The sequence below is a fragment of the Phenylobacterium sp. genome (genome assembly GCF_036495085.1).
Classification (GTDB): domain Bacteria; phylum Pseudomonadota; class Alphaproteobacteria; order Caulobacterales; family Caulobacteraceae; genus Phenylobacterium.
In genome coordinates this window covers 1-41,150 of record NZ_DASXNL010000068.1, presented here as the reverse complement: position 1 = coordinate 41,150, position 41,150 = coordinate 1, and the positions used below count along the sequence as shown (strand labels likewise).

General features: G+C 66.2%; 38 protein-coding genes and 1 pseudogene. 17 read left to right on the top strand and 22 right to left on the bottom strand.

Annotated features, from left to right (window positions below; all coding sequences use genetic code 11):
• On the top strand, positions 1 to 214 hold a 214-nt coding region (locus VGI62_RS08250; RefSeq protein WP_331503935.1), incomplete at its 5' end, for a hypothetical protein.
• Positions 215 to 268: 54 nt separating this feature from the next.
• On the opposite strand, the gene VGI62_RS08245 is transcribed toward VGI62_RS08250, so the two are convergent.
• The 5 genes and pseudogenes from VGI62_RS08245 to VGI62_RS08225 all read right to left on the bottom strand — a co-directional run bounded on the left by VGI62_RS08245 (position 269) and on the right by VGI62_RS08225 (position 4,408).
• Entirely contained in the window at positions 269 to 646 is a 378-nt protein-coding gene (locus tag VGI62_RS08245; protein ID WP_331503937.1) for a type II toxin-antitoxin system HicB family antitoxin, read from the bottom strand.
• Positions 646 to 771: pseudogene (locus VGI62_RS08240) on the bottom strand (hypothetical protein); the annotation flags it as partial. The gene VGI62_RS08245 and the pseudogene VGI62_RS08240, both read right to left, overlap by 1 nt.
• 244 nt (positions 772 to 1,015) lie before the next feature.
• Entirely contained in the window at positions 1,016 to 2,002 is a 987-nt protein-coding gene (locus tag VGI62_RS08235) for a transglutaminase family protein (RefSeq protein WP_331503934.1), read from the bottom strand.
• A gap of 14 nt (positions 2,003 to 2,016) precedes the next feature.
• Entirely contained in the window at positions 2,017 to 2,961 is a 945-nt protein-coding gene (locus tag VGI62_RS08230; protein ID WP_331503933.1) for an alpha-E domain-containing protein, read from the bottom strand.
• A 10-nt stretch (positions 2,962 to 2,971) separates the two neighbouring features.
• Entirely contained in the window at positions 2,972 to 4,408 is a 1,437-nt protein-coding gene (locus VGI62_RS08225) for a circularly permuted type 2 ATP-grasp protein (protein WP_331503936.1), read from the bottom strand.
• A 253-nt stretch (positions 4,409 to 4,661) separates the two neighbouring features.
• On the opposite strand from VGI62_RS08225, the gene VGI62_RS08220 reads away from it, so the two are divergent.
• A complete protein-coding gene (locus VGI62_RS08220) occupies positions 4,662 to 6,467 on the top strand; it encodes an autotransporter assembly complex family protein (RefSeq protein WP_331503931.1) in 1,806 nt (601 codons plus the stop codon).
• Complete coding sequence (locus VGI62_RS08215; protein ID WP_331503929.1) at positions 6,464 to 10,621, top strand: translocation/assembly module TamB domain-containing protein; 4,158 nt, start codon at positions 6,464 to 6,466, stop codon at positions 10,619 to 10,621. Before VGI62_RS08220 ends, VGI62_RS08215 begins: the two co-directional genes overlap by 4 nt.
• On the opposite strand, the gene phhA is transcribed toward VGI62_RS08215, so the two are convergent.
• Positions 10,615 to 11,484, bottom strand: a complete 870-nt coding sequence (phhA, locus tag VGI62_RS08210) for a phenylalanine 4-monooxygenase (RefSeq protein WP_331503928.1) — start codon at positions 11,482 to 11,484, stop codon at positions 10,615 to 10,617. The two genes, VGI62_RS08215 and phhA, sit on opposite strands and share 7 nt — an antisense overlap.
• Before the next feature lie 201 nt (positions 11,485 to 11,685).
• Between phhA and VGI62_RS08205 the strand changes: the two genes are divergently transcribed.
• On the top strand, positions 11,686 to 13,746 hold the full coding sequence (locus VGI62_RS08205) for an insulinase family protein (RefSeq protein WP_331503926.1): 2,061 nt from the start codon (positions 11,686 to 11,688) through the stop codon (positions 13,744 to 13,746).
• A gap of 11 nt (positions 13,747 to 13,757) precedes the next feature.
• On the opposite strand, the gene hspQ is transcribed toward VGI62_RS08205, so the two are convergent.
• Positions 13,758 to 14,087 carry a heat shock protein HspQ gene (gene hspQ / locus VGI62_RS08200; RefSeq protein WP_331503925.1) on the bottom strand — a complete coding sequence of 110 codons (330 nt, stop codon included), beginning with the start codon at positions 14,085 to 14,087 and terminating at the stop codon, positions 13,758 to 13,760.
• A gap of 159 nt (positions 14,088 to 14,246) precedes the next feature.
• On the opposite strand from hspQ, the gene VGI62_RS08195 reads away from it, so the two are divergent.
• From VGI62_RS08195 to guaA, 7 genes are all read left to right on the top strand, one after another.
• A complete protein-coding gene (locus tag VGI62_RS08195) occupies positions 14,247 to 15,329 on the top strand; it encodes a Ppx/GppA phosphatase family protein (RefSeq protein WP_331503923.1) in 1,083 nt (360 codons plus the stop codon).
• Positions 15,326 to 16,027, top strand: coding sequence for an RlmE family RNA methyltransferase (locus VGI62_RS08190; protein ID WP_331503922.1), 702 nt, complete (start codon positions 15,326 to 15,328; stop codon positions 16,025 to 16,027). The genes VGI62_RS08195 and VGI62_RS08190 overlap by 4 nt, the downstream gene beginning before the upstream one ends.
• Positions 16,024 to 16,653 carry a hypothetical protein gene (locus VGI62_RS08185; protein ID WP_331503920.1) on the top strand — a complete coding sequence of 210 codons (630 nt, stop codon included), beginning with the start codon at positions 16,024 to 16,026 and terminating at the stop codon, positions 16,651 to 16,653. Before VGI62_RS08190 ends, VGI62_RS08185 begins: the two co-directional genes overlap by 4 nt.
• Positions 16,654 to 16,702: 49 nt before the next feature.
• Positions 16,703 to 18,163 carry an IMP dehydrogenase gene (gene guaB / locus VGI62_RS08180; RefSeq protein WP_331503918.1) on the top strand — a complete coding sequence of 487 codons (1,461 nt, stop codon included), beginning with the start codon at positions 16,703 to 16,705 and terminating at the stop codon, positions 18,161 to 18,163.
• Positions 18,164 to 18,229: 66 nt separating this feature from the next.
• Positions 18,230 to 18,634 carry an MAPEG family protein gene (locus VGI62_RS08175; RefSeq protein WP_331503917.1) on the top strand — a complete coding sequence of 135 codons (405 nt, stop codon included), beginning with the start codon at positions 18,230 to 18,232 and terminating at the stop codon, positions 18,632 to 18,634.
• A 7-nt stretch (positions 18,635 to 18,641) separates the two neighbouring features.
• Positions 18,642 to 19,919 (top strand): RsmB/NOP family class I SAM-dependent RNA methyltransferase, encoded by a 1,278-nt coding sequence (locus VGI62_RS08170; RefSeq protein WP_331503916.1) that lies wholly within the window; start codon positions 18,642 to 18,644, stop codon positions 19,917 to 19,919.
• A 9-nt stretch (positions 19,920 to 19,928) separates the two neighbouring features.
• The gene (guaA, locus tag VGI62_RS08165; protein WP_331503914.1) at positions 19,929 to 21,503 is read left to right on the top strand and encodes a glutamine-hydrolyzing GMP synthase; all 1,575 of its coding nucleotides are present in this window, start codon (positions 19,929 to 19,931) and stop codon (positions 21,501 to 21,503) included.
• Positions 21,504 to 21,853: 350 nt separating this feature from the next.
• On the opposite strand, the gene VGI62_RS08160 is transcribed toward guaA, so the two are convergent.
• From VGI62_RS08160 to VGI62_RS08145, 4 genes are all read right to left on the bottom strand, one after another.
• On the bottom strand, positions 21,854 to 22,279 hold the full coding sequence (locus VGI62_RS08160; protein WP_331503913.1) for a type II toxin-antitoxin system VapC family toxin: 426 nt from the start codon (positions 22,277 to 22,279) through the stop codon (positions 21,854 to 21,856).
• Positions 22,279 to 22,521: a type II toxin-antitoxin system prevent-host-death family antitoxin gene (locus tag VGI62_RS08155; RefSeq protein ID WP_331503911.1), complete on the bottom strand. Its 243-nt coding sequence runs from the start codon at positions 22,519 to 22,521 to the stop codon at positions 22,279 to 22,281. Before VGI62_RS08155 ends, VGI62_RS08160 begins: the two co-directional genes overlap by 1 nt.
• Before the next feature lie 109 nt (positions 22,522 to 22,630).
• Positions 22,631 to 23,950 (bottom strand): sorbosone dehydrogenase family protein, encoded by a 1,320-nt coding sequence (locus VGI62_RS08150; RefSeq protein ID WP_331503909.1) that lies wholly within the window; start codon positions 23,948 to 23,950, stop codon positions 22,631 to 22,633.
• Positions 23,947 to 24,363: a DUF2231 domain-containing protein gene (locus tag VGI62_RS08145; protein WP_331503908.1), complete on the bottom strand. Its 417-nt coding sequence runs from the start codon at positions 24,361 to 24,363 to the stop codon at positions 23,947 to 23,949. Before VGI62_RS08145 ends, VGI62_RS08150 begins: the two co-directional genes overlap by 4 nt.
• Before the next feature lie 72 nt (positions 24,364 to 24,435).
• Between VGI62_RS08145 and VGI62_RS08140 the strand changes: the two genes are divergently transcribed.
• The 3 genes from VGI62_RS08140 to VGI62_RS08130 all read left to right on the top strand — a co-directional run bounded on the left by VGI62_RS08140 (position 24,436) and on the right by VGI62_RS08130 (position 25,431).
• The gene (locus VGI62_RS08140; RefSeq protein ID WP_331503906.1) at positions 24,436 to 24,771 is read left to right on the top strand and encodes a hypothetical protein; all 336 of its coding nucleotides are present in this window, start codon (positions 24,436 to 24,438) and stop codon (positions 24,769 to 24,771) included.
• 18 nt (positions 24,772 to 24,789) lie between these two features.
• Positions 24,790 to 24,990 carry a hypothetical protein gene (locus tag VGI62_RS08135; protein ID WP_331503905.1) on the top strand — a complete coding sequence of 67 codons (201 nt, stop codon included), beginning with the start codon at positions 24,790 to 24,792 and terminating at the stop codon, positions 24,988 to 24,990.
• Positions 24,991 to 25,233: 243 nt separating this feature from the next.
• On the top strand, positions 25,234 to 25,431 hold the full coding sequence (locus VGI62_RS08130; protein WP_331503904.1) for a hypothetical protein: 198 nt from the start codon (positions 25,234 to 25,236) through the stop codon (positions 25,429 to 25,431).
• 131 nt (positions 25,432 to 25,562) lie between these two features.
• Here the strand turns inward: VGI62_RS08130 and VGI62_RS08125 are convergent, their stop codons facing one another.
• The 3 genes from VGI62_RS08125 to VGI62_RS22415 form a co-directional block, all read right to left on the bottom strand.
• The gene (locus VGI62_RS08125) at positions 25,563 to 25,904 is read right to left on the bottom strand and encodes a hypothetical protein (protein ID WP_331503902.1); all 342 of its coding nucleotides are present in this window, start codon (positions 25,902 to 25,904) and stop codon (positions 25,563 to 25,565) included.
• 530 nt (positions 25,905 to 26,434) lie between these two features.
• Positions 26,435 to 26,857: a type II toxin-antitoxin system VapC family toxin gene (locus VGI62_RS08120; protein WP_331503901.1), complete on the bottom strand. Its 423-nt coding sequence runs from the start codon at positions 26,855 to 26,857 to the stop codon at positions 26,435 to 26,437.
• Entirely contained in the window at positions 26,854 to 27,111 is a 258-nt protein-coding gene (locus VGI62_RS22415; RefSeq protein ID WP_414695656.1) for a type II toxin-antitoxin system Phd/YefM family antitoxin, read from the bottom strand. Before VGI62_RS22415 ends, VGI62_RS08120 begins: the two co-directional genes overlap by 4 nt.
• 619 nt (positions 27,112 to 27,730) lie before the next feature.
• Here VGI62_RS22415 and VGI62_RS08115 point away from each other — a divergent pair.
• Complete coding sequence (locus VGI62_RS08115) at positions 27,731 to 28,606, top strand: TraB/GumN family protein (RefSeq protein ID WP_331503900.1); 876 nt, start codon at positions 27,731 to 27,733, stop codon at positions 28,604 to 28,606.
• A gap of 170 nt (positions 28,607 to 28,776) precedes the next feature.
• Here VGI62_RS08115 and VGI62_RS08110 read toward each other — a convergent pair whose 3' ends face one another.
• The 3 genes from VGI62_RS08110 to VGI62_RS08100 form a co-directional block, all read right to left on the bottom strand.
• Positions 28,777 to 29,232 carry a YybH family protein gene (locus VGI62_RS08110; protein WP_331503899.1) on the bottom strand — a complete coding sequence of 152 codons (456 nt, stop codon included), beginning with the start codon at positions 29,230 to 29,232 and terminating at the stop codon, positions 28,777 to 28,779.
• A 232-nt stretch (positions 29,233 to 29,464) separates the two neighbouring features.
• On the bottom strand, positions 29,465 to 31,456 hold the full coding sequence (locus VGI62_RS08105; RefSeq protein WP_331503898.1) for a serine hydrolase domain-containing protein: 1,992 nt from the start codon (positions 31,454 to 31,456) through the stop codon (positions 29,465 to 29,467).
• A gap of 177 nt (positions 31,457 to 31,633) precedes the next feature.
• Positions 31,634 to 33,835, bottom strand: coding sequence for a TonB-dependent receptor (locus VGI62_RS08100; RefSeq protein WP_331503897.1), 2,202 nt, complete (start codon positions 33,833 to 33,835; stop codon positions 31,634 to 31,636).
• A gap of 317 nt (positions 33,836 to 34,152) precedes the next feature.
• On the opposite strand from VGI62_RS08100, the gene VGI62_RS08095 reads away from it, so the two are divergent.
• Positions 34,153 to 34,449 carry an autorepressor SdpR family transcription factor gene (locus tag VGI62_RS08095; protein ID WP_331503896.1) on the top strand — a complete coding sequence of 99 codons (297 nt, stop codon included), beginning with the start codon at positions 34,153 to 34,155 and terminating at the stop codon, positions 34,447 to 34,449.
• A complete protein-coding gene (locus VGI62_RS08090; protein WP_331503895.1) occupies positions 34,446 to 35,099 on the top strand; it encodes an SdpI family protein in 654 nt (217 codons plus the stop codon). Before VGI62_RS08095 ends, VGI62_RS08090 begins: the two co-directional genes overlap by 4 nt.
• Before the next feature lie 22 nt (positions 35,100 to 35,121).
• Here VGI62_RS08090 and VGI62_RS08085 read toward each other — a convergent pair whose 3' ends face one another.
• The 5 genes from VGI62_RS08085 to VGI62_RS08065 all read right to left on the bottom strand — a co-directional run.
• Positions 35,122 to 36,216: a branched-chain amino acid aminotransferase gene (locus tag VGI62_RS08085; protein ID WP_331503894.1), complete on the bottom strand. Its 1,095-nt coding sequence runs from the start codon at positions 36,214 to 36,216 to the stop codon at positions 35,122 to 35,124.
• A gap of 22 nt (positions 36,217 to 36,238) precedes the next feature.
• Positions 36,239 to 38,134, bottom strand: coding sequence for an acetyl/propionyl/methylcrotonyl-CoA carboxylase subunit alpha (locus VGI62_RS08080; protein WP_331503893.1), 1,896 nt, complete (start codon positions 38,132 to 38,134; stop codon positions 36,239 to 36,241).
• A 13-nt stretch (positions 38,135 to 38,147) separates the two neighbouring features.
• Positions 38,148 to 39,068 carry a DUF3667 domain-containing protein gene (locus VGI62_RS08075; RefSeq protein WP_331503892.1) on the bottom strand — a complete coding sequence of 307 codons (921 nt, stop codon included), beginning with the start codon at positions 39,066 to 39,068 and terminating at the stop codon, positions 38,148 to 38,150.
• A 2-nt stretch (positions 39,069 to 39,070) separates the two neighbouring features.
• A complete protein-coding gene (locus VGI62_RS08070; RefSeq protein ID WP_331503891.1) occupies positions 39,071 to 40,663 on the bottom strand; it encodes a carboxyl transferase domain-containing protein in 1,593 nt (530 codons plus the stop codon).
• Positions 40,660 to 41,150: AMP-binding enzyme (locus tag VGI62_RS08065; RefSeq protein ID WP_414695654.1), on the bottom strand; the 491-nt coding region annotated here is incomplete at its 5' end. The genes VGI62_RS08065 and VGI62_RS08070, both read right to left, overlap by 4 nt.

Below are 41,150 nucleotides of genomic sequence, written 5' to 3'. Positions count from 1 at the left end.
AGTACCTATGGCCGCAAATCATCGACTGAGCTTTGACGTCGAGTGCCCTACTTGCGGCGCCACAGGCAGGGTCGTGGCGATCGAGGAGGCGGGGCCGCCGTTCGCGGACGCGCCACGCCGTACCTATTCCGCCGGGAGTTTCGGCGTCGGTGCGGGAAATCCCGCGACGATTGAGTGCGCGGCGTGTGGGGCGAAATTCCCTGGCAAGTTCTAGCCACGAACGCACCGAATTTGAGCCTCTGGCCGGCCACCCGGGCCGCCTCTCGCGCTATGATTTGGCGGCCGTGATCTCGCGATTCGCCGCCGCTACTCGGAAGGCCGAGCGCGTAAAGCCATGGTCTTCGGCGTTGCGGTCGATCTCCCGCAGAACGTCCGCCTGGATGGTGATGTTGACCCGGACCACCTTGGCGGCGCTGGGCAGATCGACAAGGATCGCCACGCCATCGCGATTGTCGGGGTCGCGCATGATGCTCTCCAGGCTCGAGGGCTCGGGAACCGCGTCGCCGTCCTCGACCATACCCTCCACATGCAGCGCCAACGCCTCGGCTGCGCCCGCGCGCGCCTCGTCAAGGGTCGAGCCGGCCGAAGTGCAGCCTGGGAAATCGGGGAAAGACACGCCGTAGTCGCTATCGGCGTCCTGGTGGATCAGCGCGATATAGTGGGCGATGGCTCCTGGCTCAGCTTAAGGCCAGCCTGCTTTTCTATGGAACGATGCCTGCCGATGGGGATGTCTGTCTTCGGATGGGCGATCGTGATGCGGCCGGGCTTGGTCGGGTGCTTGAACTAATCTCGCGCACCTTTCTAGGCCACCTCGACTCGCCCGTGAACCCATCCGGGCCTAGCAATTCCTCCTCTCGGCGAGGCGGCGCTTGGAGCTGGCGGGCGGGAGCATGGCTCATTAAATTGCGCTCGCTGCGGCGGGCTACGACGGCCCTTCGGCGCGCCATGTCGGCCCCTTTCCGGACGCAGGGTCTAAGCGTTAGCGAAAGCGCGCTTTCCCGCCGCAGCGCCGGGCTTACTGCTGCTGTTGTTGTTGCTGCTGGCGCTGCTGGTCGTAGGCGAGGCCGGGGTACTGGCTGCGGCGTTGGCCGGACCTGGTGGTCGGCTGGGAGATGCGCAGGAATTCCGGTTCGCTGACCGCCCCACGGGCCTTCTGCACGGTCACCGCCACGGCGAGCTCACTTTGCGCCTCGCCCTTGTAGACCCCACGCGAGGGTGGCACGTCGGAGTAGTCGCGACCGGCCGCGCAGACCACATGGCGCTCGCCGGCAAGGATGTTGTTGGTCGGATCGAAGCCCACCCATCGCAAGCTCGGCAGGTACACCTCCACCCAGGCATGGGTGGCGTCAGGATCGGAGCGATCGCCGGCCTGGCGATCGGTGAAGAGGTAGCCCGAGACATAGCGGGCCGGGACACCCCACTCCCGGCAAATCGCGATCATGACGTGGGCGAAGTCCTGGCAGACCCCCTTGCGGGCGGTCAGCACCTCGTCGATTGGACTGTCGGCGCGGGTTACGCCGGCTTCGTAGTCGAAGGCTTGGTAGATCGCTTGGGACAGGTCACGGACGGCCCGCAAAGGGTCTCGGACCCGCAGTTCGTTCAGGTTTTTCTCAGCCATGAAGGCGTGAAGCGCTTCGGTGGCCCTGGCGAAGCCGTGGGGGTGCAGGAAGTCGAAGTGCTCGCCGCGCACGAAATCCGATCGCAGCCGGTCCCACTCACCGCGGTCGAGCGCCTCAGGCAGTTCGGCGGGGAGCTCCGTCTCGACGGCGGCGCGCGCCGTTATCGTCAGGCGCTCATGCGGTTGGGGAATGTCGAAATGATAGACCGCGTTACCAAAGCTGTCGGCGTAGGAGAACAGCTGCGCCGCCGGGTCGATCTCCAACTCGAAGCTGATCAGCCGTTGATGGGCGCGCTTCTGCGGCTGCATCCACATTTCCATGACGCTCTCGCGCACGGGCTCGTCGTATTGGTAGCGGGTGGAGTGGCGGACGGCGAGAAGCACTGTCGTTTCGCTCCCTAGGCCGGCAGGCGCTGTTCGAGTGTATAGGCGACGAAGGTCTCATAGATCGCCTTGTGCAAGCCGGCGCACTCGTCGAGCACGGCGCCCAGGAAAGCGCTGGCGCCGCTGGCCCGCACCTCGCCGATCTCCGCGTACTGCAGGCGCGCGCGCAGGCGCCCGGCGAGGCGATCGGGGCCGCTGACGCCGGCGGCTTCCAAGTGGCCGCCGATCGAGGTCAGATGTTCCTCGATGCGCTTCGTGCAGAAGCGCACCGAGCGCGGGAAATCTTCGTCGAGCAACAGGAACTCCAGGATCAAGCGCGGCTGCATGTCGGCGGTGTAGACCCGCAGATAGGGCTCCAGCGCGCAACTCATCCTGAGCAGGGCAGTCAACGCCGAGTGGTCGGTGATCGCCGTCAGGCGCCGGTCGCCGAAGCAGACTTCCAGCAGGGCGCCAATCAGCTGCGCGCGTTCCAGGTAGACCCCGAGCAGCAGGAACCGCCAGCCCTCGCCGTGGCTCATAGTCGCGTCCGCGGCCCCTTTGAAGAGGTGCAGGTCGGCTATGGTGTCGTGCAGGAAGGCCTGGCTGCCCTCGGCGAAGATGCGCGCCGCTTGGGGATCGGTCATCCTCAAGTGGATCAGGTTGAGCCGCTCCCAGGTTTCGCTCGTAATCTGGTCGCGCACCTGACGTGCGTTCTCACGCGCCCGGGCCAGCGAGGTCGCCACCGAGCCGGAGTTTTCCCGGTCCAGCACCAGGGCTAGCGCCGCCTCGTAGGGGTTCTGGGGCTTCGCCGTGTCCGGATCGCCAACGGCGACGAGCGCCATGCGGGCGATCTGGGTGGCGGACTCGGTTCGGTCCAGCGTGGCCGTCAGCATGACGTCCGAGAGCCGGCAGAGATGCTCGGCCCGTTCCACATACCGACCGATCCAGTAGAGGCTATCGGCGACGCGCGCGAGCATCATGGCTGCCCCCTCACGGCCGTAAGTCCTTCCGGTCGGTGAGCACCCAGGTGTCCTTCGACCCGCCGCCTTGGCTGGAATTGACCACGAGGGAACCCTTGCGCATGGCCACCCGCGTCAGCGCGCCCGGCGTTACGACGATCTTCTCACCGGAGAGGATGAATGGGCGTAAATCCACGTGCCGCGGCTCGATGGCGTGGTCGATCAGGCACGGCGCCGTGGAAAGCTGTATCGTCGGCTGGGCGATGTAGTTGGCCGGGTCGGCCTTCAGCGCAGCGGCGAACTCCTCCTGCTGCGCCCTTGTGGAATGCGGTCCCACCAGCATTCCATAGCCGCCCGAGGCGCCAACGGCCTTGACCACGAGCTTGTCGAGATTGGCGAGCACATGGCTGAGCTGAGCCGGCTCACGGCAGAGGAAGGTCTCGACATTGGGCAGGATCGCTTCCTCGCCCAGATAGTAACGGATGATCTCCGGCACGTAGGCGTAGACCGCCTTGTCGTCGGCGACTCCGGTCCCCGGGGCGTTGCAGATCACGACGTTGCCGGCGCGGTAGACGTTGAAGAGGCCTGCTGAACCCAGGCCGGAATCCCGGCGGAAGGTCAGCGGATCAATGTAGTCGTCGTCCACCCGGCGGTAGATGACGTCGATCCGGCGCAAGCCGGTGGTGGTGCGCATGTAGACCATGTTGTCGTGCACCACCAGGTCGCGGCCCTCGACCAGAGGCACGCCCATCAGGCGGGCCAGGTAGGCGTGCTCGAAGTAGGCGGAATTGTAGACGCCCGGCGTCAGCACGGCGACCTGCGGGTTGGGCCGCCAGTCAGCCGCCATGCTCTTCAGCGTGGTCAGCAGAAGGTCCGGATAGCGGTCGATCGGCCGAACGCCTGCGCCGCGAAAGGTGCCGGGGAAGACCCGCTTGGAGGCCTCTCGGTTGGCCAGCATGTAGGATACGCCGGAGGGCACCCGCAGATTGTCCTCGAGCACGGCGAAGACGCCATCCGGCTGGCGGATCAGGTCCGAGCCGCAAACATTGGCGTAGGCCTGGTGCGGAACGTAGAGGTTCTGCATTTCCCGCCGATAAGATGGTGCGTTCATCACGAGCTCGCGCGGCACCACGCCATCCATCAGGATCTGCTGGCCGGAATAGATGTCGGCCAGGAACATGTTCAGCGCCTTGAGCCGCTGCGTGAGACCCGCTTCGATGGTTTCCCACTCTCGCGCCGCGATAATCCGCGGCAGGAGGTCGGTCGGGATGATCCGCTCGGTGGAGCTCGCCGCGCCGTAGACCGTGAAGGTGATCCCTTGCAGGAGGAAGAAGCGTTCGAGTGTGCGCTGGCGCTCGGCGAGCTCAGCGGCGCTGAGCGTTTCAATTCGGGCGGCCAGTTCGGCGTAGTGCGGCCGAACCACGCCCTCGGCTGCGCGCATCTCGTCATAGGGCGCCGGCGCCTCCATAGGATTCGAGGCCCGCTCCGCGCGTTCCGCCCTGGCCGTCCGCAACTCCACCCTCGCGCACCTCCTTCACCGATCCCCGGTGCTCAAACCCTAGGGGCGCGCCGAAAGCGCGGCGCGGTCTTTCGTGAGCTGGTTCGAGTTGCGCGCGCCGGCGCCTAGGCTTTAGGCGCCCCGCCTGGGCGCCCGCAGGTGACAGGCCTCGTGGCCGCAGCTACACCCAGCAGGGCAAGGGGGCGCGCGAGGATTCGAGAGCTTGGCTCGTGTAGTCTACGCCGTCGCGGCCGGGGCAGTCCTCAGCATCCAGGCAATCGCCGCGCCCGCGCTTGCGGCGGAGCCCAAGGCCGCCATCGAGGGCCAGTTGCCTGCGGACCTGCGCGCCGCCGTCATAAAGGCGGTCGGAGAGGCGGACCGCCCGATCGAGAACCGGTTCGAAGCCCGCAGGCGCGCACGCGAAGCCGCCGAGGACGCGATCTCGGTGCTGCGGTCGGAGGGCTTCTATGCCAATGAGGTCGAACCCGACATCGGCGAAGGAGACGTGCCGAAGGCGGTAGTCAGGATCGTGCCGGGGCCGAGGTTTGTGCTCGGGCGCGCCCACATCGACTGGGTAGGCGCCCCGCCGGAGCCGATGACGGCCCAGGCCGCCCAGGCGGCGCTGGCCCTCACGCCGGGCCAGCCCGGACGCGCAGCTGACGTTGTCAGCGCCGAGGGCCGGGCGGTGGCGGCCGTACAAAGACGCGGCTATGCCGACGTCAGGGTCGAACCGCGCCAGGTGGTCGTCGACCATGCCGATCACACGATCAATCCCGACTTCCGCATCGCCGCTGGCGACATCGCCCATCTCGACTCCATCCATCTCACGACGAACGGGCGCACGACAGCCAGTTGGCTGCAGCACTTGGCGCCGTGGCGACCCGGCGCGGCGTACGATCCGGCATACATCGCCGAGCTCGAGCGGCGTCTCCTGGACACCGGCGTCTACGAGTCCGTTACGGTCGGTCTGGCGCCCGCGGACCAGACAACCCCCGATGGCCTGCGCCCGGTCGTCGTGAGCCTCGCCGAGCGCAAAAGGAGCACGCTTGAGCTAGGGGCCAGCTACGACACCACCGAGGGGTTCGGCGTCGACTCCAAATGGACGCGCTACAACCTCTTGAGCCGCGCCGACACCTTTTCGGTGCTGGGACGGATTTCCAAGATCGATAGCAGGCTTCAGTTCGACCTCAGCCTGCCGCATTGGGAGACGCCGCAGCAGACCTTGGCGACGCGCGCAGCGGTCTATCGCGCCAATACCCCCGCGTATGACCAGGAAGGGGTGATGGCCAGCGCTGACGTCACCCGCCGCTGGGGCCGCAACGCCACCTTGGGCGTGACCGGCACCTATTTCACGTGGGGCGGTTCGGTCGACGTCAGCCGCACCTACGAGGTGCGGATCGGAACACTGACGCCCCTTGGCAGGGACATAGTGACTCTCGCCGGCCTCGCCGACATGGCGTTGGACCGGTCTGACAATCCGCTGGATCCAAAGCGCGGCTGGCGGATCAGCGCGCGGCTCGAGCCAACGCTGCTTACCGGGCAAGGCGTGTTGCCTTACCTGAAGGTGCAGAGCCAGGTCGTCGGCTACTTGCCGTTCGATAGTGAGGGCCGCACCGTCGTGGCCGGCCGCGTGCACCTGGGCAGCATTATCGATGGTCCCCTGGATGACATTCCGGCCCCGCAACGCTTCTTTGCCGGCGGCGGCGGGTCGGTGCGCGGCTTCGGCTTCCAGGAGGTCGGCCCCAGGCTTGCCGACAACACGCCGCAAGGCGGACTCTCGCTGGCTGAGGCCTCGCTCGAGTTTCGCCGGCATCTGCAAGGCCGATGGGGGGTCGTGGTGTTCGTCGATGCCGGCGCCGTGGGCAGCGCCCAATTCGCGAACTTCAGCGACGTTGGCGTCGGGGCCGGGTTCGGCGTGCGCTACAACCTGGGCTTCGGGCCAATCCGGGTCGATATCGCAACGCCGGTCACCGACCGGCACGGGCAGGCCGCGGTCCAGTTGTACGTCAGCATAGGGCAGAGCTTTTGAGCGCGCCTGACGCCATACCGGCTGTGCGCCGCTCGATCTTGCCCAAGGCCATCGTCATCACGGCCCTGGCGATCCTGGCGTTTATCGCCCTGTCCTTGATTGGCCTGCGCTTCGGAGTCCTGCTGCCGCAGGGCCGGCTCCTGATCGAGGCGGCCGCTGACGGTCTCAAGATCGGGCGGTTCGGGCGGCTGAAGATTGAAGGCCTGAGCGGCGATGTGTGGCGTGATCTGGGCGTCCGCAAACTGACGATCCGCGACGAAGGCGGGGTGTGGTTGGAGGCCGACAATCTTCACATGAGGTGGCGCTACCTGGCGCTTCTCGCGCGCAATTTCCACGCCGATCGGATCGATGTTCAGACGATCAAGGTGCTTCGGCGCCCGACCCTTACGAAAAAGGGCGAAGACACCGGCAACCCGGTCTCCTTCCGCATCGACCAGGCCCACGCCCGAGTCGAGATGCTGCCGGCGTTCAGCTACGTGCGCGGGGTCTACGATCTGGATCTCAATCTCTACGTGGGCCGCAGCGGCGCTCCGCGTGGCCGTGTGCGGGCCGCCAGCGTGTTGCATCCGGGCGATCACCTGAACGTCGATTTCGACGTGGCGCGCACGCGGCCGCTGATTGTGCTGGTTGACGCAGAGGAGGCCAGGGGCGGCGCCTTGGCCGGCGCACTCGGTCTGCCCGCGGACCAGGCCTTCACGCTCAAGGCGTCAGCCGGAGGCAAGATCTCGGCGGGCCAATTCACGGCGGTCGCCAATTCCGGGGCGATCCAACCGCTGCGGGCTACGGGCGCATGGACCAAGGAGGGGGGCGAGGCCACGGGACGACTGTCTCTCACCGCGTCGACCCTGAGCGCACCCTACGCTCGCCGGCTTGGACCAGCCGCGTATTTCGTATTGGAGGGGCGCCGGGCGGCTACCGATCTCTTCGCCCTGGAGGCGCGGGTCAACTCGGAGAACCTGACGGTCAGGGCTCACGGTCTGGGCGACCTCGGGCAGCGGCGGGTCGGACCGCAGGGGGTCGAATTGACCGCCGATACCCAGAATCTGTCGCGCATCACCGGTGGCCCGGAGTTGGGCCCGGCGCGCATCGACGGCCGCGTAACCGAGGTCAAGCAAGGCTGGCGGTTTGCAGGCAACGCCCTGGTGTCGCGGGCGAGCCTTGGCGGCTACAGCCTCGGCCAGGCGTCTGGTCCATTGGAGGTCGTTGCACGCGGCGGACAGTGGGACGTCAAGACGAGCCTCGCCGGCGCCGGCGGTCGCGGGACGGGCTTTGTGGGCGCGGCCCTGGGCGCCGCGCCGAGGGCGAATTTCGATGGAGCGCGACTGGCCGATGGCCGGCTGCTGCTGCGCGGACTGCAGGTGGTGGGGGCCGGGCTCAAGGTCGAGGCGAACGGCGGGCGAAGCCTCCTGGGTGGTCTGACTTTCAAGGGCAAGGCGACGATCTCCAACCTGGCCGCCGCACGGCCTGGCGCCGCAGGCTCGGCCCAGGCGGACTGGTCTGCCACGCAGGGCCGGGCAGGGCAGCCCTGGGCGTTCGGGTTGGACGTGCGCGGGGAACGGTTCGCAACCGGCTACCCGGAGATCGACCGGCTGCTGGGACCGCGGCCCCAGCTTCAGGCGCAGGCGAACCTTGAGGGACGGCGCCTGTCGGTAGCCTCCGCCAACCTGACGGGCGCTGCGATGAGGGCCAGCACAGCCGGCATCCTTGCCCCGGATGGAGGTCTTTCATTCAAGCTCGACTGGAACGCCGATGGGCCGTTCCGCGCCGGCCCCGTGGAGGTGACCGGAAAGGCCAAGGGCTCTGGCGCTGTTACCGGGACGCTCGGCGCCCCGCGGGCCGACCTTCTGGCTGACGTTGCGGCGATCGACATCCCGCGCCTGCCGCTGAAGGACGCGCATCTTACGCTGAGCTTTTTGCAACGGGCGGGCGGCTCGAGCGGCATGGCGACCTTGACGGGGGCGAGCGGCTACGGCCCGGCGCGGGCGCGCACGGACTTCAGCTTCCCGGAAGGCGGAATCGATCTGACGGGGCTTTCCGTGGATGCCGGCGGCGTGAAGGCTTCCGGATCCCTGTCGCTGCGCAACCGTACGCCGTCGGCGGCGGACCTGGATATCGCGGTGACCCGCGGCGCCTTCGTCGACACCGGTCGGGTGGCGGGTCGGGTCCGGATCGACGCCGCCCCTGGGGGCGCACGCGGTTCGTTCAACCTGACGGCGACGGACCTGAGGTTCATCGGCTCGACGATCGCGATCCACACCGGCAAGTTCACGGGCGACGGTCCAATGGATCGGCTGGCCTATTCTGCGCGGGTCGAGGGTCAGTCCGACGCCGGAGCCTGGGGCCTGAACGGCAGCGGTCAGCTGTCCTCCATCAACCCAGGCTACGCGGCGACCTTCGCCGGGCAGGGTCATCTCGGCCGTCGGGAAGTGCACACACTGGAGACGGCCCAAGTACGTTTCGTCGGCGCGCAACGCAGCGCGCGGGTGAAGCTCGCGAGCTCGGACGGCGGCCAGATCGATTTCGACGGCCAGCTCTCCGATACAGGAACCGACGTTCGCGCGCAGGTGACCGGCTTGACGCTTGGTCTGCTCAACGAGGATCTGGCGGGCCGCACGGACGCCACGCTTACGCTGCACGGCGCCGGCCCGCGGCTTGACGGCGCCTTGGAGGCGAAGCTTGCCGGGGCGCGGGGCCGAGGGACCCCGAGCGCCTCAGGCATCGACGGGACGGTCCGCGGCCGGCTTTCCGGCAATGCGATTGCGCTCGACATGACCGCGACCAGCGCTGCTGGCTTGTCCGCCAACGCCAGCGTCGTGCTTCCGGCCGAGTCGTCGGCGGCTCCATTTCGGATCGCGATCGCTCGTCAGCAGCCCATGCACGGCCAATTTTCCGCCCAGGGCCAAGTGGGGCCGATCTGGGACCTGCTGGTCGGCGGCGAGCGCAGCTTGGCGGGCAAGGTCATGGCGCAAGGCGCACTGGGGGGCACGCTCTCGCATCCCAACGCCACCGGCCAGATCACGGTGGATGGCGGCCGTTTCGATGACGGAGGAACCGGTCTTTCGCTCCGCAATGTGGCCCTCAAGGCCGACTTCAGCCAGGACGCGGTCAGCGTGACCCAGGCAAGCGGCGTGGATGGTCATGGCGGATCGGTGTCGGGGGCCGGCCGGATCAGCTTGTTGCGCGAAGGCGCCTCGACCTTCCGCCTCGACCTGAAAGGCTTCCGGCTGATCGATAACAGCCAGGCGGTCGCCTCAGCGACCGGTGCTGCGACGATAGACCGGGCGGCGGACGGCAAGGTTCGCCTCTCAGGCAAGCTGACGATCGACCATGCCAATGTGGCCGCGCGCCTGCCAACGCCCTCCGGCGTCGTAGCGATGGCCGTCGTCGAGAAGAACAGGCCTGCTGACTTGCCCGCTTCCTTGGCGCCCCCCACCGCCACTGGGGAAGGGTGGGCTCTCGACGTGGCGCTGCAAGCGAACCAGGGGATTTTCCTGCGCGGGCACGGCCTCGACGTCGAGCTGTCACTCGACGCCCACGTCGGCGGGACCACGGCCCATCCGAATCTGACCGGCACGGCGCACGTGGTTCGGGGCGCTTATGAGTTCGCCGGCAGGCGTTTCGAGTTCGACCCGACGAGCGTCGTCTTCCTCTCGACCCGCGCAGAGGGCGTGCGTCTCGACCTGACGGCGACCCGCGATGATCCCTCGCTGACCGCGTCCGTCCGGATCCGCGGCACGGCGGCCAAGCCTGAGATCAGCCTCACCTCGTCACCCAGCCTTCCTGACGACGAAATCCTGGCGCGCGTGCTGTTTGGGCAGTCGACCTCGCAGCTGTCGCCGCTGGAGGCCGCGCAGTTGGCCTCGGCTCTCTCTTCGCTTGCGGGCGGCGGGGGTTTTGACGTGATCGGGAACCTCAGGACCTTCGCTGGCCTGGACCGCCTGGCTTTGGGGGGCGGGGACTCAACCGGATCCGCCATGACAGTATCCGGCGGGAAGTATTTGACAAATAACGTCTACCTGGAATTGACCGGTGGTGGTCGCGACGGCGGGGCGGTGCAGGTGGAGTGGCGGTTCAGGCGGACGCTGTCGATCGTCTCACGCGTCGGAGCCCTGGGCGACAGCCGGCTTTCGGTGCGCTGGCGGCGTGACTACTGAGCCGCAGCGCCGCTGTGGGCGTAGGCCTGGGTCCCGGCGGTGATCACCAGGTCGCCAGGCTCGATCCGTTCGATCCCGATGTCGCTCGCGCGGGCGAGGCGTCGATAGATCGGGGCGAAGTCCTGCAGGGTCGCGTCGAGCAACGCCTGCAGTGACGGGATGACGAAATAGACCTGCTGGAAATCATCGATCCGGTACGGCGTGCGCATGACCCGTTCGAGGTCGAACCCGAGGCGGTTCGGCGAAGGGTCGTCCAAGGCGAAGATCGATTCCGATCGACTGGAGACGATGCCGGCCCCGTAGATCCGCAGGCCCTGCGGAGTCTGCAAAAGGCCGAATTCGACAGTGTACCAATAGAGCCGAGCCAGATTGTGCAGGCGGCCCATTTGCATGGCGCGCTGCCCGCCACGGCCATAGGCCTGCATGTAGTCGGCAAATACCGGGTCGGTCAGCATCGGCACGTGACCGAACACGTCGTGGAAAATGTCGGGCTCCTGGAGGTAATCGAGTTCGTCCGGCTTCCGAATGAACTGCCCCGCCGGAAAGCGGCGGTTGGCGAGGTGATCGAAGAACACCTCGTCAGGGACGAGGCCCGGCACGGCCACGACGCTCCAACCGGTCAGCCGGTTCAACTCGGCGTTGATCCGCGCGAAGTCCGGAATGCCGGAGCGATGCAGGTCCAGCGCCTCGAGGCCCCTGAGGAACGGCTCGCAAGCCCGCCCAGGGAGCATCGCGGACTGTCGCTCATAGAGGGTGATCCAGACTGCGTGTTCGGCCGCCGTGTAGGCCTCCCAACCCTGGTCGATCGTCCAATCCGCCCGCGCGCCTGGGGGCGGGCACTTTGCAAAACCATCCGCGCTCATGTTCCGGACAATGGCCGCCTTTATGCGGAAGTTCCGTTCGCGTTTGGCCGCCCAGGCGGGGGGCGGCGGAAGGATCGTTCGCAATCCTGCGGCGAGGCGCACAAATCGACCAAATGCGGCGCATCTGTTGTTCGGCCGCCTCGGTTGCCGAGCTTTGTCCATCCGGCTTAAGAGCTATCGTTCCCAAAAACAGGACAATGAATGCGACTTCTCTGGTGCGCCGCTTGGCTGGCCGCCGCGCTGACGGCGGCCGGGACCGCGCAGGGTCAGACAGCGCCCGCCGTGGCGCTGGGCGTGTTGGCGAGCGCTCCGCCGCCGCCTGCCGATCCGCAGGTGCGTAACGGCCGGCTGCCAAACGGGCTGCGCTATTCGGTTCAACAGAACGCGACGCCCAAAGGCGCCTTGTCGCTGCGGTTGGGATTTGATTTCGGCAGCTATGACGAGACCGACGACGAGCGCGGCGCAGCCCATTTCGTCCAGCACATGGCCTTCAGCGCGACGCGTTCATTTCCAGACAATCAGCTGGCGCTGACCTTTGCGCCGCTCGGTGTGGCGTTCGGGCGTGATCGCAACGCCTCTACCGGCTTCGGACGCACTGTCTACCAAATCGATCTTCCGACCGCGACGGCGCGGGAAGCCGACCTGGCCCTTCGATGGCTAAGGGACGTGGCAGACGGAATGGAGTTCGGCGCGCCCGAGGTCGATCACGAGCGCGCCTCGATCCAGGGCGAGACAGCAGCGCCGGCGAGCGGCTTCGCCCAACTTCGCGACCGTATCGAGGCGTTCGAGGATCAAGGCCTCCGTTCGGCCCAGCGCCTTCCGCTCGGAGCGCCGCAGAGCATTTCGGCGCTGACGCCGCAAAAGCTGAAGACCTTCTACGACCGCTGGTATCGTCCGGAGCATGCGTTCCTCGTCATCGTGGGCGACCTTCCGGTCAATGCCTTGGAAAAGCAGGTCACAGCGGCCTTCGCGACCTTTGCGCCGCCAGGATCCGTCGTGGCTCGCACGGCGGCGGCTCCGTTTGCGCTGCGGGGGCCTGACGCACAGGTTCAGACCGACGCCCGAGTGGCCGCCGTGGCGCGAATCTGCCGCCTGGCCGTTCCGGAACCGCAGGGAAATGAGGTTGCGAACCTGCGCAGCCTTTTGATGCGCGGGCTTTGGCAGGCGGCGCTGCAGGAACGGCTGGACGTCTACCGTTCGCGCCGGGATACGCCCTACAGCGAAGTCAGCATCAGCGACGAACTTAGGCCGGATGCATTGAAAACCTGCGTCGCGGTCACGCCGCTGAAGGGGCGCGAGGCGGCTGCCATCGCCGCCGTGTCGGGGGAAATCCGCCGCTTTGGTCGGGAGGGGCCGTCGGAGACCGAACTCGACATCGCCGTGGAGCAGCTCCGCGCCGCAGTCCGCCATGGGATCGACGCCCCCCCCAGGACCTCGCCGGGTCGGGCTGATGACCTGCTCGACCGGGCGTTGGACGGGCTGCCGCAACTGGCGCCTCGGGGGGGCCTGAAGGCGCTCGACAGCATGATGGATGACGTCGGGCCGGATGCCGTGAAAGCGGCCTTCGCGCGCGATTGGTCGGGATCGGGCCCTCTGGTCACGGGCACGGCCCCCAAGGCGCTGGCGCAGGCCGACGTCATGGCCGCCATCGCCGCTGAGCCCGCGCCCTTGCCGCAATCGGCCCAGAGCCATGGGCCGTTGAAGCGCGGGCCTGCGTTGACGTCCGCACAGGCGAAGGACGTGGCGGAGCTGGTTGAGCGCGGGCGCGCCTTCGTCGCCAAGCGCAAGGGCGACAAGGCGCTGAAGGCGTTTGCGGACGGCTTGGCCATCGATCCCGACAATGCCGATATCCTGAACGCCCGGGGGAACCTTTATCTGGCGGTGGATCGTGCAGACCTGGCCATGGCCGACTTCGACCATGCGCTGGCGGTGAACCCCAAAGACGACATCGTGCTGTTCAACCGAGGGATCGCCAGCAAGCAAGTCGGGCACAACAGCGAGGCTCTGCGTGACTTCAACAAGGTGCTGCGGCTGACGCCGAACGATCCGGCGACCCTGGCGGCGAAAGCCGACACCTATCGCCAACTCGGCGACCTGTTGCTGGCGCGCGACCTCTACGATGCGGCCATCGCCGCCGATCCAAAATCTGCAACGGCGTGGCAGGCGCGAGGAGAGGTGCGGGGCGAACTCGGCGACGCCGCCGGCGCGCAGGCAGACCAGGCGCAGGCTCAGAAGCTCAGCCCGCCGCGCGGCCGAACCTAGACCCCGCGGGTCTAGTGACTGATCCGCGGCCGGAGCTTGTATTGCCCCTCACGGAACGACTCGAACAGGGCCGAGGCTTGCGGGTGGCCGACAGGCTGCCCGCTATCGTCCGGCACTAGGTTCTGTTCGGAGACATAGGCCACGTATGAACTTTCCTCGTTCTCCGCCAGCAGGTGGTAGAACGGCTGGTCCTTGTGGGGCCGTATGTTCTCCGGAATCGAGAGCCAGTATTCCTCGGTGTTCGAGAAGGTTGGGTCCACGTCGAAGATCACGCCGCGGAACGGATAGACGCGGTGACGAACGACCTGACCGATTGCGAATTTGGCGTTCTGCGTATCCATGTTCCGAATCTACCTCCCTTCTCCTGACCGGGAGGTGAACGTAGCGTTCAGCCGCGCCGGCACAAGTGCGACCCTTCCGACAGCCGGGCAGGCTTGCTAAGGTTACCTCAAGTGAGGCGTGCCAGGGGTGGATGCGCCTGCGAAGGACGGAATCGGTCCATGACGGAGGCGCCGAGCGCGCCCGGAGCCACGACACGTGGCCGGGAGAAGCCTGCGAACGAGCAGCCCTGTTACGGCGCGCTCGACTTGGGTACCAACAACTGCCGCCTGCTGATCGCCACGCCCCACGGCGCGGGCGCGTTCCGCGTGGTTGAAGCCTACTCGCGCATCGTGCGTCTGGGAGAGGGGCTGACCCAGTCAGGGCGACTGTCTGACGCCGCCATGGAGCGCGCTTTGGCCGCCCTGAAGGTCAGCGCAGAGAAGATTCGCCGCCGCCGCGTCGTTCGTCTGCGCGCAATTGCCACGCAGGCCTGCCGAATGGCCGAGAACGGGCCAGCCTTCATCGAGCGGGTGTTCGACGAGACCGGCCTTCGTCTGCAGATCATTGCGCCACAGGAAGAAGCGAGGCTTTCGGTCGCTGGTTGCCTGAACCTGATCGACCGCACGTCGGATGCGGCTCTGGTCGTTGACGTCGGCGGCGGGTCGACGGAGCTGTCGTGGGTGGACCTGCGTGGCGCGCCGCCCGTCGGCATGCCGCCGCTGCGCGCTTGGCTTTCCGTGCCGATCGGCGTGGTGACCCTCGCTGAGCGGTTTCCCGAGGGCGAAGCGGCCACCGAGAGCTGGTTCCGGGCCATGGTGGACACGGTGAAGGCGCAGGTTGGCGCCTTCCGCCGGGCTGACGGCCTTCGCGAGGTGTTCGACGCCGACCGAGCGCACCTGATCGGCACTTCGGGCGCGATCACCAGCCTTGCAGGCCTTCACCTGGACCTGCCGCGCTACGAGCGCAGCCGCGTGGACGGCATCTGGATGAGCCGCGACGAGTGCGACGCGGCTGCCGGGCGCCTCCTTAGGGTCACCGCCAAGGAGAGAGCCCAGGAGCCGTGTATCGGGCCCGACAGGGCCGATCTGGTGCTGGCAGGCGCGGCGATCCTGCAAGCGGTCCAGGAGCTTTGGCCGTGCACTCGGGTGCGGGTCGCCGACCGAGGTCTGCGCGAAGGTATCCTCCTGTCCCTTATGGCTGACCGCGACGGGCGCCGGCGCCGCCGACGCCGTGGCGGAATTCGGCAGATGGCGATGCAATGACGGAGCCCCCCCGCAAGCGCATGGTCCGTCCGCCCACCGGGGGCACGGAGGCCGGACGGGTCGTACCCGAGCGGCTGAAGACGGCCTGGAAGCGCACGCCGTCGCAGCAGGCTTGGCTGTCGCGACAGATCAATGATCCCTTCGCCGCCAAGGCGCGCGCCCACGGCTACCGAAGCCGTGCGGCCTACAAGTTGACCGAACTCGACGACAAGTTCCGTTTCCTGAAGCGCGGCGCCCGGGTGGTGGACCTCGGTCTGGCTCCCGGTGGCTGGACGCAAGTCGCCCTGGAGCGCGGCGTGACGGACATCGTCGGTGTGGACCTCCTGCCGGTCGATCCACTCCCGCCGGCGCACATCCTGCAGATGGATTTCACCGATCCCGCCTGCGGCCCGGAACTCATCCGGCTCCTCGGAGGCGCGCCCGACGTGGTGCTTTCCGACATGGCGCCCAACACCGTTGGGCATCGCCAGACCGACCACCTGCGGATCGTGGGGCTGATCGAGGCGGCGGCGGATTTCGGGATCGAGGTGCTGAAGCCAGGCGGCGCCTTTGTCGCCAAGGCCTTCCAGGGCGGTGAGACTGCCGAGGTCATCGGCAAGCTCAAGCAGCACTTTGCCGGCGTCAAGACGTTCAAGCCCAAGGCCAGCCGTTCAGATTCATCGGAGCTCTATCTGGTGGCGACGGGCCTCAAGCGGTGAGCGCGTTCGCGGTCGACCATCTGGTCATCCGCGCGCCTGGCCCCGAGGCGCTTGCCGAGCAAATTTCGCGCGCGACGGGTTTGCCGGTGCTCCGCGGCTGGACACCCGAGGGTGTGGTGAAGTCGCGGGGCGTCAGGTTCGCCAACGGGCCGTTCCTGGACATCTTCGAAGCCGAGGACGCGCGCCCCTGCCATCTGGGCCTGCGGGGCGAGACCGCGGCGACCGAACGCCTGATAGAGGCGCATGGCTGGCAGGCGCGACATCCGGAGGAGGGCGGGCGCTTCCCCTGGCGGCTGACGACTTTTCGTCGCGGGCAGGGCGTACTTTCCGCGGTTTTCCAGATTGATTACGACCGCAGCGCCGCGGCCTGGCTTGCGCAGGAGTTCTCGGGAGAGCTCTACCAGCCCGCCAAGGGCGTCGGCGCCCACCTGGAGCGGATCTGGATCGTTGCGCCTGAGAGCGGCGACATCGGCCCAATGCTTCCAACAGGCGACATCGAGGTCACTATCGACGCCGGCCCGGCCGCTGAAGTTGTGCGTTTCGAGGTCAGTGGCGCCTCGACGGAGGGTGAGCTTCATCTGACCCCAAGACTACTGATGAGCGTCAAGGCGTTCACGTCGCGTTGACTCTGGGGCCCATTGCGGGGATACGAACCCCGCAAAACGAGGTGTCTCAATGGAGATTCGCGAAGGGCTCACCTTCGACGATGTTTTGCTAGAACCCGGTCCGTCCGATGTGATGCCCACTCAGGTGGATGTCGCGACAAGGTTCACGCGAGAGATCAATCTGAACATACCGCTGGTGTCGGCCGCCATGGACACCGTCACGGAAAGCCGTCTGGCCATCGCCATGGCTCAGAACGGCGGCCTGGGCATCCTGCATCGCAACCTCACTGTCGAGGAGCAGGCCGATCAGGTGCGCGAGGTGAAGCGCTATGAAAGCGGGATGGTGATCAATCCGCTCACCATCCATCCCGACACCCCGCTCAGCGAGGTGCGCGAGATCAAGGCCAGGCGGAAGATCTCCGGATTCCCTGTCGTAGACGCCAAGGGCAAGCTTTGCGGCATCCTGACCAACCGCGACATGCGCTTCGAGGGCAGCGGGGACGTTCCCGCCAAGGCGCTGATGACACAGGAAAACCTGGTCACGGTGAAGGAGGGTGTCGGCCAATCTGAAGCCCGTGAACTGCTGCGCAGACACAAGATCGAGCGGCTGATCGTGGTCGACGACGACTACCGCGCCGTCGGCCTGATCACCGTCAAGGACATGGAGAAGTCCGAGGCCCACCCGGACGCGGCCAAGGACGCGCAGGGTCGCCTGCTGGTCGGAGGAGCCTCGACGGTCGGCGATGTGGGCTTCGAACGCTCGATGGCCCTCGTGGACGCAGGCGTCGACGTCGTGGTCATCGATACCGCCCACGGCCATAACGCCGACGTGGCCAAGGCGGTGGCGCGGATCAAACGCGAGACCAATCGGGTGCAGATCGTGGCCGGCAACGTGGCCACCTACGAAGGCGCCAAGGCGTTGATCGACGCCGGCGCAGATGCGGTCAAGGTCGGGATCGGGCCAGGGTCAATCTGCACGACGCGGATCGTAGCCGGGGTCGGCGTGCCGCAGTTGACCGCGATCATGGACGCGTGCCGGGCCGCAAATGGCTCAGACGTCCCGGTGATCGCCGACGGCGGGATCAAGTACTCGGGCGATCTCGCCAAGGCGCTCGCAATGGGCGCTTCGGTGGCGATGATGGGGTCGGTGTTCGCCGGTGTCGACGAGGGGCCTGGTGAGGTGTTCCTCTACCAGGGGCGCTCCTACAAGACCTATCGCGGCATGGGCTCGCTGGGAGCGATGTCTCGCGGCTCCGCGGACCGTTATTTCCAGAAGGACGTCACGGACGCGCTGAAGCTGGTGCCGGAAGGGATTGAGGGCCAGGTTCCCTACAAGGGCCCGATCGCGCCGATCCTGCATCAGATGGTGGGCGGCCTGCGCGCGGCCATGGGTTACGTCGGCGCCGCCAATCTGGCGCAGTTCCGCAAACGCGCGCGGTTCATCCGTATCACCGGCGCCGGCCTTCGCGAGAGCCACGTCCACGACGTGATGATCACCCGCGAGGCGCCCAACTATCCGAGCCCAGTCTAGGGCGCGGCTGAAGTTCTGGCGTCAGCCGGCCGATCCTGCGCCGGCGGCGATATGGGGGAGGCGACTATGGGTGCAGCTGTTCCTGTTGAGTTGAAGCTGCTGCTTGTGGCGGTGGTCATTGGCTTTGTGCAGATCGTCTGGACCGCGGCGGCCAGCAGCGGCGGCGAACGCAATCTTGCGTGGCTTGCCGGCCCGCGAGACGATCAAAAGCCGGTCGGCGTTGTCGCTGCTCGGCTGGATCGGGCGCTCAGGAATTTCCTGGAGACTTTTCCGCTGTTTGCCGCGGCCCTGATCGGCTGCATCTTTGCGCAGAAGCTTGGACCCCAGACACTCTATGGGTCGGGCCTATACGTGATCGCCCGCGCGCTCTATGTGCCCCTCTACGCCTCGGGCGTCGCGGTCGTGCGGACCCTCGTGTGGACCGTGAGCGCCGTCGGCATCGTGATGGTGATCGTAGCTTTCTTCAGGTGATGTTCCTTTGCGTGACGCCGGACGCCTTGCGGCGGCAATTGATGTCCTGACCCAGATCGAAGAGCGCCACCGGCCTGTTCGGATGGCGCTCAAGAACTGGGGGGAGTCCGCGCGTTACGCAGGGTCGAAGGACCGGGCGTTCGTCTCGGGTCTCGTGCTCGACGTCCTGCGCCGCCGCCGATCGCTGGGCTGGCGGATGGGCGAGCACGGTCTGCGCGCCGGCGCGCTCGGTGCGTTGAGGTTTGTCTGGGGTTGGCCCCTGGAGCGGGTCGCCGAGGCGGCAGGCGAAGCGCCGCATGGACCGGGGCCGCTGAGCGACGCCGAACGGACGGCGTTGGAACATCCACGCGATCTTGGCGAAGCCCCTTGCGCGGTGCGCGGCGACTATCCGGACTGGCTCGACGCCTCACTGGAAGTGGCTTTCGGCGAGGCGCGGGCGGAAGAAGGCGCCGCGCTCTCCGAGCGGGCGCCGGTGGATCTTCGGGTCAACCTGTTGAAGTCCGATCCGCCGCGGACGCTGAAGGCGCTGAGTTCGCTCTTGGCTGAGCCCACCGAGCTCCTGCCGACGGCGCTCCGGATGCCTGCGCTGGACCCGACAGCGCGCAGCGGAGCGGTCGAGACCATCCCGCAGTTCTCCAAAGGGTGGTTCGAGGTGCAAGACCTCGGCTCGCAGATCGCCGCGGCCTCAGCCGGCGAAGTGAGAGGAAAACAGGTGCTTGATCTGTGCGCCGGCGGCGGCGGCAAGACGCTGGCGCTGGCGGGGGCCATGGGGAACACCGGCCAGATCTATGCTTATGACAGCGACGCCAGGCGGCTTGCCGACGCGATTCGACGTGCGGACCGGGCAGGCGTGCGCAACCTTCAGGTCCGCTCGCCGGTAAATCCCGAGCCCTTGAAGGGCCTGGAGGGCAAGATGGACGTCGTGTTCATCGACGCGCCCTGTTCGGGCTCAGGGTCCTGGCGCCGCCACCCCGACACCAAGTGGCGGCTCACGCCGGAGACCTTGGAGCGACGCATGGCCGACCAGGACGCAGTGCTGGATTCGGGCGCCGCGTTCGTGAAACCCGGCGGACGGCTGGTTTACGTCACCTGCTCGGTGCTGCCGCAAGAGGATGAGGACCGGATCGCGGCCTTCCTGGCGCGCACGCCGGGCTTTGCAGTTCGCCCGGCCACCGACGAGCTGAAGCTTACTACGTTCCTCACCCCAGACGGCTTTCTGCGCCTGACGCCCCGCACTTCCGGAACGGATGGCTTTTTCGTCGCCGTGCTGGAGAAACATCGCTAACGGAGCCTCATGACCACGCCCGCCCCCCTCAATTCCGGCCACGAACGCGTCTTGATCGTCGATTTCGGCAGCCAGGTGACGCAACTGATCGCCCGGCGGCTGCGCGAGAGCGGGGTTTATTGCGAGATCCACCCCTACGACAAGATCGAGCCGATGCTCGACGATTTCGCGCCGAAGGCAGTGATCCTTTCCGGCGGGCCCGCCAGCGTCCATGAGGCCGAGAGCCCAGCCGCGCCGCAGAAGGTCTTTGAACTGGGCGTGCCGGTGCTGGGCATCTGCTACGGCGAAATGACCATGTGCGCCCAGCTGGGGGGGGCGGTGGAGGGCGGCCATAACCGGGAGTTCGGACGCGCGGAAATCCTGATCGAACGGCCGTCACCCTTGCTGGACGGCCTCGGCGAGCCGGGCGCACAGGAACCGGTATGGATGAGCCATGGCGACAAGATCACCGCCATCCCGCTGGGCTTCGAAGTGGTCGCAGCCTCGCAGGGCAGTCCCTTCGCGGTGATCGCCGACGAGGGACGGCGCTTCTACGGCATCCAGTTTCACCCCGAGGTGGCGCACACCCCGCGTGGCGCTCTGATGTTGCGCAACTTCACGCACAAGATCGCCGGCCTCAGCGGCGACTGGACCATGGCCTCGTTCCGCCAGGAGACGGTCGCGAAAATCCGCGCCCAGGTGGGCGACGGACGAGTGATCTGCGGCCTCTCTGGCGGCGTGGATTCATCCGTCGCCGCGGTGCTCATTCACGAAGCGATCGGCGAGCAGCTGACCTGTGTCTTTGTGGATACGGGCCTGCTTCGGCTCAACGAGGCCGAGCAGGTGGTGACCATGTTCAGGGATCACTACAATATTCCGCTGGTTCATGTTGATGCATCGAAGGAATTCCTCGGTGAACTGGCGGGCGTCAGCGACCCCGAGACAAAGCGCAAGATCATCGGGCGGGTCTTCGTGGAAATCTTTGATCGCGAAGCGGCCAAGGTGGAGGGCGCAGCCTTCCTGGCTCAGGGCACGCTCTATCCGGATGTCATCGAAAGTGTCTCCGCGCGAGGCGGCCCCTCGGCGGTGATCAAGAGCCACCACAACGTGGGCGGCTTGCCGGACTACATGAAGCTGAAGCTTGTCGAGCCGCTACGCGAACTCTTCAAGGATGAGGTCCGCGCCTTGGGCGTCGAGCTCGGCCTACCGCCCGCCTTCGTGGGCCGCCACCCGTTCCCGGGGCCGGGCCTGGCTATCCGTATTCCTGGCGAGGTGACGCCCGAACGCGTCGCTGTCCTGCAAAAGGCGGATGCGATCTATCTCGACGAAATCCGCAGGGCCGGCCTCTACGACTCGATCTGGCAGGCCTTCGCCGTGCTGCTGCCGGTTCGGACCGTCGGCGTCATGGGCGACGCCCGTACCTATGACGAGGTCTGCGCCTTACGCGCCGTGACCTCAACGGATGGTATGACGGCGGACTTTTTCGAGTTCCCGTGGGAAGTCCTAAGCCGGGCGGCCACCCGGATCATCAACGAGGTGAAAGGCATCAACAGGGTGGTCTACGATGTCACCTCCAAGCCGCCTGGCACCATAGAGTGGGAGTGACGGATACAAACGGCGGCAATAGCGTAGTTTCGGCGGTGGTTTTCGCCTTCGTTTGATCGCTGTCCCTAAGATCGGTCGTTCATGGGTTTTTGCGCACTCCCAAGGGCTGCCGCTACTGTTCTGACGGATAGCCGAAGCCTCCGAGGCCGTGTCGATTCAATCGAGGCGCGTGGACGGTCGAAGATCGCCTGTAGCTGGCGGTTATGCTCCGCCTTGCCGCAGGGCCGCCCGGCGATGTCGTCCGCGAGCATCGCGAAATAATCCGCCACGATCGCATCATTCTACTCGTCGGACCAATCACCGGCCATGACGGCTCCGGGGCGGGCGGGCCAAGCTGGCGAAGGCCCGGATCATGTCAGCAACTGCGTCGGGACACCAAGCGCTGGCCCGGCCTCAGCCAGCCGCTGGTCGAGCGTATGCGCTGTGGCGCCATGCTCCGAGGCGACGGCAAGATGCAAGGCGTCACCGGCGCGAAGCCCCCAGGTGTGCTGATCGGCAAACCGCGCCGCGGCGCGAAAATGCCCGCCTGTTACGGGCAGCACGGTAAAGCTCTCGGCGACGAGCTTATTGAACATGGCGAGCGCCGCCGCGCGCTGCTCGAGGGTGATCTGTCCAGTCCGCAGCTTGATCGCCATGGCCGACGACATCTCAGTGACGGTCCATTCGCTGATCAGAAGCTGCGCCGGATCCTGCTCGGCGAGCCAGGCCTGAGCTCTCGGCGTCATCGCTTCGTTCGAGAGCGCGGCGACGATCAGCGACGTGTCGAGATAGAGCATCAGTAGCGATCGCCATCCCGCATCGAGCGCACGAGATCGGCGGCGCTCTGGGACTGCGGCGGCATCGCCGCCGTCAGCGTTTGAAGTAGCCTGGCATCGATCGGCTTGCGCGGCCTTGCCACGGCAGTCAGCCGCGCGACCGGCTTGCCACGACGGGTGATGTCGATTGAATCGCCCGCCTCGACCCGGTCGACCAGTTCGCTCAGATGAGCTTTCGCATCCGCCAGATTGATCGCAGCCATGTCACGCTCCTGACCATGTAGATAGTCATCTATAATATCGAGCTTAAGAATTCCAGCAGGAGGTTTACTGATGCGGCAACGCAGTCCCGGGATCCGATCGCCGCGGTGACTATTGACCCGGTCGGGTCGCGCTCACCCGCCAGACCACGTTGCCGACATCGTCCGCGATTAGGAGCGCGCCGGTGCGATCGAGCGCGACGCCCACGGGGCGGCCGTGGACGGTCTTCCTGTCCGCGCCCAGGAAGCCGGTGACGACGGCCACAGGCGCGCCGGCCGGAAGTCCGTTCACGAGCGGGACGAAGATGACCTGGTAGCCGTTGAGGGGACTGCGGTCCCAGCTGCCGTGTTCGCCGACGAAGACGCCGTCTGCGAAGGCCGGTCCCAGTGTTTCGCCCTGGCTGAACGCCAGGCCCAAGGTTGCGACGTGTGAGCTGAGGCCGTAGTCGGGCTTGATCGCCTTGGCGACCATGTCCGGCTTTTGCGGGTGGACCCGGACGTCGATGTGCTGGCCCCAATAGCTGTAAGGCCAGCCGTAGAAGCCGCCCTCGTGAATGGAGGTCAGATAGTCGGGCACGAGATCCGGCCCGATCTCGTCGCGTTCGTTGACCACCGCGAACAGCCGGCCCGTCTTCGGGTCCACCGCCAGATTGGTTGGATTGCGCGTGCCGGACGCGTAGATGCGCTTGGCCCCGGTCTGGCGATCAACCTCATAAATCGCGGCACGGCCCTGTTCGGCGTCGAAACCGTTCTCGGTGATGTTACTGTTGGAGCCCACGCCCACATAGAGCTTGGTTCCGTCCAGGCTGGCCGCCATGGACTTCGTCCAATGGTGGTTGATGTCGCCGGCCGGCAGGTCCGCCAGCTTCACCCCTGGATTGGTGATCTTGGTGTCGCCCAGGGTGTATTTGAACGCGAGGATGGCGTCGGTGTTGGCGATGTAGAGCGTGCCATCCACATAGGCGACCCCATACGGGGAATGCAGGTGGTCGACGAGCACGCTCTGCAACTCGGGCTTTCCGTCGCCGTCGGCATCACGCAGCAAGGTGATCCGGTTGCCGCCTTTGGCGGCCGCCCCGGCGCGGGCCTTCACCTTGCCCTGGATGTAGTCCTTCGGCCGATAGGGCTTGGTGCCAGGCCCGTTGCTCTCGACCACCAGGATGTCGCCGTTGGGGAGGGTGTAGACGATCCGCGGGTGCATCAGTCCGGTCGCCAGGGCGTGGACAGCCAGGCCTTGCGCCGCGAGCGGGGTCTCATTGGGCTTCCAGCCGACCGCCTGGGGCACGCTCATCGGCGGGATCAGGAACTGATGAGGCTCGGGGAGGTAAGGGTTGGGACCATACTGCCGCGCCGGATCGCCGCCCGGTTGATCGCAGGCGGCGAGCGTCGAAATGACTGCCAGCGCCGGGAGGATGCGAAGCGCGACGCTCATGCGCGCACGTCGGTGACGCGCCAGCCGCGCAGGCCGGAAAGGGCGAGGAGAAGGGTAACGATCGCCGACAGGGCGATCCCTTGCGGCACGACCGAGGCCCAGGCGTCGCGGCTGTGCACGAAGGCGTTGAGCACCGAGAGTAGAGCCGCGGCAGCGACCAGCAAGAAGGGGATCCAGGCGATCCGTCGGGCCCGCCCGATCACGAAGTCGACGACAAGGACCAGCGTAGCGACCAGGGCCAGCACGAGGCCCGCGGCGATCAGCCAGGCCGAGAAGTTCGCCCACTGCCAGATGGAAGTCTGAGCGTACATCACGTCGGTGGCGAAACCACCGGCGAGCAGGGCCGCGCCCAGCGCGATGACCCCCGGATGCAAGGGGCGTTCCGGGGCGTCTTGCGACTTTGGTTTGGCCATTCTCAAGCTCCTTCGCCGAGCCAAACGCGCGAGCCTAGGTTTCAGCCACGGTGCCTGCGAGAGGATTTCCCCATGAGCGACGCTTCCACGGTGAACGCGACCGAGTTCGTCCGGCACGTCACGCCTTATCGCGAGGAGGCGATCGCGAACAAGATCATCGTCGCGACAAGTCACGAGCGCGTTGTCGGTGGCTATCTGTCGGCCTCCGAGCTGGCGCACTATCGGCGCCTAAAGGCGCGGGAGCGCGAGGTGCTTTGCGTGGGCGAGTTGGACGATGAGACCCTGGCCGAGATCGCCGCCGCCGAATACGGCCGCGAGCCGGCACGACGTTTCCGGCTCCGAAGCCGGGGCCTCGTTATCCGTTACAACTTTCCCTGGGTCCCACGAGGCCGCCGCGGGCGCCGATGAAGGTTCCAAGGAGCGACCATGCGCGATCATCGTCGCGGCCAGGTTGGTCGATCGCGAGATCCGCACGATCGTCGCGCCGATCACCCATCTCGAGGCGGAGATGCCGAGGCGTCCGCGGAGCTGCCCGCAGCAGTGTCCAGGACGCTCAAGCTGGACGGCGAGCGCCACTGGCTGAAGCTGGACGAGCTCAATCGGTTCGCATGGCCGGCTACGACCTGAGGCCGATCCCAGGGACGAAAGGTGAGTACGCCTACGGCATGCTGCCGCAACCAATCTTCGAAGCCCTGCGTGCACGGATCCTCTCGCGACGCCAAGCGGGGAAGGGGAGCAGCCTCGACCGCGATTGAGCGGGCGCCTCGACAGTGACGTGTCCTGAAGATCCGAATGTCCGACGTTTCTGGGTCTTCCAGACTGCACCGAACTTCACCCTGAACGAAGGACCGACGGGCTGCGCCTGACACCATGGTCTCGACGACACCATCGTCCAATGGCGATCGGGCGGCTCTAGGCCGACCTTGCAGCCACTACCGCGACAAGGACCAATACGAATTCGACGTCGTTATCGAGGATCGCCGCGGACGTACGGTCATTGGCCGGGCGGGCTCGCGCGCCAGCATGACCCTCAACGTCGAGGTCAACGCGCGGATTGAAGTCCAGTAACGCCTGTCGGGAGACCTGTCCGACGCCGCGCAGAAGATCTTTGGGATGGGGTCCCAAACGCGACGATCAAGGGCTTGAGGGAACGGACCTGGCACACCAGTTCCTAGTCGGTGAGCAATTGGAGGGAGAACTCAGACGTGGTGGATTCCCGGAAACGCAGTCCCGGATTGGCGGACGATCGAGCCCGTGCGCGCGATGAAGCGAAGCGTGACAACGCCCATGAGCATCCGCCTAAGGCCCCCGGCGCTCAGGCCGGCGGCGGCAAAGGTCCGGACGAAGGCCCGAACCAGCAAGGCGAGGGCGACTCGGGCGCGTGACGCGGAACCTCGGCGGCACTCGACATCCTCGCCGTAGAGCGGCAGCACACGGACGCAGTCGCGCTCTTTGAGAGAGGTGCACGCCCTTTGGGTGAAGGCCACCGCGTCGACGTAGCCCGCGCGAACTTCGCAGAAATCCTGGTCCTCGCTCGGCATCACCACCCGCAGGGCGGGATAGAAGGTGATTAGGCTTCAGATCAATTCGGCAACGGTCATGGGCTCCTGTCGACGCTGCAATTGAGGCATGGCGATTAGAGCAAAGCCTGCTGGACTGGTCGCGGCGGCATCGGCTTGGCGACGCCGGTTCGACGTTCGAGTTCTGTCTCGGCGCTGAACCGGACGTCGAGGTCGCGGTCCTGGGCTAGCGTCTGCAAGGCGGCGTCGCTGAGGTCGGTCCAACTTTTCCGCCTTGGCCTGACCCCGAGAAACGACTACCCAAAATTCGTGGGCGACGGCTCGTTCAGAGCGTCGGAAGCGGGCGATTGATCCCGATGGATGAGGACATGCGGAAAGAAATTTCGTCCTAGATTTCCCAATAAAGTCAAGAGCCGCGACTTTTTCCGGAATTTGCGTCTGGCCGAATTTTCAGGGACACGCCGGGCGGCAATCCGGAGATGATTTCTCATCTTTCATCGAGTCACCGGAAGCTGCGCGATCTAGAGGTCGCGTTAGCAAGTTGCACCTTGTTAGGACGTGGAGCCAACGAAGGGGTTGAGTGTGCGAGCCCCGAGGGCTTCGAAGTCCCGGATATTTCGTGTCACGACTGTGAGATTGTGGATGTCGGCGCTCGCGGCGATCATAGCGTCTTCAATCAGCGTGTCCGAGCGCCGGTGCATCAGCCGCGCCCAGCGACGGAACACCCGTGCGTCCATCGGCAGGACATTATAGGTTTCGGCCACTTGCTCCAGCCAGGCTTCGATCTCCGCCGCCTTGGTGGGGTCTTGTTCGCGAGTGAGTTCGACTCCCGCCTGCAACTCACCGATCGTTACGGCAGAGAGATGCAGATCGGCGTCCGCAACGGCCTCCAGCCAGGCGAGAACTGCACCGTGAGGCCGGTTTCGGCGCAACTCCGAAACCACGTTGGTGTCTAGAAGGTACAGGGAGGTCAACCCACCGGAGTTGGATCACGCCGGCGCAACAGCCCGCGAGGAGGCAAAGGAATCTCGCCCCTTGGTGCTGGAGCCAGCAGCAAGGCTTTCAAGGAAGGGTGCGCGTATTGCTGTAGCCGACGCCAGTCCCGCGCTGGGACCAGCACAGCAGTCTCGGTTCCGCGCTTCGTTACGATCTGGGGCCCTTCCGTCATGCACCGGTCGAGCAATTCGCTGAAGCGCGCCTTGGCGTCCTGGACTGGCCAGCTTCTCATCGAGCGCCTCCTGTCGGGCAGCGAGAACCTAGTCAGATAACTAGTCTGATGTCGCCGCGAATGCAAGACATGGCCAAGCCCACGGTAGGAAGGGCTAGCAGCTAGCCGAGCGACGGGCTGGGCATGAAGGGGCATTGCGGGGCGGCGGCTCGACCTTGGTCAGGACGAGGTGGTCAGGTAGTTCCGCGATGTCTGTGACGCCCACTCTGACTCGGTCTGTCACCCGTCTGATAGCGATAGATGGCGATAGGCGAAAAAAATTGAGCGCAATATGCCCTGTGAATTCAACAGCCCAAGGAGTTGCCGGTCTTTGGAGCGGGGTGTTCGTCCCGCTCGCGTAAATTCCCGAGAAAAGACAACTGCTTGAAGCCGGTCCGCGCGTTTGAGTGGGAATGATCAGCGAGGCAGCGGAGCCCTTCCGATTGAATGAACGCGTTAGTGCCATCTCACGCCTTACCTTTCTTCCGACGCTTGTAGTCTTTCCCAGGGGCGCCATCGGAACGACAAAGCCGATTGCCCCCGAGCTGCCTTCGAGAACACATTGCTTCGAAGTAGCTTTCGGAGCCTGGAAAGCCCTGACACTCCTTGGCTAAGGTTCGGCTGCGACCGGGGCGCGGGTATGCGAACTTGGACACGCCGGAGCGCCGGTGCAGCCGGGCTGGCCTCGGTGGCGACTGGGCTCGTAGCTTGGGCGGCCACGGAGGATGCATATCCGTGCTGGGAGGTGCAGGGCGGCGGAGCGAAAGTCTATCTGATGGGCGATGGCGGAGCGGTGACCGCGCCCTGGCGCTCCGCAAGAATCGAGCGGGCCCTCGCTGAGTGTGACTCATTCTGGAGGGAAGAGGCGCCGGGCGAGCTTGGCCCTGACGCAGTGGCGAAGTTGATTGCGGCGGGAACCAATCCTGCGCGACCGCTATCGACCTGGCTCACGCCCGCCGAACAGCGCCGCGTTCGTGACGCGGTGGGGCGGGTGGGCGCGACATACGACAGAATCGCCGCATTCCAGCCCTGGCTTGCCGCCGGCGCCCTGGGCGTGTTCTACGCGCGACAGGCTGCGTCTGGCGCGCCAGGTCCTGGTCCTGTCCTCAACGCGGCAGCGACCGCGCAGGGCAAACGGATTTGGACCGAACTCCCCGATACAGACGCCTACCTTGCCCTCTGGTCGGGCTTTTCGTCGGCCGCGCAGGTCGAACAGCTGATGTTCGTCGTGGACGAGATCGAGGCGGGGGCGAGCGGCCATGTCCGGGCCGCTGCGGCTTATGAATCCGGCGATCTTAGCCTGGAGACGAGGCGGGTCGCGGACGAGGCTCGCGCCTATCCGCAAAAGTACGAAGCCGAGGTCGCTGTCCGAAATCGCCGCTGGCCTCCGCGGATTCGGTTGATGATCAAGGGCGGCGGCGCCTCGTTCGTGTTCGTCGGCGCAGATCATCTTTTCGGCCCGGAGGGCGTGCTCGCCCTCCTTGCACGCGAAGGGATGGCCGCTCGGCGGATCTGAGGCCCACCGGCCGAAGGCGAGTACTGTGTGAGTCCGACTGACCGGCCAGGCGGCTGCGCCTATTCGTGTCGGCCGTTGGCGCGAGGGCGGACCATCACTTCGCGCGCCGCGCCCCTAAACGCCACCTCACTGGCAAAGCTGCGGGAGCAGGCGGGCTGCCAAAACAACGGCTACCACTGGCCATTGCTCAAATGTTCATGGGCGATGCGCCAGCCTGCGCCCGGCGTCCATGACAGGACCCGCGTGCCTCGCCCGACTCCGGAAATAGCGTTGCCGCCGGCCTTGCCGGACCATTCAAAGCTGTAAATGACAGCCGCCGCGACATCTGTCTCGCTGATCCACGTGGAATTCAGCGTCGCGTACTTGTAGTCCTCGACGATCTTCCAACTCGCCGTCATCAGTGTCGCGAACCCATCCTTCCCTCGGATGACCGATCCGTTGCTGTAGAAGAACACAACGTCGTCTGTGAGGTGAGTTAGGGCGAGATCGATATCCCGGTCGATCAATGCGGCCGAAAAGTCAGCCGTGCAATTTTGCGGCGTATCAGCTGACAAGGGATTAGGCCCTCCGAGTTCGCGTTCCGCCGGACGATGGGGCAACCTCTCATCGAACTGCGCAAACGCCAACGGCGGTCTCCTGGTCGCCGGCTTCGGTTGATCCCCGTTGGGCGCCGCGCTCGCGCGAGGATGCGATCGTCGCAAGCGCTTAGGGCGTCGCCCGCCTCGGCCCAGTCAAGGCCGGCGATTGAGTACCGGAGAGCTGCGCTGATCGCGGTCGCTGGCGCGCGGCGCGGCAGTTTGAGCGAAATGGCCTGTCGCCGACCCTCTCAAGGCCGACCGACAGGCACCCGCTCCGAGGTCAATAGTTAAGGCTGGGGCTGATCAGCTGCAGGCTGAAGACGAACCAGGCAAAGGCCACCAGGGCGAGCATGGTGACGGTGACCGACGTCTTGGCCCACCAGCTCCGCCCACCCTCGGTCCATACACGGACCGCGTTCCACACAGACAGCCCGGCGCCGACGAGGCCCACCAGACACAGCAGCTGCAAGAGGCGCAGCCAGATGTCCAACGGATCGTCGAACAGGGCGAGCTTGGTCCCCGCCGCCTGAGCGATGATGACAAAGCCGCCGAGCGCCAGCAGATCGGCAAGGGCGGCGATCCGCACGGCGCGGTAGAGTTGCGCCGTGCGCCCGGACAGGGGGAAGGCCTGGCCATAGCGTCGGCGCACCAGCGCCTGGATCGGCCAAAGGGCGAGCATCAGCAGCAGCACCCCGACCATTCCTCCGAGCAGCGGGAGGTTCCATCCGGCGTTGGCCGCGAACGGTACGGGCTGGAACACCATGATCGCGCCGAGGTCATCTTCCCCGAAGCCGGTCACCTTGCCGTCCTTCACCGCGGCCGCCAGGGTGTGTTTGCCGCTGGCGTCCTTCCAGATGAACGGGCCGACTTCCCGCCAAACCAGTGGCGCGCCGGAGTCGTCCTTGAACGCGGAGACGACCAGTGTGCCGTCCTTGCCGGCGGCGACCTTAACCTGACCCAGGAGGCCGAGGAGGCGCAGGAAGCCGGTGTCCACCCGTCGGCTCGACCAATACGTCCCCTGCATGACGGCCGCGTCCGCCTTCGCCGTTGGCGGTGTCGCCAGAACTGGCGATGGGGCGGGGTAGTAGCGATCCATGAAGCCGCTAAGCAGGTTCTGGCGGACATTCTCGACCAGGCCGTCCTTACCTGCGCTGTTCATCGAGATGAAGATACCGACATTGTCGTTGAGCAGCAGGTGGAGGTCGGAGTGGAAGGCGACGGTGTCACCGCCATGGCCGATGATGACGTGGCCGTTGCGATCCTCGTGGTAGAAGCCCAGCGCCATGCCGTTGAGCGGCGGCACATATTGGCGTTGCGGTGCGTGCATCGCCTTGGCGGTGGCCTCCTGGAGGATGCGCGCCGAGCCGAACTGACCGTTGTTCAGGTGGGCGATCATGAAGCGCGAGACGTCATCGCCCGTGGTGGCCAGGCTGCCGGCTGGCGCGGGGCCCACGAACTCATAGGGCTGCGGCGGACCGGACGCCCTCAGGTAGCCCGAGGCCATGCCCGCCAGCAGGTTCGGCGCCAGGGGCTGGGAGAAGCTTGAGTGGTTCATGCCCAGTGGCGCGAAGACGTGGCGGGCGAGGTACTGGTCGAAGGGCTCGCCTGACGTGCGTTGGACGATGTAGCCGGCCAGCGCAGCGCCATAGTTGGAATAGGCCGGCACCTCGCCGGGCGGGAAGATGCGGTTCGGCGTCCAACGGGAGATGAATTTGTCTAGGGGCAGCAGCGCCTTGGCGTCGGCGGGGAAGAGATGTTTGATCGTCTCGGCGAACCCCGCTGTGTGAGTCATCAATTGGCGCATAGTGACGGGCTTGCCGTCATAGGGCGGGATTTTGAAGTCCAGGTACTGGTTGACGTCGCCGTCGAGGTTGATCTTGCCCGCCTCGACCTGCTGCATCACCGCAGTCCAGGTGAACAGCTTCGACACTGAGCCCGGCCGGAACAGCGTGGCCTTGGGATCGACCGGGCGGTGCGATTTCACGTCGGCGTAGCCGTAGCCCTTCTCGGTCAGCACCTGGCCGTCCTTGACCACGACGACCACGGCGCCGGCGATGTCGGCGCTTGCGAGGGCGTAAGGGAGATAGCCGTCCAGCCAGGCGTCGAGGTCTTGTTGCGTCAACGCCGGCGCGATCGCCGGAGCAGCGGGGGGCGCGACGGCGGCGGCTGTCGGGGCCTTGGGGGCAACCGTCTCCTGCGGAACCTGTGCGCTCGCGCTCGACACGAAGACGAGGGCGGCGCTCAAGGCGCCGATCATTGATCTGAGCTTCACTGCGATATCCCCCGAAAGTCCTGCTACGCCGCGCTTGAATTCACCGGTTCAGTCTCACGGATTTTTCAAAAACAGAAATTAACTCCAAGCAATGCGACCCAGCAGCGCTGTAGCGAGGCCTGGGTTGCACGGCTTCCAGGGGAGCGCGGCGCATTCGGGGCGCTCCGAACGCCCCGGTTAGTAGCTGGCGGAGAGCGACAGCCCGATGGTGCGCGGTCTGACGAGGCCCGCCTGAACAGCGCCGTTGGGGGTCGAGCCGAAACCGCTGAGGGAGAGAATTCCGCGTTCGTCACTCAGGTTCTTCACGTAGGCCTCAATGCGGTAGTTGCGCCAATCCAGGCCACCGCGAAGATCGAAGACCGTGTAGGACGGAACCGAGATTTGTCCGATCGTGGCGTCAAAATCGGAACGCCGGCGACCCTCGAAGCGGATGCTCCCGCCCACGAACCAGTCCAGGTTGTCCGACACGGCGCTCAGATAGTCAGCGTTCAGCGAGCCGGCGATGAGCGCGGAGAAGGGCAGGCGATCACCATCCTTGCCACCGAGGAGGGGTGAGGTGTCCTCGGTGAGATTTGCTTGAGTGTAGGCGCCGTTGGCCGACAAGGTCAGGCCAGACACCGGGACAAAGGTGGCGCTGCCTTCCAGGCCCTTGCTCTCGGCGGACCCGCCGTTTGTGTTGGTGGCGAATCCGGCGACATCGGCCAGGAGCTGGATGTTGCTCCAGGTGATGTAGAAGGCGGTCAGATCGACGGAGAGGCTGCGGGCGAAGAGATCCGCCTTGATCCCGGTCTCATAGTCGATGATCGAGTCCGACCGGAAGGTGCGCGGCACGACGGCGGGGGCCAGCGGGTTGATGGCGTTGGGGCCGCCGGGACGGTAGCCCTTGGCGATGCGGGCATAGAGCGTCGCATCGTCGCTTAGCTTGTACTTGGGCGCGAAGGAGAAGGTGAACACGTTCTCCGACGACGATCCGCTGACCGTAGTGCCCCCACCCACGAGCGCGCCCGTGGTGACCTGCGTCGAGTTCTGCTCGTTGTGGCTGTATCGCCCCCCCAGACTGACGTCGAATCGATCGGTGAAGTGGTAATCGCCGTTGGCGAAGGCCGCATATTCCGAATAGTCGCTGGGCAACGAGATCACCTCCAGCCCGCCGAGGCCCGTGACGACCTGAGGCGGATTCACCAGGCTGATGGCGCTCAGGTTCTGGTGAAGCGCGTTCTCCTCGTGGGTGTAGAAGGCGCCGACAAGCCATTCGAAGGTCTGCGCCGGCGAGGACAGGCGGAACTCCTGGGTGAACTTCTTCTGCTCAAGGTCCTGAACAAGGCCGGCCCCCAGCGGTTGTCCGAAGACCGCGGTGAGCACGCCCCCCAATTGCGCGGTCCCGTCCTCGTTGGTGTCCTGGCGGAGCGTTGCGTAGCTCGTCGCGGACAGCAGACTGGCGGGGCCGAAGTCGTAGTCGGCGGTGGCGCTGTAGACCCGGTAGGCGACCTTGTTGGGCTCGGCGAATGTCCGGCTTTGCGTCAGATCGCCGTAAAGGGGCTCCAGGGTTTGGGGGTTCAGGTCCTCGGTGGACGTGGCGGCGCTGGAGATATCCTGGCCGATCGCCGCGAGCCGGATGCTGAACTTGTCGATCGGGCGATAGAGGAAGCCGAAACGGAAGCCGCTGTAGTGGGCGCTGTTGACGTTCTTCGCGTTACGGACAGGGTCGTCGATGAAGCCGGATTGATCGGTGTAGTAGCCGCTGGCGCGGACCGCGGCCGTATCGCCGAGCGGGGCGTTGAACATGCCCTTGACGGAACCGCCGGTCGAACCCGATTTGGTGTCCTCGCCGTCGAGCTCAATGCGGCCCGCGTAGTGGGACGGGTCTGGGGCGTTGGTGACGAATTTCAGCAGGCCTCCGAGGCTGCTGGCGCCGTAGAGAGTCCCTTGAGGTCCGCGAAGAACCTCCAGCCTTTGCATATCGAAAGTGTCCAGGTCCGGCGCGAGGACCGCCCCGTTGGCAAGGCCGGTAACGGAGCCGTAGGGCGTTTCGTCGACGTAGGTGCCGATCGTTGCGCTGACGCCGCCGGTATTGAGCCCCCGCAGAACGAGCCGGGTCGATCCAGGCTGTTGGGCGACGAGATTCATTCCGGGAACGCTGGTGACATAGTCCTCGAACGTCGATGCCCGTTTCAAGCTCAGCGTGTCGCCAGAAATGGCGGTCACCGATTGAGGAACATTGAGAAGGCTCTCTTCCCGCTTTTGCGCAGTGACGATGAGCTCTTGTACCGAGGCGCCCCTGGCGGCCGGCGCGGCGTCGGCCGCGTAGCTCGTGAAGGGAACGGCGAGGGCGCCGAACGCGGCTCCCGCAAGCAAGGTCAACCTGGAGACAGCGTCCACGGAAATTCTTCCCCCTACTGCATGTTTGCCGACTCAAGATGACAATGTTTTGCGGAATGGGAAATTGTTTTCCGGTTTCGAACGAAACTGGTCTCGATCCTGGCGCGACGTGGTTTCAAAGTAACAGGGGGAGATTTCGAAATGGGCCGAGCATTCGTCCGCTGAAGCACCCTGAGACGGGCTTCGCGCCGCGACGATCACCACGTGGACGGCTTAATTAGGGAGTCCGCTAAATTTTAATTTGGAAGACGACTAATTTGTCGATACGCTAAATTCAAGTCGCCCCCCGGCGCCTTTGCCCCGGACCCATCGAATCGATGTCGGAAGTCTACAAAGCCCTGGCCCATCCAACCCGCCGCGCCATCCTTCGGATGTTGCGCGAGCACGAGATGAGCGCGGGCGACATCGCAGCACAGTTCGACCTGTCCAAGCCCACCCTCACCGGCCACTTCAACACCCTGCGCGACGCCGGCCTGGTCGAGGTCCAGCGGCAGGGTACCACGCTCATCTACCGCCTCAACGCCTCGGTTCTAGAGGAGGCGTTGCTCGACCTCATGGAAGGTTTCGGCTTCCTCGCCACTCGCCCATCTCCGACCCAGAAAGCCAAAGCATGAAACTCGACGGCTGCATTTCGGTATCCGCACTGACCGTGACCATCATGGCCGCCGCGTCCGCCTATGCGCTCAGCCACCTGTCGGGCGCGCCAATACCGCTTCACTTGACGCTCGACGGTCGAATGATCGCCGCTCAATCGCCAAGCCTCGTCTTGCTCTTGCTTCCGACGCTCACGGGCTTGGTGAGCCTGCTCTTTGCGGTATTGCCGCGGGTCGCGCCGGGCGGATTGGACCGCTCGGTGCGGCCCTATGCCGTCGTATGGCTGGGCGCGATCAGTCTGCTGGCTGTCATGCATCTCAGCTTGGTGGGGGCTGCTGTCGGCGCATCGTTCGATCCCGTGCGAGTGATTGTCATCGCCACCGGGGAGTTCCTCGTCCTGGTCGGCAATTTCCTACCGAAGGTCCGCTTCAACAGCCTGTTCGGCGTACGGACGCCGTGGACCCTGGCCAGCGAGCGCGTCTGGGATCGCTCAAACCGCGTAGCCGGCGGCTGGCTTCTGATAGCGGGCCTGATCGCCGTGGCCGGTGGCGTACTGTTTCAGGATCGGATGGCGGCGGTGATGGCCTTGCTCATTCCGACTCTGAGCGCCGCCTTAGCCGCCACAGCCTACTCGGCGCTGATTTCCCGCGAAGAGGCTCGGAGGGCCTGAGCCTTCCGACCGCCACCCAGGATCATGACACCGGATGTGTCCAGCCGTGGGTGTCTTCGGATCGACCGCGCTGGATGTCTGTAAGCTCCGCCCGAAGGGTTCCGGTGAGTTCGCCTTCCTCGCCGTTTCCAACCGTGAAGTCGCCCTGCCGGCTCCTGACCTGCCCGATCGCGGCGATGACCGCAGCCGTGCCGCAGGCGAAGACCTCGCGCAGGCGCCCTGAGGCTGCGTCTTCACGCCATTGCTCGATGGAATAGGCCTCCTCGCGAACCTCAAGTCGGCGCGCCCGGGCAAGCGCGATGACCGCGCTGCGGGTTATCCCGTGGAGGATCGTGCCCCCGAGCGCGGGCGTTCGGATCGACCCGTCATCAAAAACGAAGAAGATGTTCATACCGCCCAGCTCCTCGACCCAGCGTCGCTCGACGGCGTCCAGGAAGACGACTTGATCGCATTCGTGCGCCGTGGCTTCGGCCTGGGCCAGGAGACTTGCGGCGTAGTTGCCGCCGCACTTGGCCGCGCCGGTCCCGCCCGGCGCGGCGCGGCTATAGTCATCGGAGACCCACACCGACAGCGAGCCTGTCTGGTTCTTGAAGTAGGAGCCGACCGGCGAGGCGATCACGATGAACAGATATTCGGCTGAGGGTTTGACCCCCAGGAACACTTCAGTGGCGATCATGAATGGCCGCAGGTAGAGGCTCCCGGCGCCGTCCGGAATCCAGGCCGCATCGACGCGGACCAACTGCTCCAAGGCTTCGACAAACAGGGCCTCCGGCAGCGCCGGCATAGCAAGGCGCTCAGCCGACTGCTGGAACCGACGGGCGTTGGCTTCCGGCTGAAACATCAGGATGCGTCCGTCGTCGGCCTTGTAGGCCTTCAGGCCTTCGAAGATCTCCTGGGCGTAGTGCAGGACGGCGGCCGCGGGATCCAGAGTGATGGGGCCTCTCGGCCCGATCTCAGCCTCATGCCAGCCTTTTGTTTCGGAGTAGCGGATCGTCACCATGTGGTCGGTGAATACCCGGCCGAATCCCGGCGACAGCAAGAGTTCGGCGCGCTGATCGTCCGCGATGCGCGTGGGATGTGGATGGGTCTTGAACAGCAGTGATGGCGCAGTTGTCATCGATTGGCCCGTCTTTCGAATGTCACGGCTTGTCATGGGCATCAGCCGTCAGCTTCACAAGCACCGCGCCTTCGCTGACCTGATCGCCCAGTCTGATGGACACGGCCTCCACGGCCCCGTCGAAGGGCGCGGTGAGGGCGTGCTCCATCTTCATCGCCTCGAGGGTCAGCAGGGGAGCGCCCTTGGTGACCCTGTCGCCGGCCTTGACCGAAAGTCCGGTGACCTTGCCGGGCATCGGCGAGCGGACCGACCCGTCGCCGGCCGCGCCTTCATCGGCGTCCACCCGCGGGTGGACGGCGAAGACGAAGGCTTCTCCGGCTTCGAAGACCACGATCTCGTCCTCGTCGGTCAGCAGCACGGAGCGCGGCACGGCGGTTTCGGTCGCATGGGCGATCACCGGCTTGCCCGCCAGGAACAGGCGGACCGCGGTTTCCGGCGGGGCGTTCAGACGAAAGCCCGCCAGGTCGCGCCAGGGGGAGGGCGGGATCTCGCCGGTCTCATCGACCGCCCGGGCGGCCTGCGCGGCGGCCGAGAGCGCGGCCGGGGACGGTTCGGGGGGCTGGGCCAGTTCGGCGAGGTTGCGCTCGATGAAGCCGGTGTCGAGATCGCCGGCGATGAAGGCCGGCGCTTCGAGGCAGCGGGCCAGGAAGCCGGCGTTGGTCTTCACCGGCCAGACCTCGACGTCGTCGCAGGCCGCGGCAAGCTCGGCCAGGGCTGCCTCGCGGGTCTCGGCATGGGAGATCAGCTTGGCGATCATCGGATCGTAAAAGGGGGTGACCTCGCCGCCCTCTGTCACGCCGGCGTCGGCGCGCACCGTGGCCGGCAGCTGGAAATGCTCCAGCACGCCGGTCGAGGGCAGGAAGCCCGAGGCCGGGCTTTCGGCGTAGAGCCGGGCTTCCACGGCGTGGCCGGTCAGGCCGATCTCCTGCTGCGGCAGCGGCAGCGGCTCGCCGGCGGCGACCCGCAGCTGCCATTCGACGAGGTCGAGCCCGGTGACCATCTCGGTGACCGGATGCTCCACCTGCAGGCGGGTGTTCATCTCCATGAACCAGATGCGGTCGGGCCTCAGGCCCTGGCTGGCGTCGGCGATGAACTCGACGGTGCCGGCGCCGACGTAGTTCACCGCCTTGGCGGCCTTCACCGCCGCCTCGGTGACCGCCTTGCGGGTGGCGGCGTCCATGCCCGGCGCCGGCGCCTCCTCGATCACCTTCTGGTGGCGCCGCTGCAGGGAGCAGTCGCGCTCGTAGAGGTGGACGACGTTTCCGTGGCGGTCGCCGAACACCTGCACCTCGATGTGGCGGGGGCGGGTGACATAGGTCTCCAGGAGGACGCGGTCGTCGCCGAAGGCGGCCTTGGCCTCGCGTCGCGCCGCAGCGAGCGCGGCGTCGAATCCGGCCGCCTCGTCGACCCGGCGCATGCCCTTGCCGCCGCCGCCGGCCACCGCCTTGATCAGCACCGGAAAGCCGATGCGCGCGGCCGCCCTGGCCAACGTCGCCTCGGCCTGATCCTCGCCGAGGTAGCCGGGGGTCACCGGCACGCCGGCCTTCTGCATCAGGCTCTTGGCGGCGTCCTTCAGGCCCATGGCGCGGATCGCGGCGCCGGGCGGGCCGATCCAGACGAGGCCCGCGGCGGTGACCGCCTCGGCGAAGTCGGCGTTCTCCGAGAGGAAGCCATAGCCCGGGTGGATGGCCTCGGCGCCGGTGGCCCGGGCCGCGGCGATGATCTTCTCCGGGACCAGGTAGCTCTCACGCGCCGCGGCCGGGCCGATCAGCACCGCCCGGTCGGCGTCGGCCACGTGGGCGGCCTCGGCGTCGGCCTCGGAATAAACGGCGACGGTTTCCAGGCCGAGGCGGCGGGCGGTGGCGAAGATCCGACGGGCGATCTCGCCGCGATTGGCGACCAGGACAGATTTGAACATCAGGCTGGCGTCCTCAGTGCGCCGCGGCGAGGCCGACCACCACCAGGCCAGCGATCAGCAAAGCAAAGGCGATGGTCGAGCCCACGAAGAGTAGGAACATGCGCATCAAGGTCCCGATGGCGCTGATCCGGTAGGCTCCGCGCATGTGCATGAAGAGATGGAACGGCGACAGCCACAGCAGTTGCGCGCCCCAGGTCACTCCAAACCCGCCCAGCAGGAACACGACCGTCAGCAGAATTCCTTGGAACGACAGCGAGTGCATCGAGAATATGACGTGGTCGAAGACGTAGATGTTCTTCTTGAACAGGAAAAGCACGGTCAGCATCAGGGCCGCGATCGGCAGCATCAGGACTGCGAAGCGCTGGCCCCAGCTCGCGATGGCGGCGAAGAAGGCGTCCTGATGGCTGAGGGAAAACTGCAGGCGCTCCTTCAGCCAATTCGATGCATCGACGTCTCCCAACTCGGCATCGAACTTCTTGCTCATCTCAGGCGTCAGGATCTTGGCCGCCTCCGGACTGTTGGGCCCCGCGAGCTTGAATTTCTCGTGGTTGCGGGTGACGTCGAAGTTGCCGGCGAAGAACACCATCAAGAGCACGATCAGGAAGATCCGAAACGGCGGGACCTGCACCGCGCGATGGCCGTCAAGATAGTCGCGGGTCAGCTTGCCGGGGCGCAGGATCAAACGCGGAAAGGTCTGCCAGATACGGCCGTCCAGGTCGAACAGGCCCATGACCGCTTCGCCGGCCAGTCGCAGAATCGAGCGGTGGTACTCCTCGCCGCGCTGACCGCATTGGTAGCACCACGCACCGGCAAGCGCGGTGTTGCAGTTCGGGCAGGGCGTGCCGATCGGCAGGCTGTTGCGCGCCGCGCGCTTGGCTTCGCTCGCCACCGTGTCGGCCGTGACCGCATCAAGCAGGTGGTCGCCGGTGGCCATGGCTACATCCTGAACACGCCGAAGCGCGTCTCCGGGACCGGGGCGTTCAGCGCCGCGGAGATCGAGAGCCCGAGCACGTCGCGGGTTTGCGCCGGGTCGATGACGCCGTCGTCCCAGAGGCGCGCGGTGGCGAAGTAGGGATTGCCTTCGTCCTCATAGGTCTGGCGGATCGGGGCCTTGAAGGCGGCCTCCTGCTCGGCCGACCATTTGTCGGCGTCGCGGTGAACGGTGGCCAGCACGCTGGCGGCCTGCTCGCCGCCCATCACGCTGATGCGGCTGTTGGGCCAGGTCCACAGGAAGCGCGGCGAGTAGGCCCGGCCGCACATGCCGTAGTTGCCGGCCCCGAAGGAGCCGCCGATCAGCACGGTGAATTTCGGGACCTCGGCGGAGGCCACGGCGGTCACCAGCTTGGCGCCGTCCTTGGCGATGCCGCCGGCCTCGTACTTCCCGCCGACCATGAAGCCGGAGATGTTCTGCAGGAAGATCAGCGGGATCTTCCGCTTGCAGGCGAGCTCGATGAAGTGGGCGCCCTTCAGCGCGCTCTCCGAGAACAGGACGCCGTTGTTGGCCAGGATCGCCACCGGATAGCCCCAGATCCGTGCAAAGCCGCAGACCAGCGTCGCGCCGTAGAGCGCCTTGAACTCATCGAAGGCGCTGGCGTCGACGATGCGGGCGATGACCTCGCGGACATCGTAGGGCGCGCGCACGTCGGCCGGCACGATGCCGTAGAGCTCCTGCGGATCGAAGGCCGGCGCGCGCGGCTCGGCCAGGTCCATGTCGAGGCGCTTTCGGGTGTTCAGGTTGGCCACGATGTTGCGCACGATGGCCAGCGCGTGCTCGTCGTCGTTGGCCACGTGGTCGACCACGCCGGAGCGGCGCGCGTGGGTGTCGGCCCCGCCGAGTTCCTCGGCCGAGATCACCTCGCCGGTGGCGGCCTTCACCAGCGGCGGACCGCCCAGGAAGATCGTGCCCTGGCCGCGGACGATCACCGTCTCGTCGCTCATCGCCGGCACATAGGCCCCGCCGGCGGTGCACGAGCCCATCACGCAGGCGATCTGCGCCAGGCCCTCGGCGCTCATCCGCGCCTGGTTGAAGAAGATCCGCCCGAAGTGGTCGCGGTCGGGAAAGACCTCGGCCTGGTAGGGAAGGTTCGCCCCGCCGCTGTCGACCAGATAGACGCAGGGCAGGCGGTTCTGCAGCGCGATCTCCTGGGCCCGCAGGTGCTTCTTCACCGTCAGCGGATAGTAGACCCCGCCCTTCACCGTGGCGTCGTTGGCGACGATCATCACCTCGCGGCCCGAAACGCGGCCGATCCCGGTGATCAGGCCGGCGGCCGGCGCCTCGTCGCCGTAGAGGCCGAATGCGGCAAGCTGGCCCACCTCGAGAAACGGCGAGCCGGCGTCCAGCAGGCGCATGACGCGGTCTCGCGGCAAAAGCTTGCCGCGGCCGGTGTGGCGCTTGCGGCTCTCCGCCGGGCCGCCGAGCGCGGCCCTGCCGGCGCGTTCGTGCAGTTCCGCGGCGAGCGCGCGGTTCAGCTTGGCGTTGGCGGCGTAGGCCTTGGAGGCGGTGTCGACGGCGCTCTTGAGCTTCCTCATGCGGTCTTTTCCAGCACAAGGTTCAATTCCGCAATCATCGCCTCGCGCATGGCGAACTTTTGCACCTTGCCTGTGACCGTGGTGGGAAAGCCTTCCACGAAACGGATATGGCGTGGAATCTTGTAGTGGGCGATCTGGCCCTGGCAGAACTCGCGCACCGCCTCCGCCGTCAACGCCGCACCGGGCTTCAGCACGATCCAGGCGCAGAGCTCCTCGCCGTACTTGACGTCTGGCACGCCGATCACCTGCACGTCGGCGATCGCCGGATGGCGGTAGAGGTATGCCTCGATCTCGCGCGGATAGACGTTCTCGCCGCCGCGGATGACCATGTCCTTGATCCGGCCCACGATGTTGCCGCAGCCGTCGGCGTCGAGGGTCGCGAGGTCGCCCGTGTGCATCCAGCCGCTGGCGTCCAGCGCCTCGGCGGTCCGGTCGGGGTCTTCCCAGTAGCCCAGCATCACCGAGTAGCCACGGGTGCAGAGCTCCC

Excerpts from the sequence above, each read along its gene's own strand:
- VGI62_RS08140 (WP_331503906.1), top strand. The coding sequence starts at position 24,436 with ATGAGCGACGCTTCCACGGTGAACGCGACCGAGTTCGTCCGGCACGTC.
- VGI62_RS22415 (WP_414695656.1), bottom strand. The coding sequence starts at position 27,111 with ATGAGAAGCTGGCCAGTCCAGGACGCCAAGGCGCGCTTCAGCGAATTG.
- VGI62_RS08150 (WP_331503909.1), bottom strand. The coding sequence starts at position 23,950 with ATGAGCGTCGCGCTTCGCATCCTCCCGGCGCTGGCAGTCATTTCGACG.
- phhA (WP_331503928.1), bottom strand. The coding sequence starts at position 11,484 with ATGAGCGCGGATGGTTTTGCAAAGTGCCCGCCCCCAGGCGCGCGGGCG.
- hspQ (WP_331503925.1), bottom strand. The coding sequence starts at position 14,087 with ATGGATACGCAGAACGCCAAATTCGCAATCGGTCAGGTCGTTCGTCAC.
- VGI62_RS08195 (WP_331503923.1), top strand. The coding sequence starts at position 14,247 with ATGACGGAGGCGCCGAGCGCGCCCGGAGCCACGACACGTGGCCGGGAG.
- VGI62_RS08230 (WP_331503933.1), bottom strand. The coding sequence starts at position 2,961 with ATGATGCTCGCGCGCGTCGCCGATAGCCTCTACTGGATCGGTCGGTAT.
- VGI62_RS08090 (WP_331503895.1), top strand. The coding sequence starts at position 34,446 with ATGAAACTCGACGGCTGCATTTCGGTATCCGCACTGACCGTGACCATC.
- VGI62_RS08095 (WP_331503896.1), top strand. The coding sequence starts at position 34,153 with ATGTCGGAAGTCTACAAAGCCCTGGCCCATCCAACCCGCCGCGCCATC.
- guaA (WP_331503914.1), top strand. The coding sequence starts at position 19,929 with ATGACCACGCCCGCCCCCCTCAATTCCGGCCACGAACGCGTCTTGATC.
- VGI62_RS08115 (WP_331503900.1), top strand. The coding sequence starts at position 27,731 with ATGCGAACTTGGACACGCCGGAGCGCCGGTGCAGCCGGGCTGGCCTCG.
- VGI62_RS08130 (WP_331503904.1), top strand. The coding sequence starts at position 25,234 with ATGGTCTCGACGACACCATCGTCCAATGGCGATCGGGCGGCTCTAGGC.
- VGI62_RS08080 (WP_331503893.1), bottom strand. The coding sequence starts at position 38,134 with ATGTTCAAATCTGTCCTGGTCGCCAATCGCGGCGAGATCGCCCGTCGG.
- VGI62_RS08135 (WP_331503905.1), top strand. The coding sequence starts at position 24,790 with ATGCGCGATCATCGTCGCGGCCAGGTTGGTCGATCGCGAGATCCGCAC.
- VGI62_RS08190 (WP_331503922.1), top strand. The coding sequence starts at position 15,326 with ATGACGGAGCCCCCCCGCAAGCGCATGGTCCGTCCGCCCACCGGGGGC.
- VGI62_RS08160 (WP_331503913.1), bottom strand. The coding sequence starts at position 22,279 with ATGCTCTATCTCGACACGTCGCTGATCGTCGCCGCGCTCTCGAACGAA.
- VGI62_RS08075 (WP_331503892.1), bottom strand. The coding sequence starts at position 39,068 with ATGGCCACCGGCGACCACCTGCTTGATGCGGTCACGGCCGACACGGTG.
- VGI62_RS08125 (WP_331503902.1), bottom strand. The coding sequence starts at position 25,904 with ATGCCGAGCGAGGACCAGGATTTCTGCGAAGTTCGCGCGGGCTACGTC.
- VGI62_RS08175 (WP_331503917.1), top strand. The coding sequence starts at position 18,230 with ATGGGTGCAGCTGTTCCTGTTGAGTTGAAGCTGCTGCTTGTGGCGGTG.
- VGI62_RS08225 (WP_331503936.1), bottom strand. The coding sequence starts at position 4,408 with ATGGAGGCGCCGGCGCCCTATGACGAGATGCGCGCAGCCGAGGGCGTG.
- VGI62_RS08085 (WP_331503894.1), bottom strand. The coding sequence starts at position 36,216 with ATGACAACTGCGCCATCACTGCTGTTCAAGACCCATCCACATCCCACG.
- VGI62_RS08070 (WP_331503891.1), bottom strand. The coding sequence starts at position 40,663 with ATGAGGAAGCTCAAGAGCGCCGTCGACACCGCCTCCAAGGCCTACGCC.
- VGI62_RS08205 (WP_331503926.1), top strand. The coding sequence starts at position 11,686 with ATGCGACTTCTCTGGTGCGCCGCTTGGCTGGCCGCCGCGCTGACGGCG.
- guaB (WP_331503918.1), top strand. The coding sequence starts at position 16,703 with ATGGAGATTCGCGAAGGGCTCACCTTCGACGATGTTTTGCTAGAACCC.
- VGI62_RS08155 (WP_331503911.1), bottom strand. The coding sequence starts at position 22,521 with ATGGCTGCGATCAATCTGGCGGATGCGAAAGCTCATCTGAGCGAACTG.
- VGI62_RS08145 (WP_331503908.1), bottom strand. The coding sequence starts at position 24,363 with ATGGCCAAACCAAAGTCGCAAGACGCCCCGGAACGCCCCTTGCATCCG.